Genomic DNA, 42,971 nt, shown 5'->3' on the forward strand with positions numbered 1-42,971 from the left:
GAAGATGCTCTAGGACGCCTCTGCCGCCTCGACCCCCAGCCTGAAGGCCTGCCGGTTCAGCTCCTCGGTCCCCTTCGGCACGCGCGCGAGGACCGCGGCCAGACGTCACTACACGTTTCGCTTCGCCCGTGAAGACATCTGGGTGCACCAGTCTTCACCCAAGTACTTGAAGTACTGGCCATACCCACGCCGACCCTCTGTCTCCTGAACGTGAGCGATGAGCTTTCGAATTCTCTTCCACAACTTCGCGATTTCCTCGCCGTGCCACGCAAAGAACTCGTCTTCTATGGGAAACAGGCCGGACTTCACGAAGAACCCTACCCGATCGTATGTGACTGCCAGTCTTCGCACGTTGTTAAGTTCTTCAACCGTCACCTGTTGGACTTCGAACTCCCCATCCTCCGGCAGATTGGCGGTTAAGATCCACCGTCTCGCCTCTCGCACGTTCTCATCGCTGATTTGTCTTAACACTTCGGTGAACGCTTGGAGTTTAGTGGTCTTCGTAGCCTCAGTTGTATCGATCTGAGCCTGGGTCAGATGCTTGCTTGCCACAATCCCCTCAAGACTCAGCACCAGTACCAGAAGGAACTCCGCCGGACTACCGAGTCGGCAAGCCGCCGGATCCTTCACAACCCACACGAGTCCGGCGAACGACATTGCAGCGAGCACCCACAGCAAGCCTCTCAGGCTTGCGCTGCCCGAGACTCTCGTAGTGTAGGCACGACCTATCACCCTATTCATTTTTGCCACGCTGACTCCGGGGTCTTTCGGACGCTCGTTATCCGAAAGCTGATGCGTCGTCGCCAAGAATCTCGTAGGGCAGACCAAGCTGGTGTGCCGTCGACGCCATTTCCTCGAGTATTGCGACGCGGAGGCGGTCGGACTCGGCGCTGTAGCGATACTCCAAGGCACTGAGGTGTCGCTTCGGCAGGTTAAGCGTCACCATGGTTTGTTTCGGAATCAGAGACAACGTAGAACGTCGATTCGATGGCACTCGACTGAACTCCAACGAGTACTTGGGGAGAAGCTGTTGCTCAAGTTTCTGCAAGAGGGTCTCGCGAAAGTCATTCTTCAAGACGCGGAGCAACCCCTTGTCAAGGGCGTCAGAGTACTTGCGGACACGTTGGTTAAGGATATTGACCTGCAGCGCTCCGTTCTCTGCGTAAATGAGACACGGACGTTCGCGGATACGGCGATTCTTCGAAAGGCTGGAATCGAGTCTGTACTCGCGCATGAACTCGACGTTCTGCTCGTAGGAAGAGCCAGTAATAACGATGATGAACGGGCGGCCTTCCAACCCCATGCGTGCAAACAGGAGTCTGAGTCGCCGCTTCTCAGCCTGGCGCCAACTCCAAACGAGCACGCCGTCACGATCGGCGAACACGTACTGAATGCCACTTTCCTCGCATTGCGCGTAGAACTCCGCGAATCCCGCAAGGACGCTTTTCTCGGAAATGAAGGCGCGCTTGATCGTCGAAAGGACGCGTTTGACGCTCGACTGCGCGTTGGCAGGAGCTCCCGCCAAGCCAAGCCGGGGGATGCTCAGCAGCGGAATGTCGTTTGAACTGTCACCGATCGCGGCGATTCGGCCCAGGGGGATTCTGTTATTCAACGCAAAAGCTTGAAGCGCCGTGGCCTTGGTGATCAACGCTGCGTCGACGGCGTCTGTTCCAGCCGAAAAGTAAAGGCGATCGAACGTCATGAAGCAGCTTAGCACGCGAAGCTAGGACGCTTGAGCGGGCGATAGGACGCTTTCATCGACAGATCGTGATTCCGAATGTCGGCCGTGGATCCAACCGACGCGACGTATTCGCAGAGAGCGTCGGCGTTGTGAGCTGTGTCGATGAAGCTGGCTCGCGCCCGAATGGATCGATGCGGCCGAGAGGAGGTACAGGATTGCCGGAACGTTTTCCGGCGCGAGACCTACCGCTACCAACACCTCAAGACCGATTACTCATTCCAAGAGTCAAGTATCCCCCCTCGGGAATGCACCCCGCCGCTGCGCGATCAACCGGCCTTTGCTTCCGCCTGCCTCGACCCCCAGCCTGAAGGCCTGCCGGTTCAGCTCCTCGGTCCCCTTCGGCACGCGCGCGAGGACCGCGGCTTCCGCCGCCTCCACGCTCACGACGTTCGAGAGGCTCACGATCGCGCCGAGCGCCACGATGTTGGCGACGACCGGCCGGCCGAGCTTCTCGCGCGCGATCGCCTGGAAGGGGATCCGCACGGTGCGGCGCGTCTCCCCCGGGGGGAGCGCGACGTGGTCGGCCTCGATCACGAGGAGGCCGCCGGGCTTGACGTCGCCGTGGTAGGTGTCGAGTGAGTCCTGCGTGAAGGCGAGGAAGAGATCGAGGGAGTCGGCCTTCAGGTCGTCGATCTCGCCGTCGGCGATGATGACGTCGGACTTGCTCGCGCCGCCGCGCGCCTCGGGGCCGTAGCTCTGGCTCTGGACCGCGTTGCGCCCCTCCTCGACCGCGGCCGCCTCGGCGAGGATCTTCCCCGCGAGGATGAGCCCCTGCCCCCCCTCGCCGCTGAGGCGGATCTCGATGCGCGCCGGACGGCCGCTCACGCCGTCACCGGCTCACGAAGCCTCTCGACCAGCTTCGCGTACTCGCCGCAGAACTCGGGGCGATCGATGTCGACGAAGACGCCGGTCGTGATCGCCTCGCGCCGCTCTTCCTCCGGCAGCGTCGCCGCCCTCTCCTTCGACGTCGAGTGGATCCGCAGATACTCGACCATCTCGACGGCGTCGGCCTGGTGGTTCCTCCGGCCGAAAGCGGTCGGGCACGGGGTCATCGCCTCGACAAGCGAGAACCCCTTCTTGCGGAGGGCGCGCTCGATCAGCTTGTCGAGGACGAAGGGCTTCGCGACCGTCTCGCGCGCGACGAAGGTCGCGCCGGCCGCCGCCGCGAGCGCGGCGATGTCGAAGCTCGGCTCGATCATGCCGAACGGCGCCGTCGAGGCGCGGCGGCCCGCCGGCGTCGCCGGGGAGGCCTGCCCCCCCGTCATGCCGTAGATCCAGTTGTTGTAGAGGATGACGGTGAGGTCGATGTTCCGGCGCGCGGCGTGGATGAAGTGGTTGCCGCCGATGGCGGTCGCGTCGCCGTCGCCCGTCACCACGATCACTTGGAGATCGGGGCGCGCCATCTTCACGCCGGTCGCGAAGGTGAGCGCCCGGCCGTGCGTCGTGTGCAGCGTGTTGACGTCGACGTAACCGGGGGTGCGGCTCGAGCATCCGATCCCGGAGACCATGCAGACCTGGCCGGGCGTCCACCCCATCCGCCCCACCGCCCTCAGGATCGCCTTGAGGACGATCCCGTCGCCGCATCCCGGGCACCAGATGTGCGGGAGCTTGTCGAGACGGAGCCAGTCGTCGTAGCCGCTCATGCCGCCGCCCGGATCTCCGCGAGGATCTGGGAGGGGCGGATCGCGAGGCCGTCGACGCGCGCGAACGGGACGACCGGGCACGCGCCGCGGAGGGCCCACTCGACCTCGTGCGCCATCTGGCCGAGGTTCATCTCGGGAACGACGACCGCTTTCGCCCTCGCGCCCGCGGCGCGCACCGCCGCCTCGGGGAACGGCCACAGCGTCCGCGGCCTGAGGAGGCCGGCCGCGATCCCCTCCGCGCGCGCCTCGCGCACCGCCTGCCGCGCCGCGCGAGAGACGCACCCGTAGGCGAAGACCACGACCTCGGCGTCGTCGAGGCTCTCGCGGACGACGTCGGTGATTTCTGCGGCGCGCCGATCGATCTTCGCGGCGAGCCGCCGGTTGAGGGCGTCGATCTCGCGCGGGTCGTTCGTGGGGAATCCCGTTTCGTCATGCGCGAGGCCGGTCACGTGGAACCGGTAGCCGTCCACCCCGTACGCCGCCATCGGCGGCACGCCGTCGGGCGTGTGGCGGTACGGGAGGAAGCGATCGGGCGGCGCGTCGGGCCCCGCGCGCGTGACGACGTCGATCCGCGGAGGCAGGGCGACCTTCTCGGTGACGTGCGCGATGATCTCGTCGAGGAGAAGGATGACCGGCGTGCGGCATGCCTCCGACAGGTTGAAGGCGCGCACCGTCAGATCGTACGTCTCCGCGACGGAGTTCGGCGCGAGGACGATCGCGGGGTGATCTCCGTGCGTCCCCCAGCGCGCCTGCATCACGTCTCCCTGCGCGGGCATCGTTGGAAGACCGGTGCTCGGGCCGCCGCGCTGCACGTTCACGACGACGCACGGAATCTCGGCCATGCACGCGAAGCCGATGTTCTCCTGTTTCAGAGAGAAGCCGGGGCCGCTCGTCGCGGTCATCGTCTTGCGCCCCGCGAGAGACGCGCCGATGATCGCGCCCATCGCCGCGATCTCGTCCTCCATCTGCAGGAAGACGCCGCCGCGGCGCGGGAGCCTCTCGGCGAGCACCTCGGCGATCTCGGACGAGGGGGTGATCGGGTAGCCGGCGAAAAAGGTGAGTCCCGCCGCGAGGGCGCCGTCCGCGCAGGCCTCGTTCCCCGTCATCATCCGGGCGCGGGGACCGGGCGCCCCGCTCACGGCGCGGCCTCGCGTGACGGCGCGGCGGCGGGCGCCTCGTCCCTCACGTCGAGCGCGAAGTCGGGGCAGGCGGCCTCGCAGAGGAGGCATCGGGTGCACCGCTCCGCGTGCACGACGCGGGGGAGCGCCCCTTCCATCACGAGGACTTCCCTGTTGCAGAAATCCACACAGAGGCCGCACCCCTTGCACCACGAGACTTTGATGTCGATGCGTGGCGGAGGCTTCTTCTTCGACGCGGCGGTTTCACTCAACTCCGTCCCCGTGTTCCCCCGGGGCGCGCGGTTCGGTGCGCAACGCCGGGTCGTTTGGCGCACGGGGGCGGGGCCTCGCGTGGAACGCTCCGCGCCCGAAACGCTCGTGTCGTCTCTGCCTCCGCGTGTTTGCACGAACCACGCCAGACGCCGCGGGGCGTGGCCTCGTGCTTGCAGGAGGTCCTTGATGCCCGCGATGGAATCGGAGCCGGCCCTGGCGGCGGCTCGGGAAGGCTCCGGGGAGTCATGCCATGGCCGTCGTCCTGCGGCATCCCCGCTCGCTCCTCCGCGAGCACCGGTCGCTCCACCACACGCTCAACCGCCTCGACGCGCTGCTCAACCATCCCCCCGACGGAGAGCGCCGGACGGAGTGGCTGGCCGATCTCTCCTCCCGGCTGAAGGAGCTGCGCCCGGGCCTGGCGGAGCACTTCGGCGCCGAGGAGGAGTCGGGGCTGTTCGAGGAGATCGAGACCCAGTCGCCGGCGATGACCCCGGCGTCCCGGCGCCTCCTCGCGGAGCACGGCGCGCTGCTGCGTTCGATCGACGATCTCGTCGACACGATCCCCGCAGTGCCGCCGTACGACATCCCGTTCCATTCGCTGCGGGCGCGTGCCCGGGCCTTCACGAAGGAGCTCGCCGAGCACGAGAGCCGCGAGAACGAGATCCTGATGCGCGCGCTCGACGACGATTCCGGCGCGCTCGACTGACGGCCCGGGTGCTATCCTTCCGCCCCGATTCGCAGCACGCCTGAATTCCCCATCGCGGAGACGCCCATGCTGACGAAGCTCGTCCCCCTGCTGCTCGTCCTCTTCATCTTCGGATTCGCCTCCACCCCCGCGTCCGCGCGCAGCAAGATCTTCCCGTTCCCCTACACGGTCGACGATCTCGAAAACGGCCTCCGGCTCGTCGTCGTGCCGCTCGGAAACCCGAACGTCGTCGCCCACTACATCGTCGTGCGGACGGGCAGCCGCAACGAGGTCGAGCCGGGCAAGTCGGGGTTCGCCCATTTCTTCGAGCACATGATGTTCCGCGGCACCGACCGGTTCTCGGCCGACGCCTACGACGCCCTGATGAAGGCGATCGGCGCCGAGTCGAACGCCTTCACGAACGACGACTACACCTGCTATCACACGCTCTTCGTGAAGGACGATCTCGAGAAGGTCGTCGAGATCGAGGCCGACCGCTTCCAGGCGCTCAAGTACCCCGAGCCGGCCTTCCGCACCGAGGCCAAGGCGGTCCTCGGCGAGTACAACAAGAACTCCGCGAACCCGATCAGCCAGCTCTTCGAGAAGCTCCAGGAGACGGCGTTCGACAGGCACACGTACAAGCACACGACGATGGGGTTCCTCAAGGACATCGAGGCGATGCCCGAGCAGTTCGACTACTCACGCCAGTTCTTCGATCGCTTCTACCGCCCCGAGAACACGGTGATCGTGATCGCCGGCGACGTGCAGCGCGACGCGGTCCTCGCCATGGTGAAGAAGCACTGGGGATCGTGGAAGCGCGGCGGCTTCCGGCAGGAGATCCCGGTCGAGCCCGAGCAGGCGGCGGCGAGGCAGGCCTCGGTCGACTGGCCCACGCCGACCCTCCCCTGGGTGGCGGTGGCGTACAAGGGCCCCGCGTACTCGGACACGGCGAAGGACATGCCGTCGATGGATCTCATCAGCTCCGTCGCCTTCTCGTCGTCTTCCCCCCTCTATCAGAAGCTCGTGATCCACGAGCAGAAGGTGGACGCCCTGTCGCCCTTCTTCGGCAACTCGCGCGACCCGGGGCTCCTCGTCGTCTTCGCGCGCGTGAAGGACGCGAAGGACGTCGAGTACGTGAAGGGCGAGATCCTGAGGACCTTCGAGGAGACGAAGGGGAAGCCGGTCGGCGCCGATCGCCTCGCCGCGGTGAAGTCGAACCAAAAGTACTCGTTCGCGCTCCGGATGGACAACACCGAATCGGTCGCGTCGATCCTCTCGGACTTCCTCCAGCTCGACCCGGATCCCGAGACGGTCAACCGGCTGTACGCGACGTACGACTCGATCACGCCCGAGGACCTCACGGCGATGGCGAAGAAGTACTTCGCCGAGAACCGCCGGACCATCGTGACGCTGGCCCACAGGGCCGACGCGGCGGGGAACTGATCATGCGGGCGCAGAGCGCCGGCCGCCTCGCCACGACCTTCGTCCTCGTCGCCATCATCGCCGCCGGCTCGGCCGCCACGGGCCGGGCCGCGGGAGGGTTCAAGACCGTGCTCAAGCAGACCAAAGACCCGCTCGTCTCGTTCCGAATCCTCTTCAACGTCGGCGCCGCGGCCGACCCCGCGGGGAAGGAAGGGCTCGCCGCGATGACGGCCTCGATGGTGAGCGACGCCGGCAGCCGCGCAATGAAGTACGAGGAGATCGTCCAGGCCTTCTACCCGATGGCCACCGGCTTCGGCGGGCACGTCGACAAGGAGATGACGGTCTTCATGGGGACGACGCACGTCGACACCCTCGACGGGTACTACGGGCTCATCTCGGCGATGCTGCTCGACCCGGGCTTCCGCGACGAGGACTTCAAGCGCGTCAAGGACGACACGCTGAATTACATCAAGGTCTCGCTCCGCGAGAACAACGAGGAGGAGCTGGGCAAGGAGCGCCTCTACACCGAGATTTACGCGGGCCATCCGTACGGCCACCTCACGGCCGGGACGCTTTCGGCGATCGAGAAGCTCACGATCGACGACGTGAAGGCCTTCTACCGCCAGAACTACACGCGGGCGAACCTCGTGCTCGCGATGTCGGGAGGCTACAGCGACGCTTTCCTCGATCGCGTGAAGAAGGACATGCTGAAGCTCCCCGAGGGGCCGGCCTCGAGCGTCGCGATCACGGCGCCGAAGGCCGTGGAGGGGCGCCGGCTCACCATCCTCAAGAAGGAGACACGGGCCACCGCGATCTCCATCGGCTTCCCGATCCGCGTGACGCGCGCGGATCGCGACTGGATCGCCCTCGACGTCGCCCGCTCGTGGCTCGGCCAGCACCGGAACTCGAGCGCGTGGCTCTTCCAGCGCATCCGTGAGATCCGCGGCCTGAACTACGGCGACTACGCCTACACCGAGTACTTCCCGCGCGGCATGTTCCAGTTCATGCCCGACCCGAACCTCTTCCGCCGACAGCAGATCTTCCAGCTCTGGATCCGCCCGGTCGAGCCGGCGAACTCCCACTTCGCGCTCCGCATCGCGATGTACGAGCTGCAGCGCCTCATCGACAGGGGGCTCACCCAGGACCAGTTCGAGGAGACGCGCAAGTTCCTGAGGAAGAACGCGGCGCTCGTCGCGAAGACGCAGAGCGAGATCCAGGGGTACGCCCTCGACGCGGCGGCGTACGGCTACGACGACTACGTGTCGTTCGTCCGGAAGGGGCTCGACGCCCTGACGCTCGCCGACGTGAACGCGGCCATCCGGAAGCACCTCACCGCCGACAACCTCCGCATCGTGATGATCGCGAAGGACGCCGAGGGGCTGAGGGACGCCATCGTGAGCGACACGCCGTCCCCGATGAAGTACGGCGAGGGGGCGACGAAGCCCCAGGAGATCCTCGACGAGGACAAGGTCATCTCGGTCCTCCCCCTCCGCATCCCGGCGGCGAACGTGACCATCGTGCCGATCGACGAGGTCTTCGCGAAGTAGCGCATGCGGCCCTGGGGCCGCGTCAGGCGAACTGGTGAAGCCCCAGGACGTCCCACCACGTCGTGTTCTTCTCGATGTGGCGGAAGACTTCGACGAGCAGAGGGTTGGCGGTCGTCGGAGCGAGGATGACCTGGCCGAGCATCTGCGCCTGATTGTCGATGATCCTCTCGCGGGATCGGCGGGCCTCATCGGATCCCGCGTCGACCAGCGCCACCCCCTCGGCCCAGGCGTGCTCGCGGGCCGCCTCGAAACTGAACGACGTGATCTCCTCCTCGAGCGGCCCGAGGAGCTTGTCGAAGATCGCGAGGCCGGGCGCGTAGATCTTCTCGATCCTGTCCCGCACGGGGCGCGTGGTCTTCTCCAACGCTTCGTTGATCGCGGTGTGATCCGCGTGACGCGTCGCCCGATCCGGATCGATGGTGACCTCCCGCAGCGCCACGGGGAGGTCGTGATTCACGTGCGCGTTGATGCCGAGCACGAGATCCTGGAGGACCAGCGCGCGGCCCTGAGACGAAGCCCGAAACGAGATCCTCCACGACTTCGGGACTGTCGCGAGATCACCTCTCTCGAACGTGAACAACGCGCGGCGGTAGAGGTTCGCGAAGGCGACCGCATAGCGCTCGACCCACCCCCCGTCCTGAAAAGCCTTCGACGCGAGACGCCGCCGGATGTCCCGGGAGATCAGGACGTAGGCCGTGACAAAGACCGCCCGGCGATCCCTGGCCGTGCGGAGGGTCTCCTCGATCACGGTCAGATCCCGGACGACATCCTCGATCGACTTGTACTCTCGGGAGAGCAACGCAAGATCGAGCTTCATCGGTGATTCACTCCGCGAAAGAGTCGCGTTGGCGCGATTCACGACGTCTTGAAGGCCTCCGGCGCATCGATGTCGGCATCGGCGAGGTCTATCTCCAATGTCGCGCCCTCGTCGGTCGCCGCACCCACCGTGAAGGCTCCGTAGGAAACCAGTTCGAGTCGTGCCACCCCGTTGCGCGCTTCCACGACCTGGACGTCGGGATCAAAGGTGGGGTGAAGGTGGAAGGTGACCGACCCGGTCAGCGGATGATTTGCCGGATCTGTCGACCGCACTTCGAGTGGAATCCGGTAGTAGTCATTGTCGTACCTGAGCGACCGGATCCGGCCGACGCCGATCACCCGGTTCCTGCTCGCGCGCTTCCCCCCCCATCGTCCCTTCTGCGGGTCGTCTGCGTTGGCCGGCGCGGCCGCCCGCGCCTCCGGCGTGGGAGGCGGAGCGTCAATCGCGACGGGAGAGACCTCCTCCAGAATCGACACCCTCCGCGATGTTTCCTTTCCGAGCTGAACGAATCTGATGAAGTCCTCGGCGCTTCCGAAGTCCACGGGCCCGAAGATCTTGTCCTGGTGCTTCACGACGAGCCAGACGAATACCGTGAAGACGAACGTGGGGAAGACGATCAGGAACCAGACGAGCGGAACCCTGACGCTCTCACAGTCGAGTGCCGCGCCGCCGAATCCCAGAACGAGTCCGGCGACGCCGTAGATGAGGACGATGAAGAGCCCGATGATCCCGAGCGGACTTCTCGAAAGACGCACCGCGGCCCTGGCGACGTCACCGACCCTAGAGGATTCCGAGGCTGCCATTCAGATCTCCGCATTCCGGAAGCGCTCGAAACCGCCGCTCCGGAGCCCCTCGGCCGCGTCTCCGTTTCGGCGGCATGGGCTCCTGAAGAATCCACGGGAGCGTTGGCGACGATATAGATCAATGACAGGAATCGACGCCACCGCCCGGAACGCTATCACGCATAGAATTAATACGCAATATATATGTGAGATGGTTCGCCGGCCGGCGGCTCCCTACTCCTTCGGCGGCCGCGGCGCCGCGGGGAGGTACTGGTTGGGCCACTTCACGCCGACGTACTTCTGTTGCGCGGCCGCATGAAGCGTGAAGTACGGGTCGACGAGGTGCGGCCTCGCGAGCACGCAGAGATCGGCGTGGCCCGACACCAGGATCGTGTTGATCTGGTCCCAGCTCTGCACGTTGCCGACGGTCATCGTCGGGATCCCGACCTCGTTGCGGATCTGATCGCTGAAGCGCACCTGGAACATCGACCCGAACGCCGGGATCGACTCGGGGGTCGTGAACCCCGACGACACGTCGATGACGTCGCAGCCGTGGGACTTGAGCATCTTCGCGGCCTCGACCGCCTGATCGGGATCAAAGCCTCCGTCGATCCAGTCGGTCGCCGAAAGCCGAACAGACATCGGCTTCGCCGCCGGCCATGCGGCGCGCACCGCGTCGAAGACCTCGAGGGGGAAGCGCATCCGGTTCTCGAGCGAGCCGCCGTACGCGTCCTTCCGGCGATTGGTCAGCGGCGACAGGAACGACGCGAGCAGGTACCCGTGGGCGAAGTGAAGCTCGAGCATGTCGAAGCCCGCCCCCTCCGCCCAGCCCGCGGCGCGGACGAAGTCGGCGACGACCTTCTTCATGTCGGCGCGGTCCATCTCCCTCGGGACCTGGTTGCGGGGTGCCCACGGGATCGGAGACGGCGCGAGGATCGGCCAGTTCGACGAGTCGAGCGGCTCGTCGTCCCCCTCCCACGGGACCTTCGTCGACCCCTTCCGCCCCGCGTGCGCGAGTTGCATGGCGATCCGCGCGGTGGAGTTTCCGTGGACGAACCCGACGATGCGGCGCCACGCGGCCGCGTGTTCGGCCCTGTACATCCCCGCGCACCCCGGGGTGATGCGCCCCTCGGGCGACACGTCGGTCATCTCCGTGATCACCAGGCCGGCGCCGCCCACGGCGCGGCTCCCCAGGTGCACGAGGTGCCAGTCGGAGGGCTGACCGTCGACTGCGGAGTACATGCACATCGGCGAGACGACGACGCGGTTCGGGATCTCGAGCGACCGGAGCCTGAGAGGGGTGAACATCGGCGGAGGGGGCGGCTCGACGCCGGCGCGGCCGCTCCGGTCCGCGAACCAGCGATCGACGGCGAGGACGTAGCCGGCGTCCCGGAGCTTGAGGTTGTTGTGCGTCACCTTCCGTGAACGCGTGAGGAGCCCGGCCACGAAGGGCTCGGGCTCGAAACCGGCATAGCGGCGGATGTTCTCGAACCAGCGCTGGCTCACCTCGGCGGCGCGCTGCTTCTTGAGGACGTCCACCCATCGATCGGACTCGTACCGCGCGAGCCCCTCCTCGACGCTCCCGCCCGAGGCGAGCGCGCGGGCGAGGGCGATCGAATCCTCCATGGCGAGCTTCGTCCCCGAGCCGATCGAGAAGTGGGCGGTGTGCGCCGCGTCGCCGATGAGCACGGTGTTCCCGTGCCGCCACGTCGCGCACTTCACGCGCCGGAACTTCATCCAGGCCGACTTGTTGCTCAGAAGCCCCTTCCCCTGGAGCTCGGGGGCGAAGAGCCTCTCGCAGTAATCGACGCTCTCGGCCTCGGTGGCGGTGTCGAGGCCGGCGCGCCGCCAAGTCGCCTCGTCGGTCTCGACGATGAAGGTGCTCATCTCGGCGTCGAAGGGGTAGGCGTGCACCTGGAAGAGGCCGTGCGGGCTCTCGCGGATGATGAACGTGAAAGCGTCGAAGACGCGCCGCGTCGCGAGCCAGATGTAGGGGGACCGCCCCGTCTCGACGTCGGGCTTGAAGGTCGCCTCGTGGAGCGTGCGCACGCGGCTGTTCACGCCGTCGGCGGCGACGATCAGGTCGGCGTCCTCGAGTGCCGCCGGATCGGCGATCTCGACTCCGAAGCGGAGCGCGACGCCGATCTGCCGGCAGCGCGCCTCCAGGATGTCGAGGAGCCTCACGCGCTTGAGACCGCAGAAGGCGTGTCCGCCCGATCGGATCACGCGCCCCTTGAAGTGCGTGTCGATGGACTGCCACCGCGCGAAGCTCTCCGTGATGGCGGCGTACGTCTCGGCGTCGGCCGTCTGGAAGTTCTCGAGCGTCTCGTCCGAGAAGACGACCCCCCACCCCCACGTCACCCCCTCGGGGTTCTTCTCGTGGACGGTGATCTCGGACGCGGGGCGCGCCTTCTTCATGAGCAAGGCGAAGTACAGCCCCGCGGGCCCGCCGCCGATGACGTCAATCCTCAAGCAGGTTGCCTCCGAAGATCGGCTTGCCGGCGAGAGCGATGGTGAAGCCGTAGACGGCGAGCGCCGCGACGGTGAGGGGGACCAGCGTCGACATACCCGCGTACCACGCGTGCCAGTTGGACGGGAGCGGAAGCTCGTTGAGCCATCGCGAGACCATCATCGCCACCGTGGCCGCGAGGAACCCGTGCCGCATCATCGTGAACGTGAAGAGCCCCACCGCGGCGGATGCGAAGAGCGCCGCGAGGGGCAGGAGATCGTTGCCCAGCACGACTTGCATCGAGATGATGAGCGAGAGACCGACGGCCGCCAGCCACTCGCGCCTCAGAAAGACCCGCAGCAGGAAGAGGATGAAGAGCACCCCCATGGCGATGACGACGCTGTGGACCATGAAGTCGAGCAGGATCGCGACGAGAAAACCGGGCCCCGTCAGGGCGTTGAAGTCCGGGGTGTTGGGCGTGCCGAGCGGTCGACCCATCCACGACGGCGCCAGGGACGCCAGCTGGAACAGAAGAGCCAGTGTCACGCCGACGAGAGACCCGGTGAGTAGATCCCGGCCCAGGAGTGGATCGCGCACTCTCCCTCCCAGAAGGCGCGTCCACGAGATGAGGGCGTCGGGCCATCTCCTGCGAACGTACGGCTCGAGCGCCAGGTACGAGAGCCAGAGCGTCACGGCATAGTAGAGGGTCCACCCGCTCGTCCGCTGGAGCATCCCCCATTCCTCGGGAAGATTGCCCGTGTGGTTTGCCATGATGGCCCAGACGACGAAGTGAACGAGAAGGAATCCGAGGCCGACCCTGAAGGCCCCCGAGCGATCTCCCCTGCCGGCCTTCAGATTGCGACGCGCGAGAAAGATTGCGGCGATGAGCGGCACGAGCTGGATCAGGACCTCGACGTTGCCGGACAAGGACATCGCGCTCGGCGGAGGATCGATCGAGTCCGAGATGGGCCTCGACCAGGGCCCCATCGTCAGGAAGTAGTTGGGCCGGCCGTGCCACCCACCCGCCTCGAGACGGATCTTCGTCTCCGGATGCCCGGGGAGCGGTCCCTCCCACGCGGCGCGCGCGTCGCAGTAGACGGGCGGCGTCCAGATCGAGTCGACGCGGGTGAAGGCCTTCATGTCGATCCCCGATTCCGCGAAGAGGACCGACCAGTCCGGCTCCACGCCGGGCGCCGCGTTCGGATCGCTCATGGACGGGGGCACTTCGACGAAGCCGATCAGGCCACCGGCCGGGTCGAGGCCCACCAGCGCCATCCCGGGGACGTCCAGGGGAGGATCGAAGGGCTCCACCACGCTGATCGTCTTCTTTCCGATGATGGGACGCGGGCTCTCGCGGTACCAGAAGAAGAGAGACGGAGGGCGCGCGGAGGCGAGTCGAGCCCATCGCGTGGGGGAGGGATCGTTCTTCGCCACCCACTGCAGATAGTCCCCGTCGGGATTGAAGCCCCGCGCGCTGTCGACGGCCGGCGCAACGTGTCCGAGCCTGTGCAGGACCTCCCTCGCTCTCTCGGAGAGAGCCTCGGGAGATTTCGCGAGGGTGATGCGATCGAGCAGCGACGTCTTCCCCGTCAGGACCACGACCAGCGCGACAAGGCCCAGCGTCGAGACGAGGAGCGCCCAGGCGATCGCCGGCTTCAGCCCGCCGACGTCGCCCGCCGCCGCGACCATCTCGGGGGACGGCGTCTCCCCCGCCGCGAGCGCCGCCCTCAGCGGGTCGCCTCCCGGGAGCGACGCCGCGACGGCGATCGCCGACGCCGGTCGCGCCTTCGGATCCTTCTCGAGGCACCTCAGGATCGCCCGCTCGACCGCCGGATCGAGATCCTTCACGCGCGACGAGAGGGAGCCCGGCGTCGCCTGCTCCCGCTTGCGCGCCATCTCCGCCACGGAGTCGGCCTTATAGGGGTGCGTGCCGGCGAACATCTCGTAGAGGACGAGGCCCAGGGCGTAGATGTCGCTCTTCGCCGACACCTCGCGCCCCTCGAGCTGCTCCGGCGCCATGTACGCCGGAGTCCCCGCGCGAATCTCCCCCTCCTTGAACCCGCCCGCGAGGCCGGCGAGGCCGAAGTCGGTGAGGCGCACCTTGCCGCGCCCGTCGATCATCACGTTCGCCGGCTTGAGATCTCGGTGGAGCACGCCGCGGTCGTGCGCCGCCGCGAGCCCCGCGCAGATCTGGCGGCTGACCTCGATCGCCTTGTCCTGCGGCAGGTGGCCGATGCGGCGCAGGAGCGACGCGAGGTCCTCCCCGTCGACGTACTCCATCGAGAGGTAGTGCTGCCCCTCCACCTCGCCGACGTCGTAGACGCGACAGACGTTCGGGTGCGACACCTGCCGCGCGATCTTCACCTCGTTGAGAAACCGGTTGAGCCTCACGGGGTCGCTCGCGAACGCCTCGGGAAGGAACTTCAGCGCGACCGGCTGGCCGAGCTTCAGATCGTCGGCGCGATAGACCTCCCCCATCCCCCCCTTGCCGAGGAGGCCGATGATCCGGTACCGCCCGGCGAGGAGAGTCCCGGGGATGAATCGCGCGTCGTCGAGCGCCCCGGAGGAGACGCCAAGGTCCCTGAGCGAGGTCCGCGTCGGCGCGACCGACGTGGCCTCGAGGCCGGCCCCGCACGTCGAGCAGAAGCGGCTCGCGTCCTTGATCTCGCTGGCGCAGGATGGGCAGGTCATCGAGCCGGCGTCACGCCTTCATGGAGCACAGATCGAGGGCGAGGTTCGCGAGGCGACCTGCGAAGGTCACGAGCTGATCGACCTCCACCTCTTCGTTGGGCTGGTGGTACGTCGCCTCGTTGCCGCACGACCACCCCACCGCCTCGATGCCCAGGGCGTGGATGAGGTCCTTCGCGAAGGTGCCACCGCCGCTCCCGGTGATCTTCGCGTCAGGAGCGTGCTTCCGGATCATCCGGACGATGGGGGCGTCGGGCTTCACCTCGCAGGGGCCCACGCTCTGGAAGATCTCGACCTTGAACGAGGCCCCCGGCGTCGCGCCCGAGCGCTGGACGCTGTCGGCGAGCCCCTGGATCTCGGCCCGGATCCCCTCGGCGCTCTGCCCCGGCAGGAAGCGGATGTCGAGCGTCGCCTCGCAGTCGGCGGCGACGGCGTTCGGCGCGACGCCACCCTTCACCAGCCCGAGGTTGATCGTGGGCCCGTCGTGGAAGGCCGCGTGGGGCGCGTGGCTGAGCGTGTGCTTCTCGAGAGCGGTCAGGAAGTGCGCCATGGCGTGGACGGCGTTGATCCCCTTCTTCGGCTCCATCGCGTGCGCCTGCTTCCCGTGAGAGTGCACCTTGAGGATCACCCGCCCCTTCTCGGCGATGTTGATCTCCTTCATGTCCCCCGCGATGTCGGGGATGATGGCGTCGGTGCACTTGATGACCTTCTTCTTGATGAGGAAGTCGAGGCCGACGCCGACGCCGACCTCCTCGTCGCCGACCGCGCCGAAGATGAAGCCAGGAGGTTCTCGCGCCCCTTCACCTTCGCGTAGGTCTTGTACGGGATCTTCAGCTTCTTCAGCTCCGCGGCGAGGATCTTCACGACCTTTCCCTCGTGCCCCGGCATCGCCATGCCGTCGGGCCCCCCCTGCGGGTAGTCGGCCTCGAAGTAGTCCACCGTCCGCTCGCGGCAGATGCGGAGCGTCAGGTCGACGATGAACTTGCGGAGATCCTTCGCCCTCCCGAGGACGGCGGCGGGATCGGCGCTGGCGGATGGGACTCTCTTCGGGGTCGGCATCTTGAAGCTCCTTGGACTCTGGTCGCGGGTCGAATCAACCGTAGCTGAGATCGGGGTGGAGAAGCACGAGAAGCAGCGAAAACGCCGGCGGGTAGACGTAGTCGAAGAGGCGCCACGCCAGCATCAGGCCGACGATCGACATCATCGGGTTGCGCGCCACCCCCTCGAGCGCCTTCCCGACGGATCCGGGGAGGAGCCCCGAGACGACGCCGCTCCCGTCGAGCGGAGGAAGCGGGATCAGGTTGAAGAGAAAGAGGAGCACGTTGAGGTTCAGCGCGACCGAGAGGCTCACGCAGAGAGGGTACAGCCACGAGCCCGCCTCGGTCCCCGCGGCGGGGGTGACGAGGGTGTCGAAGCCCACGCGCCCCGGCGCCGTGAAGACTCCGGCCCCGAGCAACACCTTGAGGATGAAGAAGACCACCGAGGCGAGGAGGAGGTTGGCCCCGGGTCCGGCGGCCGACATCGCCGCGAGGCGCTTCGGGTGCCGCCTCCCCCACTCGGGATCGTAGGGCGCCGAGGCCCACCCCATCATCCACCCGGAGGTCACGAAGGTCAGGATCTGGACGACGATCGTTCCGAACGGCTCGCGGCGGATGTGCGGCCAGGGGTTGAGCGTCACCTGCCCGCCGCGGTAGGCGGTGTCGTCGCCGCCGATCCACGCGACCAGCGCGTGCCCCGCCTCATGGAGCGTCAGCGTGAAGAGGAAGACGATGTACCAGATCCCGAACTCGCCGACGCGCGCAACGCCCCCCATGCGGCGCATTCTAGCCCGGATTTCGAATACCCTGACCAGCCTGTCGGCGCCGTTGGCGGAGGAGACGAGAATGCACAGGATCGCTTCGGTCGTGGCCCTTGGAGGGACGATCATCATGCTCACCGGATCGGCGGCTGCGGCGCCCCCTGCGCCCGTGGGGGACGTCGCGTCGTTCCGCGCGATGGCCCACGCCTACTACGCCTGGGCGATCGAGGATCAGCCGACGTACGCCTCGGACCAGGGGCTCCACACGTGGGACGCGCGGCTCACCGACTATGCGCCCGCCGCCGTCGCGGCGCGCGAGGAGAGGGCGCGCGCGGCGATGGCCGCGATCGCGGGGATTGACGCGAAGGCCGGCGGCTGGAGCGCCACGGATCAGATCGCCCTCGCGCTCTTCCGATCGGACATCGAGGGATCGATCTTCGGCGCGGAGGTGCTGCGGGCCCATCGCCGCGATCCCGGCCTCTACGTGAACGAGTGCAGCAACGCGATCTTCTCCCTCATCAAGAAGGAGTACGCGCCGAAGGCGGACCGCGCGCGCGCGGCGACGGCGCGCCTCAGGGCGATGCCGGCGCTCCTCGATCAGGGTCTCCTCAACCTCACCGAGCCCGTGCCGATCCTGGCGAGCTTCGCCGTCCAGTCGGTCGCCGGGATCGGGCCCCTCTTCACCGAGAGCCTCATGGCCCTCGCGGAGACGGAAAGCCGCAACCCCCGCTCCCCCGCGCTGACCGCCGCCGAGAGGGAGGATCTCGTCCGCGCCCGCGACGCCGCCCTCGCCGCCCTGCGCTCCTTCGCCGCGAAGATCGAGGCCCGGCGCCCCTCGATGTCGGCCCCCCTCGCCGTCGGCAAGGCGGCGTACAACAGGATGCTCTCGCGCGTGCTCCTCCTCCCCGTCGACGCCGACTTCGTGGCCTCGCTGGGGCAGATCGAGTTGGCGCGCGCGAAGGCGATGGAGTCGTGGCTCCCGGACCCGAACCTGGCCGACGTGAAGGTGTCGACCTCGGGGGCGAGCGTGCCGAAGAGTCAGGCGGAATTCCTCGCCCGCTACGAGGCGCGCACCGCGGATCTCCTCGCGCACATCCGGAAGCGCGACCTCTTCACCGTCCCTTCGAATATCGGCGCGTTCCGAATCCTCGAGCTCCCCGCGGCCTTCAAGCCGACGTCACCGGGAGGCTTCATGAACCCGCCCGGGATCTTCGACGACGATCCCACCGGCTTCTTCTTCATCCCGACGTACGACCCGAACTCGCCGAATTTCTACATCCGCGCCGCGATCACCGACCCGAGGCCCATCCTCGGGCACGAGGGGGTGGCCGGCCACTTCCTGCAGCTCTCGATCGCGCGGAAGAACGCCGACGAGATCCGCCGGCTCCACCAGGACGGCGTCTTCCAGGAGGGATGGGCCTTCTACGGCGAGGAGCTGATGCTGCGCACAGGCCTCTACGACGATTCACCGGGGGGCTTCGCGCAGGTGCTGAGGCTGATGCGCTACCGCGCCGCGCGCGTCACCGTGGACGTGAAGCTCCACACCGGCGAGTGGACCTTCGATCAGGCCGTCGACTACTTCATGAAGGAAGGGGGGCTCGATCGCGAGTCGGCGACCGGCGAGGCGGCCGGGGCCGCCGCGACGCCGGGGCAGAAGATCCACTACACCCTCGGCAAGTGGCAGATTGAGAGGCTCCTGGGCCGCACCCGGGACGCGAAGGGCGCGGCCTTCTCGCTGCGCGCATTCCACGACGAGCTGCTCTCGCAGGCGAGCATCCCGCTCTCTCTCGCCGAATGGGGGATGCTCGGGGACGACTCGGGGTATCGGGAGGCGGTGAGGCTGGGCGAGGGGCGCTAGTCGGGATAAAATGGGGCAAAATGTCCCATTGACAGCCTCGAAGAAAGCGGGCAGGATATTCCCTGTGAATGAGCCGCCCGCTCATTGACCCCGAGTCCTCACATTTCGCCCCAACGTAACGGATCCGCCCGATTCAACCCGCCCATTGCGAGCCCCGAGCTCGCATCCAGGAGGTCCATCGTGCGACGCAAATTTCTCGCGAACGGAATGGCGTTCTTTGGTCTGGCCGTCCTGTCATCTCTTCTCGCGGCGCCGGCCTGGGCCACGACCTGCCCCTCGGGCTCGACGCTTCTCGCCGACCCCTGGTGCCATCTGGACGTCGGGGGACCCTTCACCGTTCCGGGAAGCGCGACATACTCTTCGGGCACTTTCACCGTCAATGGCACGGGGACGAACATCTATCAGTACGCCGACGGATTCCACTACGTGTTCCAGTCGTACACCGGCGATTTCGAGTTCGTCACCAAGTTCGAGAGCCTCAGCCAGCCACTCTACTCCGAGCCGCTGGGCGGCGTCATGGTCCGGGAGAGCGTCGCCGCGGATTCGAGGTTTGTGTTCGCGTACCAGGTACCCGCGGGGACCGGTCCGGGCTCCGGGGCGAAAGTCGGCGTGGAATTCCGATCTCTGAACGGCGGATACACCGAGAACGGACTCAACCTGCAGGGGTTGTCCTTTGGCAGGTTTCTGAGGTATGTGCGGGTCAAGGATGAGATCACACTCTACGTCTCCTCCGACGGCGTCACCTGGACCTGGATCGACGGCGTCAACCTGATCAACCTCCCCAGCACGGTCCTCGTCGGCATGGCGGTCGTCTCCGAGGACGCCAACAACATTTCGACGGGCATCTTCACCAACGTCAGCCTCAAACCGCCGACCCTCCCTTACCAGACCTCCTGGATCGCCAACACCCTTCCCGGAGCCCTGAGATCGGTGCAGCAGAACACGCAGGGGATGTACGTCGACCCCGCGAACGGGAAGATGTTCCTCGACACCTTCTGGGACGAGGCGGCAGAAGAGGCGAGCATGTACGACACGAACGGCTCGATCCTCGGCACGCTGACCGAAACGCACGCCTGGAGTCGCTATGGCGGCAGCGCGGTCACGTCGGACGGGACGTACGCCTACCTCGGAATGGAGCAGCACCATCTCGACGGGCAACCGGCCGGCGGGTATCCCGACGCGAACGAAGTGTGGTACTGCGTGCGCCGATACGCCGTCGACGGCAAGCCGGCCCCATTCACCGGTCCCAACATCGACCCGAACACCAATCCGGGCACCGCAGGCGGCTACGATGGCAGCCTGAAGATCGTGAGCAGGGTGACGGATCACGTCATCCGTGGCCTGTCCATCGACGCCGGCACCCGGGAGCTTTACGTCAGCGACACGATGGCGAACACCATCAACGTCTACAACGCCAACTCGGGCATGACGATGAACCTCCTCAGAAGCTTCCCCGTCGCATCCCCGTACAGCCATCCGCGCGGGAGCGCCATCGACTCGAACCACAACCTCTGGTTGATCGCCGACGCCAACGGAGTACCGGCAATCGTCCATTACGGCCCCAATGGCAACTGGCTGGGGCCTGACATTGCGCCTTCCGGATGGGATCCCAGCGCCATCACTGTGGACGGAACCGGAGTTCTCTGGGTCGCGGACAAGGGCCCCGACATGCAGATCAAGAAGTTCAACTCGAGCGGCACCCAGATCGGAACCTTCGGGAACCAGGGAGGCGTCTTTTCAGGGACGAAGGGGCTCGTGGGGCCCCTCAAGCTCAACACGCCCGTCGGTGTCGGCGTGGACTATTCGGGAAACGTCTGGGTGGCCGGCGACCTGGGCGGCAGAAAAGCTCCCGGAGGCACGGAGCTGCGCAAGTTCGACTCGTCGGGCAACTTGCTCTGGGAGCGGTACGGGCTGGTCTTCCGGGACGCCGCCGGAGTCGATCCGACGACCGACGGGAAGGACCTCTACACGGTGCAGCAGCACTTCACGATGGATTACAGCAAGCCCACAGGCCAGCAGTGGACGTACAAGGGCGTGACGCTGGACCCGAACTACCACGATGACCTTCGACTGCAGTACCCGAACTCCGGAGGCCTCGGCGGGACCTTCATCCGCTACAAGAACGGCAGCAAGTTCATGTTCGTCACGACCGAGTTCGGAGTTTATCTCGGGATCTACCGGTTCGCCGCAAACAGCGAGATTGCCATTCCATCCGGATTGATGACCCGACAGACGTATAACCTTCAATGGCCAGCGAATTTCCCCGGGGGGGCGGCTCGCCTGATCTGGCGGGATATCGACGGGAACGGCAGTATCGATCCCAATAACACCGAGTACATCACGGACAGCCCGTCCCAGTACAGCCTTTACGGCTGGTACGTGGACGCCAACATGGACGTCTGGACCACGAATTCCGATCCGAACCAGCCCAATCCGATTTCGGAGCCCCTCGTTCGCCGCTATCGCTGCCTGGGCCTCGACACGGCGGGAAATCCGAAATACGACGGGACAAACATCGACGATTACGCCTACGCGAGCTTCAACTCCGACCCGGATCCGAACTACGCGATTACCCAGGTGAACCACGCGATCTACATTCCGGCCACCGACACGATGTACCTTGGCTTGTATTCCAAGAAGAACGACTACCTGCCGGGCTCCGCCGAGTTCGCAATCATCGGCCACGAGCTGCGCCGGTACAACAACTGGGTCAACGGCCCGCGGACCATCGCGTGGAAGACGGTCATCCCTTATGGAGGCACTTACCACTCCGCTCACTCGATGGACGTCGCGGGAAACAGGGTCTACGTCGTGATGATGGACACGGCCGAGACCTTCGCGTACGACACCGCGACCGGGGCGCTCATCAAGACCTTCACCCCCGGCCCCGAGATCGGCGGCGAAGCTCCGTTTGTCGACGTTCCGGAGGGGCTCACCGCGTTCCAGAGGGGTAACGGCGACTACCTGGTCTTCGTCCAGGACGATCTGGACGCCAAGAATATTCTCTACCAGGAGCCGACGGCGCCGCTCTATTACAACGCCTTCGGCGGGGCGACGTCGCCGTTCACTGTCAGCAACAACACCGGCGGGAGCACGACGGTCGTGAGCATCGGCGGCAACAACGCCGTCCAGTTCCAGGACACGACGGGGAACAACAATAAGAACACGGCGAGCCTTTTCACCCTCCACATCACATCGGATCCGCTCCTGACTCGATTCAACGACGTCTACAGGAACGGGACGCTGCCCGTTTCGTTCGATCTCTCCTTCACCCTGGAGCGTACTCTCGCGAGCAGCAGGCCTCTGTCCGGAGGGATAACCGGAGCTCTTCAACTCAACAAGTCAGCCGGCGGCAGCATCCAGATCACGGGAAGCCCTGAGCCGAGCATTTACGGCACTCTCGCGTACTCGCACGATGAGACGGCGCCCAACCAGTACCTCGAGAGAGCAGACCGTTTCGTCATCGCCACGTATCGATTCACGATCACTCCGAACGGCATTCAGAACTACCTCAGCAGCGTGGACTTTCGCTTCCAGGCCCAGGTCGACGCGACGCCCAACGGCCAGCCGGCCACGACCCCGGAGGCCTACCTCGTCGACGACCTGACGATCACGGAGGTTCGGCCGTAGTTCGTCGCCGATCACGGTGAGAAGGGCGCGGAGGAATCCACTCCTCCGCGCCCGCCATCGGCCCGACGTCTCACTCCCGAATCTGCACACGGGGGCACAGACCTGCGTCCAGGCGGTCGCATGCTTCATGAGGGAAGGGGGATTCGGCGGACCGTGAGGCGCCGATGCTCGGGGGAACCGGCGACTAGCTCGAGCGCTTGCGGCCGACGGACCGTCGTGGCACGCGCGCGCGAGTGCGCCGCAGCTTGATCTTGCTCGCGGGAATCCAGACCACCTTGCCGCGCCGCCATTCACAGACGGGCAATCCAAGTTTCTTGTGCAGTCGCAGCGCGTCCTCGACTCCCTGGCGGAGCGCCGCGTCGATCAGCGTCCCGTCCTCGAAGATCCGCCCGATGTCGAACCCCTTATCTCGCTTCACGCGTGGCCCCCTCACGAAACCTCCCCCATGTTCGTCGATCGACGACTCTACGGACGGCTGACCCCCGACCGCTGGCAATGAGCCGGGGACCTGCGGCCAGCGAATTATCGTAGACGCGCCACTTCGACGCCAGCGGCTGGTAGAGCGTGAAGAAGTTCGAGAGTCCCGCTCGGTATCGCCGCCTGATGACATCCTCGGCCACGCGGTGCCCCCCGTGGCGCGCGCGACCCGCCACGCGGCTTACCGCGAGGTCGTCATCCGGAAGCCACAAGAACAGCAGGTGGAACGCGTAGCCGCTCGCCTTGAGGCGTGAAATCCACGGTGCGAACGATCGGCTCGCCAGCGTCGTCTCGAACGCGAAGCTGGCACGCTGCCGCGCCAACTCGCGCAGACGTCCCAGCATGATGCGTCCGGCGGCGAGAGAGACCTCCTCCGGCTGAAAGGCCGAGAGTCCGCGCGCCACCACATCCGCGTTGACGAACTCCTTCACGCGGAGGGCACCTGTCAACAATCTGGGAGCCAGCGTCGACTTCCCGGCCCCATTGGGCCCGCAGATCAAGACGATGTGGGGGCTGTCGGGACGCATCGCGTCAACGATACCACGCGCATCCGCCGGCGCGAGACGGCGGCCCGCCGGTGCTAGAATCGCCGGTCGTTCCAACCCCCCAAGGAGGCCCCGATGCCGGCGAGAACTCTGCGCGCTCTTCTCTTCCTGGTGTTCCTCATCTCCCCTGTCACGGCCCGCGCCGCGGCCACCAACCCCCCCGACGGCTTCTACCGCTACCCGTCCATCGCGAAGGGAGTGATCGTCTTCGCGTCGGAGGGAGATCTGTGGAAGGTACCCGCGGCGGGAGGATCGGCGCAGCGTCTCACCGCGTACGAGGGGGAGGAGAAGTTCCCGCACATCTCGCCGGACGGCCGCCTCATCGCCTTCACCGCGCAGTACGACGGGAACGACGACGTCTACGTCATCTCCGCCGACGGCGGCGAGCCGGTGCGCCTCACCTACCACCCCGCGCAGGACGTCGTCATCGGCTGGACCGCCGACGGGAAGGTCCTCTTCCGCAGCCGCCGCGACACGCCGCACAACGACAACCGCGTCTACAAGATCTCACCGGAAGGCGGCATCCCGGAGATGATCCCCCTCGAGCCGGCGGCGTGGATCTCCTGGGAGCCGGGGGGCAAGCGCCTGGCGTTCGAGAAGATGGGGCTCGAGTTTCACAACTGGAAGCGGTACAAGGGGGGCCAGGCCGAGCAGATCCTCGTCGGGACGCTCGACCCTCTCTCCTTCAAGGAGGCGACGACCTACGACGGGAAGGACGCCTACCCGATGTGGGCGGGCGACGGCCGCATCTACTTCGTCACCGATCGCTGGGGGCGCCCGAACCTGGCCTCCATGAAGCCCGACGGCAGCGACATCAAGCGCCACACGACCTTCGACGACTACGACGTGCGCTGGCCGGCGATGGGCGACGGGATGATCGTCTACCAGCACAGGATGGATCTCTGGGTCCTCGACCTCGCCACGGGGAAGAACGAGCAGGTGCCGATCGCGCTGCCGAGCGATCGCCTCCAGGTCCACGAGCGGTTCGTCGATCCGATGGAGAACCTCCAGAGCTTCACGACCGCCGCGGACGGCGAGCGCCTCGCGATCGAAAGCCGCGGCGACGTCTTCGTGACGCGCACGCACCAGAAGGGTCTCATCCGCCGCATCACCGAGAACTCCCTCGCGCGGACGCGCGGCCCCGCCTTCTCCCCCGACGGCAAGTCGATCGCGGCGTGGACCGAGGTGGACGGCGAGGAGCAGCTCCTCCTCCACGCCGCCGACAACGGCTCGGCGCCGAAGCAGCTCGGGACGCAGGAGCCGGGATGGCACTTCCCGCCGATCTGGTCCCCCGACGGGAAGCATCTCGCGTGGGGCGACCAGAAGTACCGGCTCAACGTGGCGGACACGACGACCGGGGCCGTGACCATCGCCGACACCGGCGAGTCCGAGATCTCGAACTACCAGTGGTCCCCCGACAGCCGCTACCTCGCGTACGACGCCGCGATCTCGAACGAGTACAACCAGGTCCGCATCTGGGACAGCCAGACGAAGAAGGCGTACGACGTCAGCGATCCCTTCTTCAACGCCTTCTCCGCCACGTGGGACCCGAAGGGGAAATACCTCTACCTCCTCTCCGATCGCTGGTTCAACCCGTACCTCGATCGCAGCGAGGCCCGCTTCATCGCGCAGAAGTCGACGCTCCCGATCGTCGTCGCCCTGCAGTCCGACGGCAAGCTCCCCTTCGCCGCGCGCGGCGACTTGGATCCCCCGTCGGACGTCAAGAAGGACGACGAGAAGAAGGCGGCCGGAAAGGATGAGAAGGCCGACGCGAAGAAGGACGTGCCGGCCGAGCCGATCCGGATCGATTTCGACGGGATCATGGAGCGGACCGCCGAGGTCCCGGTGAGGCCCGGGATCTTCGTCGGGCTCCACGCGGTGGAGGGGAAGCTCCACTGGATCTCGTTCGAGCCCACCGGCATGACGCCGTGGGATCCGCCGGCAGGCGACGGGGACGACGAGGACGACGACCCGCGCGCGGGAAGCCTGATGACGTACGACATCACGAAGGCGAAGCTCGCGACGCTGGCGACGGGGATCCTCGGCTACGACGTCTCGATGAACGAAAAGGTCCTCGTCTACCGGACGAAGGGTGGCTTCTTCCGCGTCGAGGCGGGCGCGATGAGCGCCCCGAAGCGCGACAAGGATGACCCGGGGGCCGAGGACAACCGGATCGCCCTCTCCGGGTGGACGATCCGAATCGACCCGCGCGCCGAGTGGAAGCAGATGCTGCACGAAGCGTGGCGGCTCCAGCGCGACTTCTTCTACGACCCGAACATGCACGGCGTCGACTGGAACGGCGTCTGGAAGCAGTACGGCCCCCTGGGAGATCGTCTCGCGAGCCGCGACGATCTCGAGGACATCCTCGGCGAGATGATCGGCGAGCTCAGCGTCGGCCACACGTACCACGCTCCGGGCGATCTTCACCGCGGCCGGCCCGTCTCGACGGGTCTCCTCGCCGCCGATCTCGCGTACGACGCCGCGAGCGGCTTCTGGCAGATCAAGAAGATCTACAAGGGGGAGTACCCCGACCCGATCGTCTCGTCCCCGCTCGCCCGCCCCGACCTGAACGTGAAGCCCGGGATGTGGCTCGTCGCCGTTGACGGGAAGCCCCTCGTGAAGGGGGAGGACTACCTGCGCCGCCTCGCGAACCGCGCGGGGCAGGAGGTGGAGCTGTCCATCAACGACGCGGCGAAGCTCGAGGGGGCGCGGCGCGTCATCGTGAAGCCCGTCCCGGGCGACACGCGCATCCGGTACACGACGTGGGTCCACGAGAACCGCGAGTACGTCGACCGGATGAGCCACGGGCAGATCGGCTACTTCCACCTCTACGACATGGGAGGGTACGGGCTCTCGGAGTTCGCGCGCGATTTCCCGCCTCAGTGGAACAAGCGCGGGATGATCGTCGACGACCGGTGGAACCACGGCGGCTTCGTCGCGCCGATGATCATCGCCCACCTCGATCGCAAGAACTTCTCCGTCGCGGGAGTGCGCTACAGCAAGTTCCTCACGACGACCCCCGATCGCGCCTTCCACGGCTACATCGACGTCCTCATCAACCGGCAGGGGGGGTCCGACTGCGAGACGCTCGCGCAGGAGGCGAAGGACTTCGGGCTCGGCCCCGTCATCGGCACGCGCACGTGGGGCGGCTGGATCGGCATCCGCGGCAACAAGGTCTTCCGCGACGGCGGCCTGACGACGCAGCCGGAGTACGGCGGCTGGGATCCGCGCGGCAAGGGATGGCAGATCGAGGGGCACGGCGTCGACCCGGACGTCCCTCTGGAGCTGAGCCCCGACGGCTTCCTCGACGGGAAGGACGAGCAGCTCGACTACGCGATCGACGACATCCTGAAGAAGATCGCGAAGGACCCGAAGGATCTGCCGGCCGCCCCGCCGATCATCCCGCGGCCGCTCGTGCCGGTGAAGCCGTGATGGCTAGGAAATGGTGACCTCCCGTTGGGTGGGATTTCTCGATCAGAAGACGTGTTTGGCAGGTTGACCCTACTTGACGGCAGTATCTTGAAGGGTGTATCCCGAATGGGGCTCTCTCTGGGCCGAGCGGGAGCCGAAAGGCTGTCCCGTTCAGTCCTGACAAGCAGTCGAGCATGGGCCAGGTAGGGGTGCGCTTCGCTAAGTGGCGTTCCTGGCCCATCGTCGGGAAACGGTAGTCCCCTACCATGGTATGTACTACGTGCCACTGGACTGGCGATGACGCAGTCCCTCGGCCGGGAGGGCCCCAACCAATCCCGTGGAAGGTGCGATGCGCGACCTTGAGAGCTACTTTCGCGATTCGCGATTCGTGGGGCTCCTCTGCCGCAAACGGATCGAGAAGGCGAGGCAACATCGGCGCCTCCAGTTTGTCTCTGCGGCATCCGGTGCCACGCCCGACGCCGATGACGACGAACTCCTCAAGATTCTCCCCCCGCGAAATCGGTGGCCACGCCCAACGCGGCGAGAACGGATGAGTGCGGCGGATCCTGCCGCTGCTGTCGCAGGCGCACTGAAGCACCATGTCCTCCGCGTCATTTCGAGTTCTGTGCTTCCATACCGTTGGGCGCGCGAACTTCGGCGCCTAATTGATGAATGCCGCGGCGCAGCCCTGGCGTGGACACGAGCAGATCTCTACCGACCAGAGCGTCTGCTCGCCATTCCGAAAGCTCGCCCGGGACACCATGCAAAGTACAGAGTCCTCACCTCCTATGGACTTCGCGAGAGTCTCATCGGCAGCGCTTTTGCCGCCTACATGCGAGACCAAATTGAACCCGCTCTCGGACCTTGGTGCTACGCGTTCCGTCCCGCAGTTGGCGGCCGAGTACCCTCTCATCATGACGCTGTTGCGTCGCTCCGATCCTTCATTCAGGAGATCGGTGACAGGCGGCGGCTGTGGGTTGCCGAGTGTGATATCAGAGGCTTCTTCGACTCCGTCAGCCACATTGCCGCACGGGGCCAATTCTGCGAGTTGGTGACAAGAGCCGGATCGACGTGCGACCCACGTGCGTTGGCGTTCCTCGATTCATTTCTTGCCGGGTACGACTACGACTCTGCGCGCGCGATCGCACTTCGAGACTTGACGACGCGCAAGCACATCGACGTCCCGGAGATCTACGATGCGCGTGATACATTCAGGAAACACCACATCAAGCTACCGGCGGAGGAGCGTGTCGGAATTCCTCAGGGCGCTGCCCTCTCTTGCATTCTGGCGAACGCGGTGCTTGCGTCGGCCGACGAGTCCACAAGAACTCGCCTTAACTCGCACCGCCAGTCTTTCTACGCTAGGTACTGCGACGACATCCTGATCGTCAGCACGAATCGGCGAGCCTGCGCCTCAGCACTCGCTGCCTATTGTCGGACGCTCACCCGCCTGGGACTCCCGTTCCACCCGCTGCTCGACATCGATTCATACCGCGGCCGCGATGTGGACCGATTCTGGGGTGCGAAGTCGAAGCGACCCTACTCGTGGGGGCGCCCGGCTCGCAAAGAAGGGGTGCCTTGGGTTGGATTCGTTGGATATCAGCTCAAACGCGACGGAACCCTGAGAATACGACGCTCCTCAGTCGACAAGGAGCTACGGAAGATCCGCAAGGTCGTGGACGATGTGCTGGGGCAGATCGACGTCTTATCCGCTCACGCCAACGCGAACGGCCACAAGCATCGGATGCCTTCTCTTCGTTCACTACGCGAACGGCTGTTGCGTCACCTTGTATCGATTGGTGTGGGCCATCCACAACACTTTCGGATATGGCCGACGGATAAGGCGCTCTGCTGGTGCCGGGGTTTCCAACTGCTGAACGCAGGACCCGTGAATACTGAGATCTTGCGAAATCTTGATGAAGCGCGGAGCCACGCCGTTACAGTACTTGTCGCGCGGGTTCTCAGTCTCTCGCGGGTCCGTCCCGTTGAGATGTCGCCTAAGTCGCACCGCCAATCACGCAGCAGGTTCGTCCTTGGCTTCACCGGCAGACCACTCGCATACTTTAGCCAGTTTCCGCGACGACCGTCCACTGGGCACGCACCCTGACGTCGCAACTCCCCGCGCCAGCAACCCCGGACAATCCGCGCGCAACTCGAAGACCTCACCGTCAGCTCGAACGCCAGATCACTCGCCGGACCGGTAGAGCTCAGTTACTTCTCGCGCGCACTCGAAGGTTTGAACGTGATGTGATCCGCGTACGCCCTATCGGAGTAGCCAACCCGTCCCGCTTTCTTCAGCCTCGTTAGCGCTCTTCGAACATCCTCCTCAATTACATCCGCCAACCGAAGTCCCTCCAACACTACGTGGTCCATGCGAACCGTTCTCCCCGCGAAACGTGTTTCAAGATGGCCTACAAGAGCACCGAGATCAACCTTCGCATCGGTTACTTGTGACAGATCGAACAACTGGGGTTGACGGGTTCGAGCAACTTCTGCCTCCTGCCGGAGTTGACATTCCCGCGAACGCGCTTGAACGAATCTTGTCTTGGCCGCGGCCATCCCGGCGATGCTGTGACTCGTGAACACGAGGTAGTACAAGATTCGATCTCGTTCTTCGAACTGCAGTGGAAGCGCAAGTGCATGCACGCCGAGGGTCGAGAGCTTACCGAGATAGTGGTCGACGAGTGGACCAGCGAGATCACCACCCGTCGCGATGACTCGTCGAGCCACCTCCCGCCACTCCGTTCCGCCCATGAAGGCGTCGATCGCTTCAAGTCTGGCTCGCGCCCCCGGAGCTGTTTCGCGAGACAGGAATCCTGTCCACTTGTGAATGCTGTAGTACGGAAAGTTTATCAGCGTGTCAGTGAATCGACGACGAACGATTTCCGACACCACCGCAAATGGAGTCGGCGATGGCCCGAATGGGTCTATGAATACAAGGGAGAACCAATTGGTCGTAAAGTCGCTGACTATCTGTCGCGCCTGTTCCAATGTGCTGTTTTCGAACTTGACTTCTTCAAGCACGTCACACAATCCGGCGTCGCGGATTGCAGCTTCCGCGGTTCGGAGTTCACCCAAGTCATCGTTTACCAGTAGGGCTCGGGCTCGGACCGGACGAGCCTGCGACTTGGCGTACTGAACCAACTCTTTGAGCTTCTGCGGCCCAATCAAGGCTGAGCCGGATTCCGCAGCAGTGTCGCCCTCCAAGTGAGCGTCTGGGCTGAGATATAGACCTGACCCACAGCACGTGTCTACAAAACAGAGACGGACCTCGCCTTTGTTGCTGTTAACGATGATTCCACCCCAAGATGAAAGGTAGCCCTCGAGAATCCAGTGCTTCAGTCTGGTCGGGACTTTTTTTGGCGGGAAGAGGACCGGGTCGTCAAGCACTTGGCGGCCCAACCCCGACGGCTGGCATCGCATCCCAGGTCCGACCGTCCAGACGGCGACCCGCAGCTTTCTTTCCAACGCGGCGACCGCGGGCGTCGTGGGCTCCCCACTGCTTGAAGAAGAATGCAACCCCAGTCGCTTGGCAGGCATCACGGACGTCTCGAACCCACTTCGGATTCATGGGTCTCGCCCCCGGCCCACTCTCCCCACCAACGATGACCCAGTGGAGGGAACGCAACTGTTGGTTCGAGAGTCTCACAGGGCCCAATAGGGGCTCGACGGAAAGGAACCGAGTGAATGCCGGGACATTCCGCAGATCCCCTATTCGCGACGTCTGGGACTGATCTTCCACAGAAACACCGGCCCACACGTTTCGTGGCCAAAGCCGCCTTTCTCGAGCCTTGTCCAAGGAATACCTCGCCTCTGTCCACTGTACAAGGCGGACCGACCGTTTCGTCAGAAACTGGAATGTGTGGTGAGTGGCTTGCTCCATCACATCGAAAACGCTCTGGATGAATTCGTCGGGAACGTCTTCGTGAAAAAGATCTGACATCGAATTGACGAACACCATTCGGGAACGTCTCCAAGTGAGAGGAAGCTGGAGGCGCGCAGGCCACAGCGTCAGATCAAACCCCTGCTCGTAGGGATGACCCATCACGCCGCGGAATCGCTCCGCAAATCTCTCCGCGTAGCAGTTCTTGCATCCGGAACTGATTTTTGTGCAACCAGTGACGGGATTCCAAGTTGCGTCCGTCCACTCGATGCTCGAGTTGTTGGCCATGATGCGAGGGCTCCACGAATCAACTTCGTCCATTTTACGTGCTGCGTTGTGGCGAGTCACTCCTGAGAGCGGATGCTTCTCGTCGCAAAATGGGCTGAGCACTTCGACTTCAGCGCGGAGCGCCCCGGGGGTGATTCGGTCGCTTGCCATCCGTCGCCACCAAGGTCGGCCAAGTACGCGGCGAGATTCAGTGTTACGAGCGGTCACTCGTGCGGACGCGGCTTCGATCGGTTACTCTGGCCGTCGCCTTGCGCGGTCTTGCGCCCCTCGGGCCGGAGTGGCGGAATGGCAGACGCAGAGGACTCAAAATCCTCCGAGGGTCACCCCTCGTGTGGGTTCAACTCCCACCTCCGGCACCAGCGACTTCTCCGTAGCGGGCGGGCCGATCACGTCGTATGATGAGGTCCTACCCGCTTCAGCCCGCTCGAGAAGAAACCTGCGCCGTCGCGCGCAGCCAAGGAGAAATTCATGACCCGGACCAGAACGCTGTCACGCCTCGCTCTGCTCGCCGCCATCGTCGTCCTCGCCTCGCTCCCCGCTCTCGCGCAGTCGGGATCGCCGCAGCTCGATCCGACGAACAATTCGACCGGAACGGCCTACACCATCTCGATTCAGGGTTCGGCGAAGCCGCTCGATCCGTCGGCCGGCAAGGGAGCCACCGGCAAGCTCGTCGGGACGATGACGATCTTCCAGTCGGCGGCCGCGCCGGATTTCACGGCCGACATGCTCCTCGACACCAACGGTGACGGGAACCCGACGGCGCCCCTCACGTGCGACGGCTCCGTCGGATCGGGGCGCGTCGGCTTCTCCTGCCAGGGAGTGGCGGAGAACGGCGACGACGTCTTCATCATGGTGCTCGGGAAGGCCGTCAGCCACGCGGGGAAGGTGACGTTCCTCGCGGCCAAGGGGCTCGGCTTCACCGACAAGTTCAGCCTGACGTTCGTCTTCGCGGGGCAGCAGAACTAGGGCTCGCCCGCCTTTACCGCCAGGACGGCGAGAGACCTCAGGCACGCCTCGGGGGAGAGCATGAGCCACTGGCTCACCTGCTCCTGGGGCGTGCGCCGTCTCTCCGGCGACTCGATCCACTCCAGCGCGTCGCGGTAGAGCTTCACCCTCCCCTCGGGGATCGCCTCGCTCTTGTCGCGGTAGATCAGCGCGGCGAGAAGAAGCCGCAGCGGCGTCGAGAGGGCGGCCCGTATCGGCGCCTCGAACTCGAGCATCTGCCGGAAGCCCTTGACGTGGCTCTTGAGGCTGTCGATTCCCGATAGATATTCGGCCGCGTCGTCCCCGAGAGGATCGACGGGCTGGACCTCGAACCTCTTGAAGTCCCGGAGCTCGACGGCACCGCGGTAGGCCGCGGTGCGGGCGGAGGCGACGAAGCGGCACTCCGGGTGTGCCCGCACGAGGCCGGCGATCGCCGAGACGACGACGCGGGCGTCCTCCGCGTCGATCTCGTCGAGGCCGTCGAAGAGGAACAGGCACCAGCCGTTCGAGGCGGCCCTCAGGAAGTCGTTCCGCGTCCACTCGTACGGAGGGGCGGAGATCTCGCGCAGGATCCGCTCGGTCACGTGCCGCGCAATCCCCTGGACCCCGACCGTCCGCGCCACCCCCTGAAAGCTCTTCAGCGCGAGGACCACCGGGACGACGGGGCGGCTGCCGGCCGACTCGGCGACGCGGCGCGCCGCCAGCCACATGAGCGTCGACTTCCCCGATCCAGGCCCCCCGAGAAGCGCGATCCGCCGCGAGTCGGAGTCCGCGACGAGGTCGGTGAGCGCGACCACCCCGTACCCGGCCGGCCCACCGATCGGCGTGACGCCGAGGGGCACGTGCCGTCCGTTCGACTCCCCCAGCACGGGACCGGCTCCCGCCAGCGCGGCGCGGGCGCGCGAGGCGCAGCGCTCGCGATGCGCCTCGGCGGAGATCTGCAGGTAGCGCTGCCCGCTCACCACCCGCCTGAGGACGGCCGCCTGGAGCGACCGGGCCGCGGCATCCGTCGCCTTCGAGGCGGGCGGTTTCCCTGCGGGCGGCTCCTCGCGAGGCGCCGCCGGGGTCGTCTCCGGCGATCGGAACTGAATCAGCTTCATGTCGGCCTTCGGGAAAGAGGTTTCGCGGAGACTACCACAGGTTCATCGGGTTGCAAGAGCCCCTTGACAGCGCGGGCATCGCTTGTATACTTGCACCATCATGCAAATGAAAAGGCGGTCCGGCGGACGACGGGCGGGCGCGGCGGATCTCATCGGGAAGATCCCGCCGCGTCTCTTCAAGGCCCTGTGCGACCCGAACCGCATCGCCCTCCTCGGGCGCCTCGCCGAGTGCCGGCGCCCGTGCGGCGTCACGGAGCTTTCGGGATGCTGCGCAGTCGATCTCTCGGTCGTCTCCCGGCACCTCGCGACGCTGAGGGACGCGGGGATCCTGACGTCTTCGCGACGCGGCAAGGAGATCTACTACGAGGTCCGCGCGGCGGAGCTGGTCGGGACATTGCGCGCGATAGCGGACGCCATCGAAGGATGCTGCGGGTGCGGCCCGTGCGCTCCCGCGCCACGAACGTCGAAACCCGCCGGAAGGGGGCGTGCCTCGTCCGGCAGAAAGGAAAAGCCATGAGAGAGCAGGAGAGGGTTCGGGAGGACGTATCCAGGGCGTACGCGAAGGCCGTGACGGAAGGGTCGGGGTGCTGCGGCGGGGCGCCGAAGGGGGTCGCCGCGAAGATCGCAGGCTACGGGGACGCCGAGACCAGCGCCCTCCCCGAGGACGCGGTCGTCAACTCGTTCGGCTGCGGGAACCCGGTGGCGTTCAGCGGCGTCCGCGAGGGAGAGACGGTCGTGGATCTCGGGAGCGGCGCCGGCATCGACCTGCTCCTCGCCGGGAAGAGGACGGGGCCGACGGGCCGCGTCATCGGCGTCGACATGACGGACGAGATGATCGCGCGCGCGCGGCAAAACATCGCCCGCTCGGGGATGGCGCACGTCGAGGTCCGGAAGGGGATCATCGAGGAGCTTCCCGTCGAGAGCGGGACGGTCGACTGGGTGATCTCGAACTGCGTCATCAACCTCTCCCCCGAGAAGCCGAGGGTCTTCGCCGAGATCGCGCGCGTCCTCAAGCCGGGCGGACGGATGCTCGTCTCGGACATCGTCGTCGAGAAGCTCCCGGAGTGGGCGCGCGGCGACGCGGCCGCGTACGCCTCGTGCATCGCCGGGGCGATCTCCGAGTCCGAGTACGCCGCAGGGCTCCTCGAGGCGGGGCTCGCCGACGTCGAGGTCCGGGCGCGGCTCGTCTATGACCGGGACCAGATCGAGGGGCTCGTCACGTCCGATCTCGACGCGAGCGACCCCGTCATGACGCCGCCTTCGAGCTGCTGCGGCCCGTCGTGCGAGTCGACCGCCGGCAGGCTCGCGGCCGAGGCGGAGGGAAATGTCCAGAGCCTGACCTTCTACGCGAGGAAGCCGCTGGCGTGAGTCTCCGGAAGGATTGCGGTACCATGGAACCTTTCCACCCGGTCGATCCGTAACGAGAGCCTCGTCGCGGCGGTCCTCCCCGCGCGGCGCCGGAGACTGTGGACCGCATGATGGCCTGTGCGACGTGCGCGAGCGAGATCCCCGAATCGAGCCGGTTCTGCCTCTCGTGCGGCATGCCGACCAGCGGATCGGGATCCGACTCGCTCACCCCCACCCGCCTCGCCCCCGCCGAGCCGGCGGCGCGCCGCACGCCGGCCGGACCGGCCGGGGTGAGCCGGGCCCACACGAACGTCGGCCCGAGCGCCCTCGCCCAGTCGTCGGTGGATCACGGCCGGTTCACGCCGGGCGAGATGGTGGCGGACCGGTACCGGGTCATCGAGCAGATCGGCAAGGGGGGGATGGGCGAGGTCTACCGCGCCGACGACCTGAAGCTCGCGCAGCAGGTCGCGCTGAAGTTCCTCCCCCCCGCCTTCGAGAGCGACCCGAGCCGCCTCGAGCGTTTCCTTGGCGAGGTGCGGATCGCCCGGCAGATCTCCCACGCCAACGTCTGCCGCGTCTACGACGTGGGCGAGGTGGACGGCCAGCACTTCCTCTCGATGGAGTACGTCGACGGCGAGGATCTCGCAACCCTCCTCAAGCGCATCGGCCGCTTCCCCTCGGAGAAGGCGACCGAGATCGCGCGACAGATCTGCGCGGGGCTGGCCGCCGCGCACGACAAGGGGGTGCTCCACCGCGATCTGAAGCCGGCCAACGTCATGCTCGACGGGCGCTGCAAGGTGCGCATCGCCGACTTCGGGCTGGCGGCGCTCGCGGGGGAGATCGACGGGCGCGAGGTGCGCGCGGGGACCCCGGCGTACATGGCCCCCGAACAGCTCTCGGGAAAGGAGGTCACGGTCCGGAGCGACATCTACTCGCTCGGCCTCGTCCTCTACGAGCTGTACACGGGCAAGCCCGCCTTCAGCGCCGACACGATTCCCGATCTGCAGCGCCTCCAGACCGAGACGACCCCTGCCAGCGTCACCAGTCTGGTCCAGGAGTGCGACCCCGCCGTCGAGCGCGTCATCCTGAGGTGCCTCTCGGCCGACCCCGCTCTCCGACCGGCCTCGGCCCTCGCCGTGGCCGCGGCGCTGCCCGGAGGCGATCCCCTCGCCGCGGCCCTCGCCGCCGGCGAGACCCCGTCTCCCGAGATGGTGGCGGCTGCGGGAGACGCGGGGGGGCTGAAACCGAAGGTCGCGTGGATCTGCCTCGGCCTCTTCGTCGCGTCGCTCGCCGCGGGCGTCTTCGCCACGCGCCGGGAGGAGCTGTTCCACAGGGTCCCGTTCACCAAGACCCCCGACTATCTCGTCGAGCGCGCTCACGAGATCCTGAGGAAGATCGGCTACACCGATCCTCCCGCCGACAGCAAGCGCTTCCTCGGTACGGACGGCGAGTACCTGGACTACGTCGCGAAGCACGACAGCGGCCCGCGGAAATGGGACGCGCTATCGAAGGGACAGCCGAGCGCCGTGGCGCTGATCTACCGGCAGAGCCCGCGCCTCATGGAGCCCCTCAACCGCATCGGCGTCGTCGGCGACAACGATCCCCCCCCGATCCTCTCGGGAATGGCGTCGGTGCAGGTCGACACGGAGGGCAGGCTCATCCACTTCGCCGCGGTCCCACCGCAGAAGGACGAGTCCGAGGGACCGTTCCCCGACCCCGACTGGAAGACGCTGCTGGCCGAGGCCGGCTTCGACGTGGCGAAGGTGACGCCCGTGAGGTCCACGTGGGCCCCGCTCTCGTTCGCCGACTCCCGCGCGGCGTGGGAGACTCGCTACGACGGCATCCCCGACCTGCCGGTCCGCATCGAGGCGGCGGCGTACCACGGGAAGCCGATCTACTTCGAGCTCCTTCACCCGTGGACCCGCCCCGCCCGGATGGAGGCGGCCGAGATCCCCAAGGGGGTGCAGATCGGCAGCGTCGTGAGCGTGATCTTCCTCCTCTCGGCGCTCGTCGGCGCGATCTACTTCGCGCGGCGGAACATCAAGAGCGGGCGCGACGATCGGAAGGGAGCCTTCCGGTTCGCGCAGTTCGTCTTCCTGGGGGTCCTCGCGACCTGGGTCCTCTCGGCGGATCACACCGCCTCGGTCGCGAAGGAGTTCTCGGTTTTCCAGGTGGCGCTCGGGCGCGCGGCCTTCCCGGCCGGGATCGCATGGCTTCTCTACGTCGCGCTCGAGCCGATCGTGAGGCGCCACTGGCCCGACAGCATCATCTCGTGGACGCGCCTGCTCGCGGGAAGGTTCAACGACCCGATGGTCGGGCGGGACCTCCTCCTCGGCGCCCTCCTCGGGACCTCGATATCCCTGGCGGCGACGCTCCTGAGGCTGAGCCCCGAATGGTTCGGTATGGCGGGGCCGAAGCCCTCGGTGAACGCCCTCGACGTCCTCCTCGGGCCCTCTCACCTGCTGACGGAGACGCTCGTCGTCTCCCTGAACGCGACCCTCCAGGCGATCATCCTCCTCTACTTCATGGTGACCGGACTGGTCTTCTCGAGAGGCAACTGGAAGACGAGCATCGCCGTCTTCTTCACTATCGGCACCGTGATGGAGTACCTCTTCAACCAGACCGGCATCCTCGTCGCCGACGTGGGCCTCGCCCTCGTCATCTCGGCGGCCATCACCTTCGCGCTCGCGCGCCTCGGGCTCTTCGCCCTCATCGTGACGATGTTCTTCCTGACGTGGAACGCTCCCGTCCCGGACGCGCGCGCCGGTTGGTACGACGGCACGGCCTACTTCGCCCTCGCGATTCTCGTGGCGATCGCCGCGCACGGCTTCTACCGCTCGCTCGGCGGCCAGCCGCTCTTCGGCGCGCGCCTGCCGGAGGCGTGAGCGCGACGTGGGCTCGTCCGACCGACCCGACGCGTCACCCGGCGCGGCGGAGTGGTACGAGGCGCACGCGAGCGGCGTCTTCCTCGAGGCGTGCTACGGCAGCGCCCCTCCCCGGATCCGGCGCGCCCTCGAGCAGGAGATCGCGTTCCTCGAGAGCGCCCTCCCCCGCACCGGAAGAGTCCTCGAGGTCGGCTGCGGCGACGGGCGGCTCCTCGAGTCCCTCGGAGCCGGACCGAGGCGCCTCACCGGCATCGACTTCCTCGAGTCCTACCTCCACCAGGCCGTGCGGGCGAGAAAGCTCGCGGCAAGCACGGGGCTCACCGCGGCGAGCGCCGGGGATCTCCCCTTCCCGGATCGCTCGTTCGACGCGCTCTACTGCGCGCAGAACACCCTCGGCCTCCTCGGCGATCTCAAGGAGCGGGCGCTTCGCGAGTTCGCGCGCGTGATCCGGCCGGGGGGGATCGCGGTGATCGTGGTCTACTCCCCCGACTCCCTCGCGCCGAGGGCCGAGTGGTACACCGAGATGCACCGGCGCGGCGCCATGCAGCCCATCGACTGGGCGCGGTCGGGCCCCGAGCTCCTCATCACCGGGGACGGCCACGGCTCGGAGTGCTTCAGGCGGGAGAGGCTCGAGCGGCTCTTCAGGGGGGCCGGCCTGGAGCCTTCGGTCGAGCCCCTCGGCGAGATCTACTGGGCGGTGCGCGCCCGCAGGTAGTCGAGGCTCCGCGCAAAGGGGCGCAGCGACAGAGCGAGCAGCGCCGACGCCGACAGATAGGCCCCGCACCCCACGATCGCGAGCGACCACCCCACCGCGCGCTCGTCGCCGAAGACCCTGTCGGTGAGAAGGGCGACCGCCGTGGGCCCGAGCCCCAGCCCGATCGCGTTGACCGCGAAGAGGTAGACCGCCGACGCCTGGCCTCGCATCGAGTTCGGCATCATCTCCTGGATCGCCGCCGGGGCGACCCCCCACACGACGCTTCCGAAGAACATCGTCGGCACGAGCAGGGCGAGCGCGGCGGTCGCCCCCGGCGCCAGGGGGAAGAGCGTGGCGAAAGGAAGGCACGCGAGGGATGTCATCGCGGCGACGCGAAGGTTCGCGTCGCGCCGGCCGCGCGCCGCGAGGCGATCGGCGTAGCGGCCTCCGGCGATCACGCCGGCGCTCCCCGCGAGGAGCACGACCGCTCCGAAGGCGAGCCCCGCCTCGGCCGGGCCGAGGCCGTACCTCCGCGAGAGGAACGCCGGCGCCCACGCCGTGATCGCGTACCCGCCGAGGGCCATGAGCGCGCACCCGAGGTTGTGGCAGACGAGGGTCTCCGCGTTGGCCCGGAACCACTCCGACACGTCGCGGACGGTGGCGCTGCCGCCGCCGGTGTCCCCCCGCCGCGCCGGCTCCCTCATCGCCAGGACGAGCGGCGCGAGCGCCAGCCCCGGGAGCCCGACGGCGAAGAAGACCGTCCGCCACGACGCCGCGAGCCCGACGATCGTGCCGCCGACGACGAACGCGAGGCCGGCGCCGACGTAGATCCCCGTCGAGTAGACGCCGAGCGCCGTCGCCCGCTTCCGCGCCTCGAAGGAATCCGCGATCAGAGAGTACGCCGCCGGCGCGAGCGCCGCCTCGCCGACGCCGACGCCCATCCGGAGCGCGAGCATCTGCGGAAAGGTCGTCGCAAGGCCGCACGCCGCGGTGAAGAGGCTCCACGCGGCGAAGCCGAGCGCGACGATCCACCGCCGGCTCCGGGAGTCCGCCGCGCGGCCGAGGGGAATCCCGAAGAAGGTGTAGAAGAGGGCGAAGCTCGCCCCCATCAGCAGGCTCATCTGCGTGTCGCTGATCGCCAGATCCCGGCGAACCGGCTGGACCAGGAGCGACAGGATCTGGCGATCGACGAACGAGAAGACGTAGACGATCGTCAGGACGCCCACGAGGGACCAGGCGCGCCGGGGCGGCGGGTAGGGGGGATCCGGTTCAGGCGCCAAGCCGGAACCGCTCGTGGAGCACGCACGCGCTCATCAGGATCATCAGCACCTGATCGACGGCGACGCGCGATCCCTCGTCCATCGCCTCGAGATCGTCGAGGAGGGCGACGACCTTCGTCCTGTCGAAGAAGGGAATCGAGGCGAGGACCTTTCCGCGGAGCATGTCCTGCATCAGCACGTTGAGCTTGCGCGACGGGTTGAGCGTCGCCGGAGGGGAGAGGAACGGGTGCTTCTGCCGGTTGTAGACCGTGTCCGTGATCACGGGGCGGGCCGCCTCCCTGAGGACGAACTTCTCGGTCATGCCGCGGATCTTCATCGCGACGGGCTGGCTGCGGATCACCTCGACGAGGTGGTGATCGAGAAACGGGACGCGCCCCTCGATCGAGTGCCCCATCTCCATCCGGTCGCCGAGGACGCAGAGGATGTACGACGGCAGGGCGGTCTTCGACCAGAGGTAGAGCGACTGGTGGACCGGGTCGCGGCCCCGGAGCTGCCCCCTCACGTCGATGTCGTCGAAGAGGGAGCGGAACCCCTCGCGCCCGTGAAACGCCGCCAGGTACTCGGGGGCGAGAAGGGCCTGCATCTTCCGGGAGCGGGCCGAGAAGGTCTCGATCCACGAGGGGACGTAGCCGAGGAGTCGCTGCACCCCGGTGAGCGATCCCGTCTCGCCGTGCGGCAGGAGGAGACCCCTCGACACGGGGTTCGCCGTCTCGAGATCGTGGAGGAGCCCGCGCACCGTCGCCGGGTCCTGCCCCTGCGAGTTGTGCAGGAGCATGTCGCGGCGGAAGTGCGCGTAGCCGCCGAGGATCTCGTCCGATCCCTCTCCCGTCAGGACGACCTTGTACCCGGCGTCGCGCACGGCGCGGCTCAGCAGGTACTTCGCGACGCCGTGTGCGTTGACGCAGAAAGTCTCCGACTGGAAGGTGGCGTCGGCGAAGCTGTCGGCGAGATCGTCCTGGCGTATCGCGATCGGATGGAATATCGCCCCCGCCCTCTCCGCCATCTCGCGCGCGATCGCCTCCTCGTCGTAGTCCGCGCGATCGAAGGTCAGCGTGAAGGCGCGGATCGGCTCCGCGTGGTGCCGCGCCGCGAGGCCGAGCACGGAAGCCGAGTCGAGGCCGCCGCTCAGGTAGCAGCCGACGGGGACGTCGGCGCGGAGGCGGATCTTCACCGACTCGTCGAGGGCGGCGCGGAACTCCTCGGCGTACTCCCGATCGGGGCGGTCCGCCACGGCGCGATCGGCAGTGGGGAAGTCGAAGTCCCAGTAGCGGTAGAGCTGCATGCGCCCCGATCCGCTCACCAGCGCGTAGTGTCCCGCCGGGACCTGGTACACACCCTCGTAGAGGGTGCGGGCCTGGTGGCCGCCGAGATCGACGGAGTTGTAGAGCGACTCGGCGTCCCACCGCGCCGGGATTCCCGCGGCGAAGAGGGCCTTCACCTCGGAGGCGAAGTAGAGCTTCCCCTCGTGGCGCGCGAAGAAGAGCGGCTTGATCCCGAAGCGATCGCGCGCGGCGAAGACCGTGCGGCTGGATTCGTCCCACAGGATGAAGGCGAACTCGCCGCGGAGCCGGTGAAGGCACTGGGCCCCGAGGTCCTCGTACAGGTGCAGCGCGATCTCGCTGTCGGAGCGCGTGCGAAGGCGATGGCCATGCTCCGTCAGCTCGCGCTGGATCTTCTCGTAGCCGTAGAACTCGCCGTTCACGACGATGTGCGCCGTCCCCTCCTCGTTGGCGATCGGCTGATCCCCCGTCCGGAGGTCGATGATGCTCAAACGGGCGTGGCCGAGGGCAGCGCGGCCGTCCGGCGAGATGAAGTGGCGCTGTCCGTCGGGGCCGCGGTGGTGAAGCGCCTGCGTCGCGCGCGAGAGTGCGGCGGGGTCGACCGGGGAGTCGTGCGAGAAGATTCCTACGATGCCGCACATGCCGTCACACCTTCAGGAGGCACCAGTCCTTCGTCATCGGGACGGAGCTCATCGGGACGCCCGTCTTGAGGGTGACGAGGACGCAGTCGGAGTGGTTGTAGCCGAAGCCGTTCTCCGGATCGTAGAGCCCCGGCTCGTTGCTGAACATCATCCCCTCCTCGAGCGTGGTGAAATCGCCGAGGGCGAGGTAGGGGGGCTGGTGCCCCTCCATCCCCTGGCCGTGGCCGGGGCGGTGGTAGATGTACTTCTGCATCCCCGCCTTCACCTGGTAGTCGTGGACCGCCTTCGCGACGTGGGAGCACGCGACCCCAGCGGCCGACTGCTCCTGCTGGATGCGGCACGACTCGGTGTGCGCCTCCCACACCTTCTCGCGGTGCGCGTCCCACGGCCCGAGCTGGTACGCGCGGTACAGCTCGCCGCCGTAGCCGCCGACCTGCACGACCCCCGAGACCTGGAGCGAGTCCCCCTTCTTCACCTTGTTGTAGTGGAACTGGTTCGGGTGGGGGTACGCGGTGCCGATGCCGGTGCGAACGCCGATGTCGACCGAGACGCCGACCGCCGTGTGCGGCCGCTCGTCGCGCTTGATGTCGGCCAGGATCAGCCCCGTCCCGTAGGTCATCGTCTCCTGCGCGATCTCGTAGTCGATGAGGTCGGTGCCGCGCGCGAGGATCAGATCGCGGGCGAAGGCGTGGATCCGGTCGAAATAGTTCATCGCGCGCTGCGTCAGCGCGATCTCCTCCGGAGTCTTCACCATCCTCATGTTCATGCAGAGGTCGTCGATCTTCCGCAGCGACGTCTTCGGGCAGACGTCGGCGATCGTCGCCTTCGGCCGCTCGTCGTACGTGGCGTCGTGGCCGACGGTCTTCCCGTCGTAGCCGCGCTTGCGGATTCCCTCCCACATCCAGCGCGTCAGGTCGACCTTGTCTCCCTCGACGACCTTCCCCTCGTTCGGGAACCCGCCCTTCGCGTGCTGGATGTCGAAGTACGACTCGCGGTCCTGGATCCACCACGAGGCGACGAGGTCGCGATCGAGCCCCGGGTGGAACCAGGTGAGATCGAGGCCGTCGGCGGGGATGAGGATCGCGAAGGGGCGTTCGGTGGTCGTGTGGAAGAGGCCGGTGAAGTAGATGATGTTCCAGCGATCGGTGAGAAGCGCCGCGTCGACGCGGGCCTCTTTCAGCTTTGTCTGTAACCGCGCGATGTTCGATTTGTACCAGGCCTGGTCGAGCCGATCGTACGTGGCGGGCGTCGGATGGTCCGGGCGGGGCTTGAGCAGCTTCTCCGACTCACTCGCGCGCGCCGGCTTCGCCGCGACGTTCTTCGACGCGCCCGCCGGCTCGGCCGCCCCCCACGCGGGCAGAACGAGAGCGCTCGACGCCACCGCCGCTCCCAGGAACTCCCTTCGGCTCGACCTTCGCTTCATCGTCATGCGCCGCCTCCTCTTGTTCTTCCCGCGGCCCTGGCGGGCGAAGCGGGCATCGTACACGAACCGGCGCGACGTTGACGAGGCACCGCCCGCCATCGTCTCATGGCGGCGTGAGCATTCTCTTCGGCCTCCTCGTCGCGGCCCTCGGCTGGACGACGGTCACGCGGGCCTTCCATTTCACTGACTGGTCCGTCATCGACTACGTGAACCTCCCCTTCCACGAGGGGGGACACATCTTCTTCTCCCCGTTCGGCACCACGCTCCACATCCTCGGGGGGA

The 42,971-nt window shown here is 66.7% G+C and carries 33 protein-coding genes and 1 tRNA gene; 14 read left to right on the forward strand and 20 right to left on the reverse strand.

Features of this window, described 5'->3' with window-relative positions; translation table 11 throughout:
• Positions 1 to 108 precede the first annotated feature (108 nt).
• The 6 genes from HY049_08295 to HY049_08320 all read right to left on the reverse strand — a co-directional run bounded on the left by HY049_08295 (position 109) and on the right by HY049_08320 (position 4,732).
• Positions 109 to 807: a hypothetical protein gene (locus HY049_08295; GenBank protein MBI3448897.1), complete on the reverse strand. Its 699-nt coding sequence runs from the start codon at positions 805 to 807 to the stop codon at positions 109 to 111.
• Positions 779 to 1,702 carry an HAD hydrolase family protein gene (locus HY049_08300; protein MBI3448898.1) on the reverse strand — a complete coding sequence of 308 codons (924 nt, stop codon included), beginning with the start codon at positions 1,700 to 1,702 and terminating at the stop codon, positions 779 to 781. The genes HY049_08295 and HY049_08300 overlap by 29 nt, the downstream gene beginning before the upstream one ends.
• Before the next feature lie 264 nt (positions 1,703 to 1,966).
• Entirely contained in the window at positions 1,967 to 2,539 is a 573-nt protein-coding gene (locus tag HY049_08305) for a 2-oxoacid:acceptor oxidoreductase family protein (GenBank protein MBI3448899.1), read from the reverse strand.
• A 23-nt stretch (positions 2,540 to 2,562) separates the two neighbouring features.
• The gene (locus HY049_08310; GenBank protein MBI3448900.1) at positions 2,563 to 3,384 is read right to left on the reverse strand and encodes a 2-oxoacid:ferredoxin oxidoreductase subunit beta; all 822 of its coding nucleotides are present in this window, start codon (positions 3,382 to 3,384) and stop codon (positions 2,563 to 2,565) included.
• Complete coding sequence (locus tag HY049_08315) at positions 3,381 to 4,493, reverse strand: 2-oxoacid:acceptor oxidoreductase subunit alpha (protein MBI3448901.1); 1,113 nt, start codon at positions 4,491 to 4,493, stop codon at positions 3,381 to 3,383. Before HY049_08315 ends, HY049_08310 begins: the two co-directional genes overlap by 4 nt.
• 26 nt (positions 4,494 to 4,519) lie before the next feature.
• Positions 4,520 to 4,732 (reverse strand): 4Fe-4S binding protein, encoded by a 213-nt coding sequence (locus tag HY049_08320; GenBank protein MBI3448902.1) that lies wholly within the window; start codon positions 4,730 to 4,732, stop codon positions 4,520 to 4,522.
• A gap of 293 nt (positions 4,733 to 5,025) precedes the next feature.
• On the opposite strand from HY049_08320, the gene HY049_08325 reads away from it, so the two are divergent.
• The 3 genes from HY049_08325 (at position 5,026) to HY049_08335 (ending at position 8,429) form a co-directional block, all read left to right on the forward strand.
• Entirely contained in the window at positions 5,026 to 5,481 is a 456-nt protein-coding gene (locus HY049_08325; protein ID MBI3448903.1) for a hemerythrin domain-containing protein, read from the forward strand.
• A gap of 66 nt (positions 5,482 to 5,547) precedes the next feature.
• Positions 5,548 to 6,903, forward strand: coding sequence for an insulinase family protein (locus HY049_08330; protein MBI3448904.1), 1,356 nt, complete (start codon positions 5,548 to 5,550; stop codon positions 6,901 to 6,903).
• Between the two features lie 2 nt (positions 6,904 to 6,905).
• Entirely contained in the window at positions 6,906 to 8,429 is a 1,524-nt protein-coding gene (locus tag HY049_08335) for an insulinase family protein (protein ID MBI3448905.1), read from the forward strand.
• A 22-nt stretch (positions 8,430 to 8,451) separates the two neighbouring features.
• On the opposite strand, the gene HY049_08340 is transcribed toward HY049_08335, so the two are convergent.
• The 6 genes from HY049_08340 to HY049_08365 all read right to left on the reverse strand — a co-directional run bounded on the left by HY049_08340 (position 8,452) and on the right by HY049_08365 (position 16,978).
• Positions 8,452 to 9,246, reverse strand: a complete 795-nt coding sequence (locus HY049_08340) for a hypothetical protein (GenBank protein ID MBI3448906.1) — start codon at positions 9,244 to 9,246, stop codon at positions 8,452 to 8,454.
• 38 nt (positions 9,247 to 9,284) lie between these two features.
• Complete coding sequence (locus HY049_08345; GenBank protein MBI3448907.1) at positions 9,285 to 10,049, reverse strand: hypothetical protein; 765 nt, start codon at positions 10,047 to 10,049, stop codon at positions 9,285 to 9,287.
• A gap of 213 nt (positions 10,050 to 10,262) precedes the next feature.
• Complete coding sequence (locus HY049_08350; protein MBI3448908.1) at positions 10,263 to 12,485, reverse strand: bifunctional salicylyl-CoA 5-hydroxylase/oxidoreductase; 2,223 nt, start codon at positions 12,483 to 12,485, stop codon at positions 10,263 to 10,265.
• A gap of 4 nt (positions 12,486 to 12,489) precedes the next feature.
• Entirely contained in the window at positions 12,490 to 15,168 is a 2,679-nt protein-coding gene (locus tag HY049_08355) for a protein kinase (GenBank protein MBI3448909.1), read from the reverse strand.
• A gap of 10 nt (positions 15,169 to 15,178) precedes the next feature.
• On the reverse strand, positions 15,179 to 16,201 hold the full coding sequence (locus HY049_08360) for a M20/M25/M40 family metallo-hydrolase (protein ID MBI3448910.1): 1,023 nt from the start codon (positions 16,199 to 16,201) through the stop codon (positions 15,179 to 15,181).
• A 57-nt stretch (positions 16,202 to 16,258) separates the two neighbouring features.
• The gene (locus HY049_08365; protein MBI3448911.1) at positions 16,259 to 16,978 is read right to left on the reverse strand and encodes a site-2 protease family protein; all 720 of its coding nucleotides are present in this window, start codon (positions 16,976 to 16,978) and stop codon (positions 16,259 to 16,261) included.
• Positions 16,979 to 17,048: 70 nt separating this feature from the next.
• Here HY049_08365 and HY049_08370 point away from each other — a divergent pair, with 70 nt between their 5' ends.
• Both HY049_08370 and HY049_08375 read left to right on the forward strand, forming a co-directional pair.
• Positions 17,049 to 18,821, forward strand: coding sequence for a DUF885 domain-containing protein (locus HY049_08370; protein MBI3448912.1), 1,773 nt, complete (start codon positions 17,049 to 17,051; stop codon positions 18,819 to 18,821).
• Positions 18,822 to 19,001: 180 nt separating this feature from the next.
• On the forward strand, positions 19,002 to 22,451 hold the full coding sequence (locus tag HY049_08375) for a hypothetical protein (protein MBI3448913.1): 3,450 nt from the start codon (positions 19,002 to 19,004) through the stop codon (positions 22,449 to 22,451).
• Positions 22,452 to 22,635: 184 nt separating this feature from the next.
• On the opposite strand, the gene HY049_08380 is transcribed toward HY049_08375, so the two are convergent.
• Both HY049_08380 and HY049_08385 read right to left on the reverse strand, forming a co-directional pair.
• A complete protein-coding gene (locus HY049_08380) occupies positions 22,636 to 22,845 on the reverse strand; it encodes a hypothetical protein (GenBank protein ID MBI3448914.1) in 210 nt (69 codons plus the stop codon).
• Between the two features lie 10 nt (positions 22,846 to 22,855).
• Entirely contained in the window at positions 22,856 to 23,530 is a 675-nt protein-coding gene (locus HY049_08385; GenBank protein MBI3448915.1) for an AAA family ATPase, read from the reverse strand.
• Positions 23,531 to 23,548: 18 nt separating this feature from the next.
• On the opposite strand from HY049_08385, the gene HY049_08390 reads away from it, so the two are divergent.
• On the forward strand, positions 23,549 to 26,905 hold the full coding sequence (locus tag HY049_08390) for a PD40 domain-containing protein (GenBank protein MBI3448916.1): 3,357 nt from the start codon (positions 23,549 to 23,551) through the stop codon (positions 26,903 to 26,905).
• A 1,066-nt stretch (positions 26,906 to 27,971) separates the two neighbouring features.
• The gene (locus tag HY049_08395) at positions 27,972 to 28,991 is read left to right on the forward strand and encodes a hypothetical protein (GenBank protein MBI3448917.1); all 1,020 of its coding nucleotides are present in this window, start codon (positions 27,972 to 27,974) and stop codon (positions 28,989 to 28,991) included.
• Between the two features lie 104 nt (positions 28,992 to 29,095).
• On the opposite strand, the gene tcmP is transcribed toward HY049_08395, so the two are convergent.
• Together tcmP and HY049_08405 are read right to left on the reverse strand one after the other, a co-directional pair.
• Positions 29,096 to 30,274 (reverse strand): three-Cys-motif partner protein TcmP, encoded by a 1,179-nt coding sequence (gene tcmP, locus HY049_08400; GenBank protein MBI3448918.1) that lies wholly within the window; start codon positions 30,272 to 30,274, stop codon positions 29,096 to 29,098.
• Positions 30,267 to 31,055 (reverse strand): phage Gp37/Gp68 family protein, encoded by a 789-nt coding sequence (locus tag HY049_08405; GenBank protein MBI3448919.1) that lies wholly within the window; start codon positions 31,053 to 31,055, stop codon positions 30,267 to 30,269. Before HY049_08405 ends, tcmP begins: the two co-directional genes overlap by 8 nt.
• Positions 31,056 to 31,326: 271 nt before the next feature.
• Here HY049_08405 and HY049_08410 point away from each other — a divergent pair.
• Positions 31,327 to 31,414: transfer RNA gene (locus HY049_08410), tRNA-Leu, on the forward strand.
• 109 nt (positions 31,415 to 31,523) lie between these two features.
• Positions 31,524 to 32,021 carry a hypothetical protein gene (locus HY049_08415; GenBank protein MBI3448920.1) on the forward strand — a complete coding sequence of 166 codons (498 nt, stop codon included), beginning with the start codon at positions 31,524 to 31,526 and terminating at the stop codon, positions 32,019 to 32,021.
• Here the strand turns inward: HY049_08415 and HY049_08420 are convergent.
• Entirely contained in the window at positions 32,018 to 33,139 is a 1,122-nt protein-coding gene (locus HY049_08420) for an NACHT domain-containing protein (protein MBI3448921.1), read from the reverse strand. The genes HY049_08415 and HY049_08420 overlap by 4 nt on opposite strands.
• A 100-nt stretch (positions 33,140 to 33,239) precedes the next feature.
• Between HY049_08420 and HY049_08425 the strand changes: the two genes are divergently transcribed.
• The 4 genes from HY049_08425 to HY049_08440 all read left to right on the forward strand — a co-directional run bounded on the left by HY049_08425 (position 33,240) and on the right by HY049_08440 (position 38,086).
• Positions 33,240 to 33,656: a winged helix-turn-helix transcriptional regulator gene (locus tag HY049_08425; protein MBI3448922.1), complete on the forward strand. Its 417-nt coding sequence runs from the start codon at positions 33,240 to 33,242 to the stop codon at positions 33,654 to 33,656.
• Positions 33,653 to 34,507: an arsenite methyltransferase gene (gene arsM, locus HY049_08430; protein MBI3448923.1), complete on the forward strand. Its 855-nt coding sequence runs from the start codon at positions 33,653 to 33,655 to the stop codon at positions 34,505 to 34,507. The genes HY049_08425 and arsM overlap by 4 nt, the downstream gene beginning before the upstream one ends.
• A 107-nt stretch (positions 34,508 to 34,614) precedes the next feature.
• Positions 34,615 to 37,371, forward strand: coding sequence for a serine/threonine protein kinase (locus HY049_08435; GenBank protein MBI3448924.1), 2,757 nt, complete (start codon positions 34,615 to 34,617; stop codon positions 37,369 to 37,371).
• A 7-nt stretch (positions 37,372 to 37,378) separates the two neighbouring features.
• Positions 37,379 to 38,086 (forward strand): class I SAM-dependent methyltransferase, encoded by a 708-nt coding sequence (locus HY049_08440; protein MBI3448925.1) that lies wholly within the window; start codon positions 37,379 to 37,381, stop codon positions 38,084 to 38,086.
• Here HY049_08440 and HY049_08445 read toward each other — a convergent pair.
• The 3 genes from HY049_08445 to HY049_08455 are packed head-to-tail and all read right to left on the reverse strand — an operon-like array spanning position 38,059 to position 42,695.
• Positions 38,059 to 39,345 (reverse strand): MFS transporter, encoded by a 1,287-nt coding sequence (locus HY049_08445; protein MBI3448926.1) that lies wholly within the window; start codon positions 39,343 to 39,345, stop codon positions 38,059 to 38,061. The genes HY049_08440 and HY049_08445 overlap by 28 nt on opposite strands.
• On the reverse strand, positions 39,335 to 41,266 hold the full coding sequence (asnB, locus tag HY049_08450; protein MBI3448927.1) for an asparagine synthase (glutamine-hydrolyzing): 1,932 nt from the start codon (positions 41,264 to 41,266) through the stop codon (positions 39,335 to 39,337). The genes HY049_08445 and asnB overlap by 11 nt, the downstream gene beginning before the upstream one ends.
• Positions 41,267 to 41,270: 4 nt before the next feature.
• Positions 41,271 to 42,695, reverse strand: a complete 1,425-nt coding sequence (locus HY049_08455; protein MBI3448928.1) for an aminopeptidase P family protein — start codon at positions 42,693 to 42,695, stop codon at positions 41,271 to 41,273.
• A 107-nt stretch (positions 42,696 to 42,802) separates the two neighbouring features.
• On the opposite strand from HY049_08455, the gene HY049_08460 reads away from it, so the two are divergent.
• On the forward strand, positions 42,803 to 42,971 hold a 169-nt coding region (locus tag HY049_08460), incomplete at its 3' end, for a hypothetical protein (protein ID MBI3448929.1).

The organism is Acidobacteriota bacterium, assembly GCA_016195325.1.
Lineage (GTDB): Bacteria > Acidobacteriota > Polarisedimenticolia > JACPZX01 > JACPZX01 > JACPZX01.

Excerpts from the sequence above, each read along its gene's own strand:
- HY049_08300 (MBI3448898.1), bottom strand. The coding sequence starts at position 1,702 with ATGACGTTCGATCGCCTTTACTTTTCGGCTGGAACAGACGCCGTCGAC.
- HY049_08310 (MBI3448900.1), bottom strand. The coding sequence starts at position 3,384 with ATGAGCGGCTACGACGACTGGCTCCGTCTCGACAAGCTCCCGCACATC.
- HY049_08315 (MBI3448901.1), bottom strand. The coding sequence starts at position 4,493 with ATGATGACGGGGAACGAGGCCTGCGCGGACGGCGCCCTCGCGGCGGGA.
- HY049_08325 (MBI3448903.1), top strand. The coding sequence starts at position 5,026 with ATGGCCGTCGTCCTGCGGCATCCCCGCTCGCTCCTCCGCGAGCACCGG.
- HY049_08330 (MBI3448904.1), top strand. The coding sequence starts at position 5,548 with ATGCTGACGAAGCTCGTCCCCCTGCTGCTCGTCCTCTTCATCTTCGGA.
- HY049_08335 (MBI3448905.1), top strand. The coding sequence starts at position 6,906 with ATGCGGGCGCAGAGCGCCGGCCGCCTCGCCACGACCTTCGTCCTCGTC.
- HY049_08340 (MBI3448906.1), bottom strand. The coding sequence starts at position 9,246 with ATGAAGCTCGATCTTGCGTTGCTCTCCCGAGAGTACAAGTCGATCGAG.
- HY049_08345 (MBI3448907.1), bottom strand. The coding sequence starts at position 10,049 with ATGGCAGCCTCGGAATCCTCTAGGGTCGGTGACGTCGCCAGGGCCGCG.
- HY049_08355 (MBI3448909.1), bottom strand. The coding sequence starts at position 15,168 with ATGACCTGCCCATCCTGCGCCAGCGAGATCAAGGACGCGAGCCGCTTC.
- HY049_08365 (MBI3448911.1), bottom strand. The coding sequence starts at position 16,978 with ATGGGGGGCGTTGCGCGCGTCGGCGAGTTCGGGATCTGGTACATCGTC.
- HY049_08370 (MBI3448912.1), top strand. The coding sequence starts at position 17,049 with ATGCACAGGATCGCTTCGGTCGTGGCCCTTGGAGGGACGATCATCATG.
- HY049_08390 (MBI3448916.1), top strand. The coding sequence starts at position 23,549 with ATGCCGGCGAGAACTCTGCGCGCTCTTCTCTTCCTGGTGTTCCTCATC.
- HY049_08405 (MBI3448919.1), bottom strand. The coding sequence starts at position 31,055 with ATGGCCAACAACTCGAGCATCGAGTGGACGGACGCAACTTGGAATCCC.
- HY049_08415 (MBI3448920.1), top strand. The coding sequence starts at position 31,524 with ATGACCCGGACCAGAACGCTGTCACGCCTCGCTCTGCTCGCCGCCATC.
- HY049_08420 (MBI3448921.1), bottom strand. The coding sequence starts at position 33,139 with ATGAAGCTGATTCAGTTCCGATCGCCGGAGACGACCCCGGCGGCGCCT.
- HY049_08425 (MBI3448922.1), top strand. The coding sequence starts at position 33,240 with ATGCAAATGAAAAGGCGGTCCGGCGGACGACGGGCGGGCGCGGCGGAT.
- arsM (MBI3448923.1), top strand. The coding sequence starts at position 33,653 with ATGAGAGAGCAGGAGAGGGTTCGGGAGGACGTATCCAGGGCGTACGCG.
- HY049_08435 (MBI3448924.1), top strand. The coding sequence starts at position 34,615 with ATGATGGCCTGTGCGACGTGCGCGAGCGAGATCCCCGAATCGAGCCGG.
- asnB (MBI3448927.1), bottom strand. The coding sequence starts at position 41,266 with ATGTGCGGCATCGTAGGAATCTTCTCGCACGACTCCCCGGTCGACCCC.
- HY049_08455 (MBI3448928.1), bottom strand. The coding sequence starts at position 42,695 with ATGACGATGAAGCGAAGGTCGAGCCGAAGGGAGTTCCTGGGAGCGGCG.